The organism is Brevibacillus sp. FSL K6-0770 (assembly GCF_038000275.1).
GTDB classification, from domain to species: Bacteria; Bacillota; Bacilli; order Brevibacillales; family Brevibacillaceae; genus Brevibacillus; species Brevibacillus parabrevis.
Window position 1 is genome coordinate 853357 of the sequence record NZ_JBBOBQ010000001.1, and the last position, 55643, is coordinate 908999.

The 55643-nt window shown below is 52.9% G+C and carries 60 protein-coding genes, 1 pseudogene and 2 riboswitches (2 of these 63 only partly in view); of the genes and pseudogenes, 40 read left to right on the forward strand and 21 right to left on the reverse strand.

Annotation, left to right across the window (positions count from 1 at the left end; translation table 11 throughout):
- On the reverse strand, window positions 1–353 hold the start of the coding sequence (locus NST23_RS04320) for a TrkH family potassium uptake protein (protein WP_122966278.1). It extends 1006 nt beyond the left edge of the window; only the first 353 of its 1359 coding nucleotides appear in the window; it begins with the start codon at window positions 351–353; its stop codon lies beyond the left edge, outside the window.
- 454 nt (window positions 354–807) lie between these two features.
- Here NST23_RS04320 and NST23_RS04325 point away from each other — a divergent pair, with 454 nt between their 5' ends.
- Entirely contained in the window at window positions 808–2559 is a 1752-nt protein-coding gene (locus tag NST23_RS04325; RefSeq protein ID WP_340963200.1) for an ABC transporter ATP-binding protein, read from the forward strand.
- A gap of 4 nt (window positions 2560–2563) precedes the next feature.
- A complete protein-coding gene (locus NST23_RS04330) occupies window positions 2564–4618 on the forward strand; it encodes an ABC transporter ATP-binding protein (protein WP_173598675.1) in 2055 nt (684 codons plus the stop codon).
- A gap of 101 nt (window positions 4619–4719) precedes the next feature.
- On the opposite strand, the gene NST23_RS04335 is transcribed toward NST23_RS04330, so the two are convergent.
- Window positions 4720–5550, reverse strand: a complete 831-nt coding sequence (locus NST23_RS04335; protein WP_122966275.1) for an undecaprenyl-diphosphate phosphatase — start codon at window positions 5548–5550, stop codon at window positions 4720–4722.
- 283 nt (window positions 5551–5833) lie between these two features.
- On the opposite strand from NST23_RS04335, the gene NST23_RS04340 reads away from it, so the two are divergent.
- From NST23_RS04340 to NST23_RS04350, 3 genes are all read left to right on the forward strand, one after another.
- On the forward strand, window positions 5834–6160 hold the full coding sequence (locus tag NST23_RS04340) for a DUF1904 family protein (RefSeq protein WP_122966274.1): 327 nt from the start codon (window positions 5834–5836) through the stop codon (window positions 6158–6160).
- A 193-nt stretch (window positions 6161–6353) separates the two neighbouring features.
- Window positions 6354–6926 carry an RNA polymerase sigma factor gene (locus NST23_RS04345; RefSeq protein WP_340963203.1) on the forward strand — a complete coding sequence of 191 codons (573 nt, stop codon included), beginning with the start codon at window positions 6354–6356 and terminating at the stop codon, window positions 6924–6926.
- On the forward strand, window positions 6904–7893 hold the full coding sequence (locus NST23_RS04350) for a DUF4367 domain-containing protein (RefSeq protein WP_340963205.1): 990 nt from the start codon (window positions 6904–6906) through the stop codon (window positions 7891–7893). Before NST23_RS04345 ends, NST23_RS04350 begins: the two co-directional genes overlap by 23 nt.
- A 26-nt stretch (window positions 7894–7919) precedes the next feature.
- Here NST23_RS04350 and NST23_RS04355 read toward each other — a convergent pair whose 3' ends face one another.
- Entirely contained in the window at window positions 7920–8849 is a 930-nt protein-coding gene (locus tag NST23_RS04355; RefSeq protein WP_122966272.1) for a DMT family transporter, read from the reverse strand.
- 113 nt (window positions 8850–8962) lie between these two features.
- Between NST23_RS04355 and NST23_RS04360 the strand changes: the two genes are divergently transcribed.
- On the forward strand, window positions 8963–10396 hold the full coding sequence (locus NST23_RS04360) for an aminotransferase-like domain-containing protein (protein WP_122966271.1): 1434 nt from the start codon (window positions 8963–8965) through the stop codon (window positions 10394–10396).
- Window positions 10397–10465: 69 nt separating this feature from the next.
- Here the strand turns inward: NST23_RS04360 and rluF are convergent, their stop codons facing one another.
- Window positions 10466–11155, reverse strand: coding sequence for a 23S rRNA pseudouridine(2604) synthase RluF (gene rluF, locus NST23_RS04365; RefSeq protein WP_274874890.1), 690 nt, complete (start codon window positions 11153–11155; stop codon window positions 10466–10468).
- Entirely contained in the window at window positions 11145–11816 is a 672-nt protein-coding gene (locus NST23_RS04370) for an MOSC domain-containing protein (protein WP_122966269.1), read from the reverse strand. Before NST23_RS04370 ends, rluF begins: the two co-directional genes overlap by 11 nt.
- A gap of 144 nt (window positions 11817–11960) precedes the next feature.
- On the opposite strand from NST23_RS04370, the gene NST23_RS04375 reads away from it, so the two are divergent.
- The 11 genes from NST23_RS04375 to NST23_RS04425 all read left to right on the forward strand — a co-directional run bounded on the left by NST23_RS04375 (window position 11961) and on the right by NST23_RS04425 (window position 23169).
- Window positions 11961–13409, forward strand: coding sequence for a nicotinate phosphoribosyltransferase (locus NST23_RS04375; protein WP_340963207.1), 1449 nt, complete (start codon window positions 11961–11963; stop codon window positions 13407–13409).
- 180 nt (window positions 13410–13589) lie between these two features.
- Entirely contained in the window at window positions 13590–14849 is a 1260-nt protein-coding gene (locus tag NST23_RS04380; RefSeq protein WP_274874891.1) for a Glu/Leu/Phe/Val family dehydrogenase, read from the forward strand.
- A 302-nt stretch (window positions 14850–15151) separates the two neighbouring features.
- Window positions 15152–16066 carry a homoserine O-acetyltransferase MetA gene (metA, locus tag NST23_RS04385; RefSeq protein ID WP_274874892.1) on the forward strand — a complete coding sequence of 305 codons (915 nt, stop codon included), beginning with the start codon at window positions 15152–15154 and terminating at the stop codon, window positions 16064–16066.
- Window positions 16067–16200: 134 nt separating this feature from the next.
- Window positions 16201–17385, forward strand: coding sequence for an ROK family transcriptional regulator (locus tag NST23_RS04390; protein WP_217022488.1), 1185 nt, complete (start codon window positions 16201–16203; stop codon window positions 17383–17385).
- A 94-nt stretch (window positions 17386–17479) separates the two neighbouring features.
- Window positions 17480–18616 carry an Ig-like domain-containing protein gene (locus NST23_RS04395; RefSeq protein ID WP_340963210.1) on the forward strand — a complete coding sequence of 379 codons (1137 nt, stop codon included), beginning with the start codon at window positions 17480–17482 and terminating at the stop codon, window positions 18614–18616.
- 115 nt (window positions 18617–18731) lie between these two features.
- Window positions 18732–19616, forward strand: a complete 885-nt coding sequence (locus NST23_RS04400) for a LysR family transcriptional regulator (protein ID WP_122966265.1) — start codon at window positions 18732–18734, stop codon at window positions 19614–19616.
- A gap of 98 nt (window positions 19617–19714) precedes the next feature.
- Window positions 19715–20104, forward strand: a complete 390-nt coding sequence (locus tag NST23_RS04405) for a CidA/LrgA family protein (protein ID WP_122966264.1) — start codon at window positions 19715–19717, stop codon at window positions 20102–20104.
- On the forward strand, window positions 20082–20780 hold the full coding sequence (locus NST23_RS04410; protein ID WP_173597129.1) for an LrgB family protein: 699 nt from the start codon (window positions 20082–20084) through the stop codon (window positions 20778–20780). Before NST23_RS04405 ends, NST23_RS04410 begins: the two co-directional genes overlap by 23 nt.
- Window positions 20781–20881: 101 nt before the next feature.
- Window positions 20882–21322, forward strand: a complete 441-nt coding sequence (locus tag NST23_RS04415; RefSeq protein WP_122966262.1) for a GNAT family acetyltransferase — start codon at window positions 20882–20884, stop codon at window positions 21320–21322.
- Between the two features lie 43 nt (window positions 21323–21365).
- The gene (locus NST23_RS04420) at window positions 21366–22277 is read left to right on the forward strand and encodes a DMT family transporter (protein WP_173597127.1); all 912 of its coding nucleotides are present in this window, start codon (window positions 21366–21368) and stop codon (window positions 22275–22277) included.
- Window positions 22278–22338: 61 nt separating this feature from the next.
- Window positions 22339–23169: a protein-glutamine gamma-glutamyltransferase gene (locus NST23_RS04425; protein ID WP_122966260.1), complete on the forward strand. Its 831-nt coding sequence runs from the start codon at window positions 22339–22341 to the stop codon at window positions 23167–23169.
- A 49-nt stretch (window positions 23170–23218) separates the two neighbouring features.
- Here the strand turns inward: NST23_RS04425 and solA are convergent, their stop codons facing one another.
- Window positions 23219–24355 (reverse strand): N-methyl-L-tryptophan oxidase, encoded by a 1137-nt coding sequence (solA, locus tag NST23_RS04430; protein WP_122966259.1) that lies wholly within the window; start codon window positions 24353–24355, stop codon window positions 23219–23221.
- A gap of 238 nt (window positions 24356–24593) precedes the next feature.
- Between solA and NST23_RS04435 the strand changes: the two genes are divergently transcribed.
- The 5 genes from NST23_RS04435 (at window position 24594) to motB (ending at window position 29696) form a co-directional block, all read left to right on the forward strand.
- Window positions 24594–26321, forward strand: coding sequence for a methyl-accepting chemotaxis protein (locus NST23_RS04435; protein ID WP_274874898.1), 1728 nt, complete (start codon window positions 24594–24596; stop codon window positions 26319–26321).
- Window positions 26322–26415: 94 nt separating this feature from the next.
- The gene (locus NST23_RS04440) at window positions 26416–27018 is read left to right on the forward strand and encodes a flavin reductase family protein (RefSeq protein WP_122966257.1); all 603 of its coding nucleotides are present in this window, start codon (window positions 26416–26418) and stop codon (window positions 27016–27018) included.
- A 173-nt stretch (window positions 27019–27191) separates the two neighbouring features.
- Window positions 27192–27923, forward strand: a complete 732-nt coding sequence (locus NST23_RS04445) for a ZIP family metal transporter (RefSeq protein ID WP_063230543.1) — start codon at window positions 27192–27194, stop codon at window positions 27921–27923.
- Window positions 27924–28078: 155 nt separating this feature from the next.
- Window positions 28079–28894: a flagellar motor stator protein MotA gene (gene motA, locus NST23_RS04450; RefSeq protein ID WP_122966256.1), complete on the forward strand. Its 816-nt coding sequence runs from the start codon at window positions 28079–28081 to the stop codon at window positions 28892–28894.
- The gene (gene motB, locus NST23_RS04455; RefSeq protein ID WP_063230540.1) at window positions 28887–29696 is read left to right on the forward strand and encodes a flagellar motor protein MotB; all 810 of its coding nucleotides are present in this window, start codon (window positions 28887–28889) and stop codon (window positions 29694–29696) included. The genes motA and motB overlap by 8 nt, the downstream gene beginning before the upstream one ends.
- Window positions 29697–29724: 28 nt before the next feature.
- Here the strand turns inward: motB and NST23_RS04460 are convergent, their stop codons facing one another.
- Window positions 29725–30147 carry a winged helix-turn-helix transcriptional regulator gene (locus tag NST23_RS04460; protein WP_122966255.1) on the reverse strand — a complete coding sequence of 141 codons (423 nt, stop codon included), beginning with the start codon at window positions 30145–30147 and terminating at the stop codon, window positions 29725–29727.
- 158 nt (window positions 30148–30305) lie between these two features.
- On the opposite strand from NST23_RS04460, the gene NST23_RS04465 reads away from it, so the two are divergent.
- From NST23_RS04465 to NST23_RS04475, 3 genes are all read left to right on the forward strand, one after another.
- A complete protein-coding gene (locus NST23_RS04465; RefSeq protein WP_340963212.1) occupies window positions 30306–30860 on the forward strand; it encodes a DJ-1/PfpI family protein in 555 nt (184 codons plus the stop codon).
- 184 nt (window positions 30861–31044) lie between these two features.
- Complete coding sequence (locus NST23_RS04470; protein WP_122966253.1) at window positions 31045–32007, forward strand: hypothetical protein; 963 nt, start codon at window positions 31045–31047, stop codon at window positions 32005–32007.
- Window positions 32008–32125: 118 nt separating this feature from the next.
- Entirely contained in the window at window positions 32126–32935 is an 810-nt protein-coding gene (locus tag NST23_RS04475; protein WP_173597125.1) for an alpha/beta hydrolase family protein, read from the forward strand.
- 29 nt (window positions 32936–32964) lie between these two features.
- On the opposite strand, the gene NST23_RS04480 is transcribed toward NST23_RS04475, so the two are convergent.
- Window positions 32965–33426 (reverse strand): low molecular weight protein-tyrosine-phosphatase, encoded by a 462-nt coding sequence (locus NST23_RS04480; RefSeq protein WP_314303048.1) that lies wholly within the window; start codon window positions 33424–33426, stop codon window positions 32965–32967.
- 151 nt (window positions 33427–33577) lie between these two features.
- A riboswitch (guanidine-I (ykkC/yxkD leader) is annotated at window positions 33578–33681 on the forward strand.
- 103 nt (window positions 33682–33784) lie between these two features.
- Between NST23_RS04480 and NST23_RS04485 the strand changes: the two genes are divergently transcribed.
- The 3 genes from NST23_RS04485 to NST23_RS04495 all read left to right on the forward strand — a co-directional run bounded on the left by NST23_RS04485 (window position 33785) and on the right by NST23_RS04495 (window position 35546).
- Complete coding sequence (locus NST23_RS04485) at window positions 33785–34138, forward strand: DMT family transporter (protein ID WP_340963214.1); 354 nt, start codon at window positions 33785–33787, stop codon at window positions 34136–34138.
- Complete coding sequence (locus NST23_RS04490) at window positions 34135–34449, forward strand: DMT family transporter (RefSeq protein ID WP_122966249.1); 315 nt, start codon at window positions 34135–34137, stop codon at window positions 34447–34449. Before NST23_RS04485 ends, NST23_RS04490 begins: the two co-directional genes overlap by 4 nt.
- Window positions 34450–34568: 119 nt before the next feature.
- Window positions 34569–35546 carry a cation diffusion facilitator family transporter gene (locus NST23_RS04495; protein WP_122966248.1) on the forward strand — a complete coding sequence of 326 codons (978 nt, stop codon included), beginning with the start codon at window positions 34569–34571 and terminating at the stop codon, window positions 35544–35546.
- A gap of 144 nt (window positions 35547–35690) precedes the next feature.
- Here the strand turns inward: NST23_RS04495 and NST23_RS04500 are convergent, their stop codons facing one another.
- The 4 genes from NST23_RS04500 to NST23_RS04515 form a co-directional block, all read right to left on the reverse strand.
- Window positions 35691–37031: a hemolysin family protein gene (locus tag NST23_RS04500; protein ID WP_122966365.1), complete on the reverse strand. Its 1341-nt coding sequence runs from the start codon at window positions 37029–37031 to the stop codon at window positions 35691–35693.
- Window positions 37032–37255: 224 nt separating this feature from the next.
- On the reverse strand, window positions 37256–38371 hold the full coding sequence (locus tag NST23_RS04505; protein ID WP_340963217.1) for a site-2 protease family protein: 1116 nt from the start codon (window positions 38369–38371) through the stop codon (window positions 37256–37258).
- Between the two features lie 66 nt (window positions 38372–38437).
- Window positions 38438–38737, reverse strand: a complete 300-nt coding sequence (locus tag NST23_RS04510) for an iron-sulfur cluster biosynthesis family protein (RefSeq protein WP_063230523.1) — start codon at window positions 38735–38737, stop codon at window positions 38438–38440.
- 109 nt (window positions 38738–38846) lie between these two features.
- On the reverse strand, window positions 38847–39200 hold the full coding sequence (locus NST23_RS04515) for a DUF3905 domain-containing protein (RefSeq protein ID WP_122966246.1): 354 nt from the start codon (window positions 39198–39200) through the stop codon (window positions 38847–38849).
- 230 nt (window positions 39201–39430) lie between these two features.
- On the opposite strand from NST23_RS04515, the gene NST23_RS04520 reads away from it, so the two are divergent.
- Window positions 39431–40267, forward strand: a complete 837-nt coding sequence (locus tag NST23_RS04520) for a glycosyltransferase family A protein (protein WP_217022481.1) — start codon at window positions 39431–39433, stop codon at window positions 40265–40267.
- A gap of 28 nt (window positions 40268–40295) precedes the next feature.
- Here NST23_RS04520 and sspK read toward each other — a convergent pair whose 3' ends face one another.
- Window positions 40296–40427 (reverse strand): small acid-soluble spore protein K, encoded by a 132-nt coding sequence (gene sspK / locus NST23_RS04525; protein ID WP_063230518.1) that lies wholly within the window; start codon window positions 40425–40427, stop codon window positions 40296–40298.
- A 99-nt stretch (window positions 40428–40526) separates the two neighbouring features.
- Between sspK and NST23_RS04530 the strand changes: the two genes are divergently transcribed.
- Genes NST23_RS04530 through NST23_RS04540 form a run of 3 tightly spaced genes read left to right on the forward strand, consistent with a single transcriptional unit; the run spans window position 40527 to window position 41179 of the window.
- Window positions 40527–40805: a YqkE family protein gene (locus NST23_RS04530; protein ID WP_340963219.1), complete on the forward strand. Its 279-nt coding sequence runs from the start codon at window positions 40527–40529 to the stop codon at window positions 40803–40805.
- Entirely contained in the window at window positions 40805–40951 is a 147-nt protein-coding gene (locus NST23_RS04535; RefSeq protein WP_167470376.1) for a hypothetical protein, read from the forward strand. The genes NST23_RS04530 and NST23_RS04535 overlap by 1 nt, the downstream gene beginning before the upstream one ends.
- Before the next feature lie 51 nt (window positions 40952–41002).
- Window positions 41003–41179: a hypothetical protein gene (locus tag NST23_RS04540; RefSeq protein WP_167470375.1), complete on the forward strand. Its 177-nt coding sequence runs from the start codon at window positions 41003–41005 to the stop codon at window positions 41177–41179.
- Window positions 41180–41228: 49 nt separating this feature from the next.
- On the opposite strand, the gene NST23_RS04545 is transcribed toward NST23_RS04540, so the two are convergent.
- Genes NST23_RS04545 through NST23_RS04555 form a run of 3 tightly spaced genes read right to left on the reverse strand, consistent with a single transcriptional unit; the run spans window position 41229 to window position 44453 of the window.
- Window positions 41229–42419, reverse strand: a complete 1191-nt coding sequence (locus NST23_RS04545) for an ABC transporter permease (protein WP_122966243.1) — start codon at window positions 42417–42419, stop codon at window positions 41229–41231.
- Complete coding sequence (locus NST23_RS04550) at window positions 42416–43135, reverse strand: ABC transporter ATP-binding protein (protein ID WP_122966242.1); 720 nt, start codon at window positions 43133–43135, stop codon at window positions 42416–42418. The genes NST23_RS04545 and NST23_RS04550 overlap by 4 nt, the downstream gene beginning before the upstream one ends.
- Window positions 43136–43175: 40 nt before the next feature.
- A complete protein-coding gene (locus NST23_RS04555) occupies window positions 43176–44453 on the reverse strand; it encodes an efflux RND transporter periplasmic adaptor subunit (RefSeq protein ID WP_122966241.1) in 1278 nt (425 codons plus the stop codon).
- Between the two features lie 201 nt (window positions 44454–44654).
- Between NST23_RS04555 and NST23_RS04560 the strand changes: the two are divergent.
- The 8 genes and pseudogenes from NST23_RS04560 to NST23_RS04595 all read left to right on the forward strand — a co-directional run.
- Window positions 44655–46004 (forward strand): annotated as a pseudogene (locus NST23_RS04560) (glucose-6-phosphate isomerase); the annotation flags it as partial.
- Between the two features lie 21 nt (window positions 46005–46025).
- Entirely contained in the window at window positions 46026–46244 is a 219-nt protein-coding gene (locus tag NST23_RS04565; RefSeq protein ID WP_307723370.1) for an excisionase family DNA-binding protein, read from the forward strand.
- Window positions 46245–46308: 64 nt separating this feature from the next.
- Window positions 46309–46425, forward strand: a riboswitch (TPP riboswitch).
- A 127-nt stretch (window positions 46426–46552) separates the two neighbouring features.
- On the forward strand, window positions 46553–47689 hold the full coding sequence (gene thiO, locus NST23_RS04570; RefSeq protein WP_340963223.1) for a glycine oxidase ThiO: 1137 nt from the start codon (window positions 46553–46555) through the stop codon (window positions 47687–47689).
- A 78-nt stretch (window positions 47690–47767) separates the two neighbouring features.
- Complete coding sequence (locus NST23_RS04575; protein ID WP_122966239.1) at window positions 47768–48712, forward strand: hypothetical protein; 945 nt, start codon at window positions 47768–47770, stop codon at window positions 48710–48712.
- 144 nt (window positions 48713–48856) lie between these two features.
- A complete protein-coding gene (locus NST23_RS04580; protein ID WP_173597119.1) occupies window positions 48857–49255 on the forward strand; it encodes a YugN family protein in 399 nt (132 codons plus the stop codon).
- 185 nt (window positions 49256–49440) lie between these two features.
- Entirely contained in the window at window positions 49441–50238 is a 798-nt protein-coding gene (locus tag NST23_RS04585; protein WP_122966237.1) for an NAD kinase, read from the forward strand.
- A 20-nt stretch (window positions 50239–50258) separates the two neighbouring features.
- Entirely contained in the window at window positions 50259–50981 is a 723-nt protein-coding gene (locus tag NST23_RS04590; protein ID WP_122966236.1) for an MOSC domain-containing protein, read from the forward strand.
- 21 nt (window positions 50982–51002) lie between these two features.
- Window positions 51003–51491, forward strand: coding sequence for a YbaK/EbsC family protein (locus NST23_RS04595; protein ID WP_340963225.1), 489 nt, complete (start codon window positions 51003–51005; stop codon window positions 51489–51491).
- A gap of 67 nt (window positions 51492–51558) precedes the next feature.
- On the opposite strand, the gene NST23_RS04600 is transcribed toward NST23_RS04595, so the two are convergent.
- From NST23_RS04600 to NST23_RS04620, 5 genes are all read right to left on the reverse strand, one after another.
- Window positions 51559–52074: a GNAT family N-acetyltransferase gene (locus NST23_RS04600; protein ID WP_340963228.1), complete on the reverse strand. Its 516-nt coding sequence runs from the start codon at window positions 52072–52074 to the stop codon at window positions 51559–51561.
- 42 nt (window positions 52075–52116) lie between these two features.
- Window positions 52117–52851 carry an exonuclease domain-containing protein gene (locus NST23_RS04605; RefSeq protein ID WP_122966233.1) on the reverse strand — a complete coding sequence of 245 codons (735 nt, stop codon included), beginning with the start codon at window positions 52849–52851 and terminating at the stop codon, window positions 52117–52119.
- Window positions 52852–52864: 13 nt separating this feature from the next.
- On the reverse strand, window positions 52865–53848 hold the full coding sequence (locus NST23_RS04610; protein ID WP_409362249.1) for a DUF294 nucleotidyltransferase-like domain-containing protein: 984 nt from the start codon (window positions 53846–53848) through the stop codon (window positions 52865–52867).
- 79 nt (window positions 53849–53927) lie between these two features.
- A complete protein-coding gene (locus NST23_RS04615) occupies window positions 53928–55262 on the reverse strand; it encodes an ammonium transporter (RefSeq protein ID WP_122966231.1) in 1335 nt (444 codons plus the stop codon).
- Window positions 55263–55380: 118 nt separating this feature from the next.
- Window positions 55381–55643 carry the 3' portion of an MFS transporter gene (locus NST23_RS04620; protein WP_122966230.1) on the reverse strand. 982 nt of this gene lie beyond the right edge of the window, so only the last 263 of its 1245 coding nucleotides appear in the window; its start codon lies beyond the right edge, outside the window; the stop codon is at window positions 55381–55383.

Genomic DNA, 55643 nt, shown 5'->3' on the forward strand with positions numbered 1-55643 from the left:
CGGTTGTGGTCCGTCGCGATCCAGATACGCTGCTCCAGACCGATTTGCTTGCCCAGCAGCATCCAGAAAAACGTGCCCAACGTCATGATCCCGATCCCGCCGACCTGAAACAGCAAGGTCAAAAACAAAATGCCCCACTGGTTGAACACCTCGTGAATCGTGATCACGGTCAACCCGGTCACGCTGATGGCGCTCGCAGCCGTAAACAGCGAATCGATGTACGAGAGCGAGATTCCGGGGTTATGGAAAAACGGCAAGCAGAGCAGCAACGACGAGACCAGAATCAGCGCGACATAGGAAAACACGATGATTTGTACGGAAGTCAAGCGACGTTTTTGATTGGAAGATAACAAAATAAATGGCCTCCTGAATAAACTTCATGAAGGTAATCATACCAAAAAAAGATTGCGAGCAAAAATGCCCGTTGTTGACATTTTCATGATTTTTGCGGAGGAGACGGTTTTATCCATCCAAAAATATTTGTTGACAATTCAGGCAAATCGGTGATAAAGTTCAGAATGTATTAATTGGAAATCGAAAAATGTTAAGAAAGGTGGGTCTGTCATGAAACGCAGTGTAATGAAGCAAATGAACAACTGCATACATGACGTAACCCCTCCTTTGATGCAAGCTATGTAGTTTTTCCCTAACTCCATCAAATGGCGCAGGTTACTGTCTTTGTAGCCTGCGCTTTTTTATTTGATTCTTTTTGGTCGGATAAAAAGGCATGTTGCCCCTTGTGGCGATATGCCTTTTTTCGCCTCCAAAAGGAGAAAACCCGGTTGAGACGAGAGGAGAGAGCGGCAGATGTTTTCGGTTTTAACAAAGCTGGACTGGTTTTTCAAGGAGCATTGGAAACGCTACACAACAGCGATTCTGCTGCTGATTTTGGGTGGCATCATGGAAATTATTCCGCCAAAAATTATCGGAGTGGCGATCGACGAAATGCAGCTGGGCACGTTGACGGGGGAGCGGCTGTGGAGCATCCTGCTGTTTTATATCGTTCTTGCTATCGTGACGTACCTCATCAACTTCGTGTGGATTTGCAAGCTGTTCGGCGGGGCTTTTCTGGCCGAGCGAACGCTTCGTTCCAAGCTGATGACCCATTTTTTGCGCATGACCCCGACTTTTTATCAGCGCAATCGCACAGGCGACCTGATGGCACGGGCGACGAACGATCTGAAGGCCGTCTCGATGACGACGGGCTTCGGCATTCTCACCTTGGTTGATTCGGCCAGCTTCACGGGTGTAATTATTTTGACGATGGGCATTTTTATTAGCTGGAAGCTGACGCTGGCTGCCATTTTGCCCTTGCCGATCATGGCGTATGCGATCAATCAGTACGGCAAAAAAATTCACGAGCGCTTTTCCAAGGCGCAAGACTCTTTTGGCGAGCTGAATGACCGGGTGCTGGAATCAGTCGCGGGCGTCAGGGTCGTTCGGGCCTATGTGCAGGAGACGGCGGATCAGGAGCGCTTTTCGAACAAAACGCGGGAAGTGTTTCAAAAAAATATGGAGGTCGCCAAAGTCGACTCGCTGATTGAGCCGACTGTGAAAATACTGGTTGGCATCAGCTACATGATCGGGCTGATCTACGGCGGCTATCTCGTTTTCCGGCAGGAGCTGACACTGGGAGAGCTGGTTTCGTTCAACGTGTACCTGGGGATGTTGATTTGGCCGATGTTTGCGATTGGCGAGCTGATCAACGTCTTGCAGCGGGGGAGCGCCTCGCTGGATCGCGTGAACGAGACATTGGCGTACGAAGCCGATGTGACCGATCACGCGCAGCCGGCAAGGCTTGCCAAACCGGAGGCGATTCGTTTTGAGCAAGTGAGCTTTCGCTATCCGGGAACGGTACAAGATCAGTTGAAGAACATTTCGTTTACTCTGAACCGTTCCCAGACACTCGGCATTGTCGGGCGAACCGGAAGTGGCAAATCGACGCTGCTCCGGCAGCTGCTCCGGGAATTTCCGCTGGGGCAAGGCGCAATCACCATCAACCAAATTCCGCTGGCGCAGATTGAGCTGGACAATATCAAAAGCTGGATCGGCTACGTGCCGCAGGAGCAGATCTTGTTTTCCAGGTCCGTGCGGGAAAATGTGATGTTCGGCAAGCAGGACGCTACCGAAGAGCAACTGCAAGAAGCACTGAAGCTGGCAGCGTTCGCGAAAGACGTTCAGTTTTTGCCGGAGGGACTCGACACGCTGGTAGGCGAAAAAGGCGTGGCACTGTCCGGCGGTCAAAAGCAGCGGGTGTCCATCGCGCGGGCGTTGATGACCGACCCGGAGATTTTGATTCTCGATGATGCGATGTCAGCCGTAGACGGCAAGACAGAAGCCGAGATGATCGCCAACATTCGCCGCGAGAGGGCAGGCAAGACCACCTTGATTGCCACGCATCGCCTGTCCGCTGTTGCCCATGCCGACTGGATTCTCGTCATGGATGAGGGAAAAGTCGTCGAAGAAGGGACGCATGAGCAGCTTTTGGCCCGGGGCGGTTGGTATAAAGAGCAGTTTGAGAAGCAGCAAATCGAAGCGCAGTTGACAGAAGGCGGGTGAACGGATGAGCACGGGAAAAAGGTTGTTGCACTATGCATTGCTGTTTAAAAGGACGATTTTGCTTGCACTTTTGATGCTGTCAGTTGCCGTAGGCGCAGAGCTGACAGGGCCGTTTTTGGCGAAAAAAATGATCGACACGCATATTTTGGGGATCGAGTTTCCTTGGTATGAGACAGAGCAGCGCTCCGATTCCGTTTTGTACCGGGAGAAATGGTATACACGGCAAGATCACCTGGCAGAAGGAGAGCGCACAGGACAGGAAGTGCGGGTGTTGCAAGTAGGGCGGGACTACTACTTTCTCGAACAGCCGCTTGCCTTTGACGGCCAGCGCACGATAGCGGATGGAAAGCTGACGATTCAGAGCGGTTCCCGGCAAGCGGTCTATCCGGTGTTGCCGCTCAGCAATCAGGAGCTGTTCGGATTCTTTCGACCGGAGACGAGCGGTCTGCTTGTTTTGGCTGCTGCTTATCTCGGTTTGCTGGTGGTCGCGGGTCTGTTCCATTACGGGCAAAAAATCTTGCTGCAAAAATCGGCCAATCTGGTCATCCGCAAGCTGCGAGTCGATGTATTTGCCCATATCCAGCGGCTGCCGATTACGTATTTTGACAATTTGCCTGCGGGAAAAATCGTGGCGCGTGTGACGAATGACACGGAAGCGATTCGCGAGCTGTTTGCCAACGTGCTCGCGTCCTTTTTCACCAGCGGCATTTACTTGATCGGAATATTCGTGGCGCTGTTTTTGCTCGATGTCAGGCTCGCCCTCGTCTGTTTGCTGATTTTGCCGATTATGGCCGTATGGATTGTGTATTATCGCAAACGAGCCTCTGCCTTCAACCATGTGATCCGGGCGAGGATCAGCGACATTAACGGCATGATCAACGAATCGATTCAAGGGATGCCGATCATCCAGGCGTTTCGCAGAGAAAAAAAGACGATGCAAGAATTTGGCGAATTGAACGAGGAGCTGTTTTCGTATCAAAACAAAATGTTGCGCCTCAACGCTACGGCTTCCTTTAACCTGGTGCAACTGGTGCGCAATGCGGCGTTTGTGCTGTTTATCTGGTACTTCGGCGGAGCGTCTCTTGGCGTGGGCACGCTGTTTTCGCTCGGCGTCCTCTACGCATTCGTCGATTACCTCAATCGCCTGTTCCAGCCGATTACTCAAATCGTGAATCAACTGGCGAACTTCGAGCAGTCGCTGGTTGCGGCACAGCGGGTTTTCGAGCTGCTGGATGAGAAAGGGATCGAGGTCGATACAGGCACAATCCCGTGCTATGAGGGCAGCGTCCGGTTCGACGACGTCTCCTTTGCCTACCAGGATGACCAGTACGTGCTGAAAAACATCTCGTTCGAGGCATGGCCGGGCGAAACGGTGGCACTGGTCGGCCACACAGGATCGGGGAAAAGCTCGATCATCAACTTGCTGTTCCGCTTCTATGACGCCAGCCGCGGAACGATCTCGATCGACGGGCGCAACGTCCTCGATTTGCCCAAGCAGCAAATTCGCCAGCATATGGCGATCGTGTTGCAGGACCCGTTTTTGTTTACCGGGACAATCCGCTCCAACGTAAGTCTCGATGATCCGGACATTACTGCGGAAAAAGTGGAGAAAGCGCTCCGGGACGTCGGAGCAGATCAACTGCTGCGCACATTGCCGCGCGGTTTTGATGAGCCAGTCATTGAAAAAGGGAGCACGCTCTCGCTGGGGCAGCGTCAGCTGATTTCTTTTGCCAGAGCGTTGGCGTTCGACCCGGCGATTCTCGTCCTGGATGAAGCGACGGCGAGCATTGACACGGAGACAGAAGGCATCATTCAAAACGCCCTGGAAGTGCTGAAAAAAGGACGCACGACCTTTATCATCGCGCACCGATTGTCCACGATCAAAAACGCCGATCAGATTCTTGTGCTGGATCGGGGCAGAATTGTCGAGCGGGGCAGGCACGATGAATTGATGGAGAAACGCGGCAAGTATTATCAGATGTATCAGTTGCAGCACGGTCAAAAGGAAACGCAGCCGCTGGTTGCCAACGCTGCGCGTTTGGACAGTTCGCCAGCTTGAGGAAAAGAAAAAGCTGCCTTGCCGGAAGCCCCCCTGTTGTGTCCAGCTTTCAGGGGGCGCTTCAACGGCCAAAGGCAGCTTTTTTATTTGGATGGCGACCTCTACATAATAAAGAAGTAGATGACAGCAGCCAGTGCGATGCGATACAGGGCAAACGGCACGAGTTTGATCCGGTTGATCAGCTTCAGGAAGAAGCGGATCGCAAGCAAGGCAAACAAGAAGGCGCTGATGAATCCGACGATGAAAAATGGCAAGGAGTCGGCAGTGATGTATTGCCAGTGCTTCAACAGCGACAAAAAGCTGGCGCCAGCCATGACGGGAACCGCCATGATGAAAGTAAAGTCGGATGCGGCTCTGTGGCTGAGACCGAGAAGCACGCCGCCGGAAATCGTCGATCCGGAGCGGGAGAAGCCGGGCCAGAGCGCGATGCATTGAAACAGTCCGATGAAGAACGCTTGCTTGTACGTCATTTGGTCAACAGTGGTTACTTTCGGACGTCCCGGTCTGAACCAGTCGGCTGCGATCATCAAGAGGGCACCTGCGACAAGCCCGATCAGCACGGTATTGATCGAAAAGAGGTATTCGTCGATATAGTCTTCAAAAATCAGTCCGAGTACAGCTGCCGGCAGCAGCCCCACAATGACTTGCGAGAGACGGAGCTTGTGCCCGGGGCCGTTGCCATCTGGCGACATTTTTTTCAATCCGAGCAAACTGAGAAAACGGTCTTTGAACACGATCACAGCCGCCAAAATCGAGCCGAGCTGGATGACGACTTTAAAGGTATTCGCTACTTCCGAAGAAAACAGTTCTTTGGAGTGAAGCAACGTATCGTCCACAATAATCATATGCCCGGTAGAAGACACGGGGGCAAATTCAGTCAAGCCTTCGACAAGCCCGAGCACGAAGGCTACGAAAATATTCCAAAAATCCATATGTACTGTACTCACCTTTCTGATTGGCGTGCTTTATGTTTATGCTCTTATAGACATGGTCAAGATGCCTATCTTATTGTGGCGATAATGTAACAGCGATGTCAATAGCAACATTCTTTGTGCAAAGAGCCTTGATTAACATTTTGGGACAAATCGTAAACGTTTCATTTCGTTTTTGAAAAGGTTTGTTGCCGCTTTGTAAAAACTCGGGACAGACTACTCATTTTCCTTGCCGAACGGTATGATAGAAGAAATCGCTTTTTGACCAACAGGAGGTTCAAGCATGCCACATCTCATCGTTCGCGGCATACAAGCCGAGCAAATGGCGACGATCAGCGAGCTGCTGACAGAGGAGCTTGCCGCTTTATGCCAATGCGGTACCGACAATTTTACAATCGAATGCTTGCAGACGACAGGCGTTTTTGGCGGGAAAGTAGTAGAGTCTTTTCCGTTTATCGAGATTGGCTGGTTTGAGCGCGGACAAGAAACGCGCGACCAGTTTGCTAGGATTGTGACCCGGCATGTTCTCTCGCTCGGCATTCCGGAAGTCGAGATGGCTTTTGTCCCTTATCAAAAAGAAAGCTACTATGCCAACGGCGAGCATTTTTAGGAAGCTGACAGCCGCTGTCGATTTCCCGGGAAAGAAATGACAGATTCGACAAGAGAAGAGCAAACACAGTTGCAAAAGGGCGCTTCATCCGAGAGTACGAGACGGATGAAGCGCCCTTTTTTTCTACTCTCAAAAAATTCATGTCACAAACAAGAGATCCCGATTGTTATTCATAGGGAAGGGAGGCAGGAGTGTGGAGAAAGCGCAAATCGAATATTTGCTCCAGGAGATCAAAACGGGTGCGATGGAGCAATTCGAAGTTATTATCGATCATTATCAACAGCCGATCTTTGCCTACTGCTATCACATGCTAGGCCATCGGCAGGATGCGGAAGATGCTGTACAAGAAATTTTGTTTCGCGCCTATGAGCGGCTGGAGCAATACACTTACTCGCTGTCTTTTTCAGCGTGGATTTATAAAATCTCATTTAACCATTGCGCCAATGTGCTCAAGCGCAGAAAGCTGGCTCGCGTGCTGCCCTTTTTGTACAGCGGCGAGCAGCAGGGGCGAAATTTTGTCGAGGAAAAAATCGACCACGACTATTTGGGAGAACCGTTGGAGCGTATTTGGTCGAAGCTGACGGCGGAAGAGCGGACACTTCTGTATTTGCGGGTGCTGGAGGAAAAAGATTACGAGGAAATAGCTGTCTTGCTGGACAAAAAGCCGGCAGCTTTGCGCAAGCAATTCGAACGTCTGCTGAAAAAATGCAAGCGCTATTTTCCGGCGATGGGAGGGGTGGCAAATGATGGGCGACAATCCGTATAAACAACTGCACGAGCTTTTAGCCGCCAAGCCAGTCCCGAAAGTCGATGTGAAACAGAAAGTGATGGCTGCCATCGCAGCGAAAAAAATCGAGGAGGACAAAAAGGTGAAGAAAAAAATCGGGGTGTTGCTGACGATTGGCTTGTTGGCGGGAGCCTCGTCTGTATGGGCGGGCATGGAAGTCATCCAGTTGAAGAACGAAAAAGGCGAAGTCGTGATGGAAATGGATACGGGGAAAGGAACAGAGATTACATCGAAGACAGAAGGACTTCCTGTGGAGATGCAAAATGAATTGGCACAAGCAGAAGCGGATGCCGAGCGCAGGAGCAACATCATCAACGAGATTCTTGACCAGCTCAAGCCGGGAACGTCAGCCGCGATTTACTGGCTGCCGAAAAATGAGAAAAAGGACGAAAACGCAGAAGTGATTTCCTTGCGCGATCCGAACGTAGATGTCTTTTACAAGGCGATCACCTACACATCGCTTGCGGAGCTGGAACAAAAACTCGCGGATAAACGGTTCGCACTCCCGACCGAGCTGAACGGCGCTTTCCGCTTCGAATCAGGGGAAATCGAGTATAAGCCAAGCGACAAGTACGATGTGGCGGTGATGAAGGCAGAAGCGATCAAGAACAAGAAAGAATACGTCGTCAAGGAAATTCCGACCTCTGACAAGTTTGACTATGTGCATGTCGCCTACAGAGGCGCAAAGGGCGGGATCACCGTCGAAGTCCGCCAGGCAGAGCTTGGAGCAAAGACTGGCTCCAATGCGACTGGGGTAGAAAAAGTGATGCTTGGCAAAAACGAAGCTGCTCTGATGACGTACAAAGAGGACAACCAGCCCGATTTTCACTGGATCGTATGGATAAAAAACGGGAGCGATCTGGAGTACAGCGTTCGCGCCAAGGCCACGACGGTTTCCAAGGAAGAGCTGATCAAGCTTGCCAAACAATTGAACGAGCATAAGTAAAAAAAAGCCCAACAAAGGCCGTGAAGCTACTTTGTTGGGCTTTCTGCGTGTTCCAGCGGCGCTTTTTTGCTGACAAGCTGCTTTAGCGCGTTCAAATTAATCATGACGATTCCGGCGATGATCGCCAAGCCTCCAGCCAAGGAAGACAGGTGAAGCGGCTCCTGGTAAAGAACGGCACCAAGCGTCAGTGCAATCAGCGGCGATATATACAGCCAAGTGGATGGGAAGAGCGGATTGGTTTTTGCCACGAGCCAGTAAAAGATCGAATGTCCCATCATCGAGCCGACGAAGATCAGGTAAAGCAGCGAGAACACAGCCTGGGACGAAAACAGAAACTCCGTGTGCACTTGCTCGGTAAAAGCGGAGATCACAAGCAGCAGAACACCTCCGTACATCATCTGGGCGGCATTTAACGTAATGGGCGAGACGTCCTTGAACTGTTGGGAGACGCGCCGGGAGTAGACCGCACCTGCGGAATAAAACAGCTGTCCAACCAGGACGGCGACGCAGCCCGCGATCCAGAGCACGCTGAAAGAAAAAGTCAGACCGGGCAACAGCAGCAGCGTGACCCCTGCCAAGCCTGCCAGACAGCCAGCCCAGGAGATGGCGGACAGCTTTTGACGCGAAAGCCGGGTTTGCAAAAGCATGACCAGCAATGGGGCGGTAGCGGATAAGACTGCCGCGATGCCAGAGCTTATATGCTGTTCTGCCCAGTATAAGGTGGCAAACGTGCCGAAGGTCAGGCACAATCCCGTGAGCAGCATTTCTTTTCGCAACAAAAGGGAGACGCGGGCCTGCTTTTTCCAGACCATGAAGGCAAACAAGATCAGTCCCGCGAGAAAAAAGCGGATGCCTGCCGAGAAAAAGGGTGGCGCTCCGGCATCTACCCCTACTTTGATGGCTAAAAATGTCGTCCCGAAGATCAAGCACATCACGATATAATTGACGAGTACCATATGGTGATTCCTCCTTTTCCCCATCATAAAGGGAGAGGAATAGAACAGATGAAATCGAATAGAACAGTTGAAGAAAAGTGACGTTACAATTGCAGGGGAGGGGGCTGGCCGGGATGAAAAGAGAAGGTTTGTCAAGCGTGCACGCCGACAAGCTGTTTGAACAAGTGTACGATTACGTGCTGGACGGAATCAGACGCAAAGACTGGAAGGAACACGAAAAGCTCCCTTCTGTGCGGGCACTGGCCCTGAAGCTGGATGTGCACCGCCTGACGGTTTTCAAGGCGTATCAGCTGCTCAAGCAAAAAGGCTATGTCTACGTCAAAGATAAATCCGGCTATTTCGTTCAGCCGGGCGGCATGCTGGCGACGGCCTCGCTGCATGACCCGATTGTGTCTGCTTATGTGCAGAGGAGCCACCTTTCGGAAATTCACCAGGTCCAGGCGACCTATCAGTTTTCCAAAGCGCTGATTGACCCGAATCTCCTGCCCAATCTGTACTTCTCGGAATACGTGAAAAAAGTGTTCGACCTGTATCCGAAAGTGCTCGGCACGTATTCCACTACCCAAGGAGACGAGGAACTGCGGGAGGCTTTGTGCCGCTATTACACGGAACGGTTTCGCTTTTACTTGACCCCGCAAGAGCTGATGGTCACGTCCGGGTCGCAGGAAGCGATTGATTTGATTGCGCGTGTGCTGGTCAAGCCAAGAGACGTAGTTTTGCTGGAGCGGCCCACGTACAGTCCGGCCATCGACGTCTTTTTGCGCCAGGGAGCGAACATTCTGGCGGTGGAGATCACTCAGCACGGCTACGATCTGGAGCAGGTCGAACAACTGATGCGGACGCACAAGCCGCGTCTGTTCTATCTCAATCCGACTTTCCACAATCCTACGGGGTTTACGGTTCCACTTGCACAGCGCAAGCGGCTGGTAGAGCTGGCGGAGATGTATCAGTGTCTCTTGATCGAGGATGATCCGTGCCGCGATCTTTACTTTGGGAAAGAGCCGCCTTTGCCGATGTTTGCCTACGACACGTCCGGGTATGTCATCTATTTGCGCAGCTTTAGCAAATATGTCGCTCCTGGACTCGGCATCGGGACGATCGCCTGCCGTCCTTCGCTGATGGCGTATTTGCTCAGCGCCAAAGCGTTGTCGGACAGCGGGACGCCGCTCTTGAACCAAAAAATATTTTTGCACTATTTCTTCTCGGAGCGGATGCAGCAGCATTTGCTGAAGCTGCGCACGGCATTGGCAGTGCGCAAAGACATTATGGAGGAGGAGTTGGCCGCAACAGACTGGGAATGGAGCAGTCCGACAGGCGGCTTCAACTTGTGGATCAGGCTGCCGGATTCCACGCCGATGGAAAAGCTGCTCGGCCAATGCATCGAGCAATCGATTACGTTTGTGCCCGGCATCATTTGCGATCCGCAAAGGGAGCTTGCCTCGTGGATTCGCCTCAGCTTTTCCTATCTGAATGAACAGCAGCTGCGCGAGGGGATCAGGCGGTTTGTCAGCGAGGTTCGTTCTCTGACGGCGCAGGCTGAGGAATAGAGCGTGAAAAAAACAGACCCCTGCAACGGAGTCTGTTTTTGGTTTTTTTCGCCGTTCGGCAAACAGCAATCAGGAAAGATTTTTGTTCAGTTCCTTCAGCTCTTCGCTGGTCAAGTTGCGCCATTGCCCGATCTTCAAATTGCCCAGTCTGATGTTCATGATGCGGACGCGTTGCAGCTGCCGCACCTGATAGCCGAATGCCTGGCACATGCGCCTGATTTGTCGGTTCAAGCCTTGGGTGAGAACGATATTGAAGACGCGCTCGTTTACTTTGGTGACTTTGCAAGGCTTGGTTACCGTGCCGAGTATGCGCACGCCGTTTGCCATTCCGTGCAAAAAGTTGGCGGTCACAGGCTTGTCGACAGTGACGATGTATTCTTTTTCGTGATTGTTTTCCGCGCGCAAAATTTTGTTGACGATGTCGCCGTCATTGGTAAGCAGGATGAGTCCCTGCGAGTCTTTGTCCAGTCTGCCAATGGGAAAAATGCGCTCCGGGTGGTTGACGAAATCGACGATGTTTCCTTTGACGTGTAGCTCTGTAGTGCACGTGATGCCGACAGGCTTGTTCAGGGCGATGTAGACGTGCTTTTTCTTCGCGCCGAGCGGATTGCCATCGATGCGCACATCGTCGCCAGGCGAGACGGTGCTCCCTAGCTCGGCAACGAGGCCGTTGATTGTCACTCGTTTGGCATCGATCAGCTTGTCGGCCTCCCGCCGCGAACAGATGCCCGTTTCACTGATGAACTTGTTAATTCGCATGGACAGTTCCTTTCGCTAATTGCTGTTGTTTTTCTATGAGCTTCTTTTTCCACGGCAAAGACAGCTCCTCGATTTCCAGCATGGTAGAAATCGTTTCTTCCGAGAGCGACTGGTTGTGGAAGTACAAATGATGAATGGAGGCGACAGTCACTTGCTTGGGATGGGGAGTCAACAGAGTAATGGCTGAGTCCGGTTTGATCGTGCCTTCCTGCAAAACGCGGAAGAAGTAGCCCGTGTAGCCCGTCTCCACGACTGCCTTGAGCAAAAGATTGTTGTTGTTGCGCTTGTTGATGGTGGCACAAGGGTATCTGCCCTGCGACACTTGCAGGATGGTGTCTCCGATTTGATAAATATCTCCGATGCACACCTGTTCTTCTGTCATGTTGGACATAGTCAAATTCTCGCCGAAGGCCGATTGCGTCAAGCGTTGGCCGAATTTCTTTTCCCAATGGGCATAATGTTCAAAAGGATACGCGCACACGACGCGATCAGGCCCGCCGTGATAGGCGTGATTCGCTACGTCGTCTTCGTCGATTTTTGCAAAGCGGACAACCAGCTCGCTGGCTTCGTCTTTCCCGATTCCGGAGAGAAAGTCCTTGCCGTTGTAGCTCAAATTTTTCGGTAGCCCTTTACACAATGAAACGATTTTTTGGTCTGACATGCTCTTTTCCACTCCCGGTCGCACGTTTGGTTCTTTTCATTATTCCATACTATATCATATTTTTTCTAGGCTCCAAGGCAGATGGGCACCATGGGAAGGTTCTGGTATGATGTTGGAAAGGAATTGACAGGAGGCTTACGCGATATGCAATCATTTGGTGTGGCATTGCACACAGATAAATATCAGATCAACATGATGTACGCGCACTGGGTAAACGGAACGCACAATCAGAAGGTGGTCTTTGAAGCTTTTTTCCGCAAGCTGCCTTTTGGAAATGGCTACGCTGTTTCCGCTGGTCTGGAGCGAATCGTACACTATATTAAAAACTTGCGCTTTGAAGAAAGCGACCTGGACTATTTGCGTGAACAGGAAGAAAACTACAACCCGGCCTTTTTGGAGGAATTGCGCAACTTGCGTTTCCAAGGTTCGCTGTACTCCGTCAAGGAAGGGACGATGGTTTTCCCGAACGAGCCGCTGATCCGCGTGGAAGGACGCGTCATGGAGGCGCAATTGGTTGAAACCGCCCTGTTGAACTACATGAACTACCAGACACTGATCGCGACGAAAGCTTCCCGGATCAAAAACGTGGCGGGCGACGACGTGCTGATGGAATTTGGTACGAGACGGGCACAGGAAGCAGACGCTGCCCTGTGGGGAACGAGAGCGGCGTATTTGGCCGGATTTGACGCTACCTCCAATATGCTTGCGGGAAAAATGTTCGGCATCCCGACAAAAGGAACACACGCTCACTCCTGGGTGCAAAGCTTCGAGGATGAAGAAGAAGCATTCCAGCGCTTTGCCGACGCTCTGCCGAACCAGGTGACGCTGTTGGTGGATACATACGATACGCTGAAAAGCGGCGTCCCGCACGCGATATCGGTCGGGAAAAAGCTGGCGAAGGAAGGCAAAAAGCTGACAGCCGTGCGTCTGGACAGCGGAGACCTCGCTTACCTGTCCACCAAGACGCGGGAAATGCTGGACAAAGCCGGGCTGACCGATGTAAAAATCGTCGCCTCCAACGATCTGGATGAACATACGATCATGAACCTGAAAGTGCAAGGAGCCAAAGTCGACAGCTGGGGCGTAGGTACACAGCTGATCACGGCGGCAGATCAGCCGACGCTCGGCGGTGTGTACAAGCTGGTGGCGCGCGAGGACGCCAATGGCGTGTTCCAGCCGACGATCAAGATTTCCGGCAATCCGGAGAAAGTGACGACCCCTGGCATCAAGGATATGTACAGACTGATCGACCCCGACACGGGCAAGGCGATTGCCGATTACGTGTGCTTCCCGGAGGAAACGACGATTGCGCAAGGCGCACCTGTCCAGTTGTTGAATCCAAGCCATCCGTATTTGAACAAGCAATTGACCCGTTACCGGGCAGAAGCTTTGCTCATCCCGGTGTTTGTCGCCGGGGAGCTGGTGTATCAACTGCCGACGCTTGCAGAAATCCGCGAGTACCATCGTGAACAGCTCAAGCTGTTCTGGCCGGAATATTTGCGGATGCTCAACCCGGAGCATTACCGTTTGCATATTAGTGAAGACATGTGGGAAACAAAAACGAGGTTGATGAAAGCGTATTTGAAAAAATAGGAGCAGCCGCCCGGTGCAGCAAAACATGCATCGGGCTTTTTTTATTTTTGACGAAAATAACACAATAATGTGAAAACACAAAAAATAAATTGTCTGAATTTGGTCCTTTCGTATATAATGACTCCATTCATCCTTTAGCTCTGTGCCAGGGTGATGCACGATAGGTGGGGAGGATCAAGCATGCAAAAGACAGTAGAAAAAGAGAGTCTGAATCCATACGAGATTGTTCAGAAGCAAATCGATGCAGCCGCGGCGTTGCTTCGTTTGCCGCGCGAAGCCGTCGAAATCTTGAAAAGACCCAAGCGAGTGCTTGCCGTCCATTTTCCCGTCAAAATGGACGATGGCAGCGTCCGCGTTTTTGAAGGGTACCGTTCCCAGCACAACGATGCGGTGGGGCCAACCAAAGGGGGCATTCGCTTTCATCCTGACGTCACGATGGATGAAGTAAAAGCGCTCTCCATGTGGATGTCGTTCAAATGTGGAGTGGTCGGTCTGCCCTATGGAGGCGGAAAAGGCGGCGTTATCTGCGATCCGCACGAACTGAGCCGAGGCGAGCTGGAGAGAGTGAGCCGCGGTTTCATGGAAGCAATCGCAGACATCGTCGGACCGGATACAGATATCCCTGCGCCGGATGTGTATACGACACCGCAAATCATGGGCTGGATGATGGATACATACAGCCGATTGAAGGGCGCTTATTCGCCAGGCGTCATTACGGGCAAGCCGCTTGCAGTGGGCGGGTCAAAAGGCAGAAACGAAGCGACGGCTCGCGGTTGCGTCTTCACGATTTTGGAGGCGTTGAAAGACTCTGGCCGCAAGCCACAGGAGACGACCGTAGCCATTCAAGGGTACGGAAACGCAGGCAGGATCGCGGCAAGGCTGTTGACTGAGCTTGGCTTCCGGATCGTCGCCGTGAGCGATTCGCGCGGTGGCATCTACCGCGAAAAAGGACTGGATATCCCGAAAGTCGGACAATGCAAAGATGCGTCCACGATTTTGGATTATCCGGGCGCTACCGTGATCAGCAATGAACAGCTGCTGGAGCTGGAAGTGGACATTTTGATTCCTGCCGCCCTGGAAAATGTGATTACAGCGGCAAATGCGAGTCAGATTCGGGCCAAGTGGATTGCAGAAGCGGCCAACGGCCCAACTACCCCTGATGCCGATGCGGTTTTGCGCGAAAAAGGAGTCGTGGTCATTCCCGATATTTTGGCGAATGCAGGCGGTGTGACGGTTTCCTACTTCGAGTGGGTGCAAAACTTGATGAATTACTACTGGTCCGAGCAGGAAGTAAACGACAAGCTGCAAACGGCCATGGTCAACGCTTATCGCGCGGTGGCGGAGCTGGCGGACCAGTACAAAGTCGACCTGCGCACAGGAGCGTACATGATCTCGCTTTTGCGCATTACGGAAGCGATGGAGGCACGCGGCTGGATTTGACAAGTGGGCATACGGAACCGAAGCAGCCTCTCGCATGTTTTTTGGCGGGAGGTTTTTTCGTTCCATCCCGTTGCAGAAAAAGACCTGCTATTTTTCCTGGAATAAAGGTATAATGATTTGACGAAAAAGTTGCACAATATTAAAACATATATAAGCTCGTTACATGTGCCGCTTTCCTGTGTTTCCCACGCGCGATTTTTCCATGTCGCTTCTGGTTCAAGCAGGAAGCCAAGTATTTTTGGCGAATTAGTCGGATTATTGTTTTTCTACCTGTTTTGCAAAGAATGGAAAGGGGGATCTTTATGCCAATCAAACTGCCCGACGAGCTTCCAGCGGTGGAAGTGCTGGCCCGCGAAAATATTTTTGTGATGAAGGAGAGCCGTGCGTTTACACAAGACATTCGGCCGCTGCGAATCGTCATCCTGAACCTGATGCCCGTGAAGGAAACAACGGAAACACAGTTGCTTCGCCTCCTGGGGAATACTCCCCTACAGGTGGAAATCGTTCTGCTGCACATGTCCAGCCATACATCCAAAAACACATCGGAAGAGCATCTGTCGATGTTTTATAAAACGTTTGAGGAGATCAAGGACCAATACTTTGACGGCATGGTGATTACAGGCGCGCCTGTCGAGCAGCTCGACTTTACGGAAGTGACGTATTGGGAGGAAATGAAGACTATCCTCGACTGGAAGCTGACAAACGTGACTTCGACCTTGCATATTTGTTGGGGAGCGCAGGCCGGACTTTATCACCACTTTGGCGTACCGAAGCATCCTTTGCCGGAAAAAATGTTCGGGATTTTCCCTCATACCTTGAACAAGAAAAATGTGAAGCTGTTCCGCGGCTTTGACAATTACTTTTACATTCCCCATTCGCGTCATACGGAAAACCGCCGGGAGGACATCGAGAAGGTGGCCGAGCTGGAGATTTTGTCCGAGTCCAGGGAAGCGGGAGTGTATGCGGTCGCGACGAAGGACGGCAAACAAATTTTCGTGACGGGTCATTCCGAGTACGATCCTACCACGTTGCAGGACGAGTACGAGCGGGATGTGAACAAGGGGCTGGACATCACTGTTCCGCGCAATTACTATCCCGGAGATGATCCGAGTCAGGAGCCGATCGTCACCTGGCGTGCCCATGCCAATCTGATGTTCTCCAACTGGCTGAACTATTACGTCTACCAGGAGACGCCGTACGACCTGAACAACAAGTGACACACGCACAACCATCCGAGAAATCGGGTGGTTTTTTATCAGTTGACGTAGTAGTGACTGACAGGTAGTGTGAGGGTAATAATCAAGGAAAAGCCAGCGGCATCTCATATACAAGCAAGGTGGGAGTTTCTGTGATGAAAAAAATCGTGAAACAGGACCAGGATGTTATCAAGCAGCACAACAAGCTGATGATTCTCGATATTATCAAAAAGCAGCGGCCGATCTCCCGGGCCGAGATCACGAAAATTACGAGAATGAGCGCGACCTCGATCGGCCGTTTTGTCAGCGAGCTGTGCGAGGAGGGCGTAATTCGGGAGACGGAGCTGACATCGTCCGGCGTCGGCAGGAAGGCGATCATGCTCGACATTGAGCCAGGCGCGATCTATACGATTGGGGTCGACATCGAGAAAAAGCGGATCAGCTTCGGGATGATGGACTTCAGCGAGACGATCATCGCCCATCACCGCGTAGAACACAAGGCGTTGGCAGGGACGCCGGAGGAGACGGCAGCCCTGATTTGCCAGGAAATTCGCGGGATGATTGAGCAGCAGGGCGTACCAGCAGAAAAAGTAATCGGAGTAGGCATCGGCGTGCCTGGCGTGATCAACTACGAGCGGGGAGTCGTCGAGCTTTCCTCTACGTTGGGCTGGAAGGACGTAGCTTTTGCTGGCTTGATCGAAAAAGAGCTGGGCATCAAGACGGTAATTGACAATGACTTGAAGGTCAAAATCCTCGCCGAATATTTGTACGGCTCGGCAAAAGGCTCGAACAAGACAGCCCTGATCGGCATCGGGACAGGCATCGGCTCTTCTTTGATCATCAACGGCGAAGTGTTTCGCGGCGGCTCGAACAGTGCGGGCGAACTGGGACATACAACGCTCGATCCGAACGGCAACTTGTGCGAGTGCGGCAAGCGAGGCTGCCTGCAAACGTATATCGATGAAAACGCGCTGATTCTCGAAGCGCGGCGGGTCAAGGAAGTGGCAGACGTCCGTGAGGTATTTGCCGCTGCGAGAGACGGGGAGCGCTGGGCGAAGGAGATCGTTTCCCGCACAGCGCTGTACATCGGGATCACGATCAACAATATCGTCTGCATGTACAATCCCGATACGGTCATTCTCAGCGGCGACCTGGTGGAAAATTACCGCGAGATTGTCGAGCTGGTCGAGGAGCATAGCGACCAAGTCATCTGGGAGCCATTTCGCGGGAAATTCCGGGTGATTCCATCCGAACTGAGAGGAACGGCGATCGTCATGGGAGCAGGTGCTCTGGCGATGCAGCACTTTGCGCCACTCGCAGGAACGTGGGGCGAAGACTAGAGCAACATTGGCCAAAAAACATTTATCAACCCTCTCTAATATGCCGATATAGTAAATAGTGGAAAATAGATATAGAGAAGAAGGAGAGAAAACCGTGGCGAAGAAAAGCACGTACATGCACGGCTGGCAAAAGGTTTTGTTGACGTTTGCCCTGACAGTCGGAACGATTCTTTCCGGCGTAAGTCCTGTAACTGAGATGGCAAAAGCAGAGACAACAGCCAACCAGACCAAGAAACTGTCGAAGCTGACGATCAAGGACAAGACGGTCCGGTTGAAAAAAGACGGTATACAGCAGCTGAGCGTGATCGCGCAATATGCGGACAAGACGACGGAAGATGTGACGCACAAAGCGGAGTGGTCCACGTCCAATAGCAGCATCGTGGCGGTAGAAGCGGGACTTTTGCGAGCGACAGGCAGCGGAACGGCAAAAGTAAAAGCCAGCTACGGCGGCAAATTCGTAACTGTGACGACAGAAGTAGAAGTGATCACGAAGCTCGTTGCCGACCAGAAAAAGCTTGTGTTAAAATCGGGAGCTGCCAAGCAAATCGCGGCAACCGCTACGTATTCGGACAAGTCGACAGCGAATATAACGACAGGGGCAGAATGGACAAGCGCCGATCCACAGATCGCGACAGTGGCCAACGGACTGGTGACGGCTATCTCCTCCGGCAAAACGAAAATCAAAGTAGTATACGGTGGCAAAAACGTGGTCATTCCGGTAGAGGTAGACATCGTTTCCACGCTGGAAGCCGATCAGAAAAAGCTGTATACACGCCCTGGCTTCTCGCAGGCGGTCAAACTCACAGCTGTAATGAGCAACAAAGAAAAGACAGACGTCACAAGCAAAGCGAAGTGGGCGTCTGACAACGTGAAGGTAGCAACGGTCGAAAACGGTGTGGTCACTGTTACCGGATCAGGCAAAGCCAAAATTACCGCTACTTACGGCGGGAAGACTATCGCGATTCCGGTCGAGGCTGCGGTTATCTCCCGACTGGAGCTAAGCGCAAAACAGCTTCAAATGAAAGTCAACGAATCCAAGGATGTGCAAGTGGCTGCCATCTACTCGGACAAGACGAAGGCCAATGTAACGGCTGAAGCGGAATGGATGAGCGCAGACAAGCGCGTGGTAACTGTGGCAGGAGGCAAGCTTACAGCTCTTGCAGCAGGCCGCACGACGATTGTCGCTACATACGGCGGCAAGATGCTGACGGTTCAGGTCACTGTAAAATAAAGCAGGCAAAGCAGCCAGGGCGCCAAGCGCGTCCTGGTTTTTTTCATGGATTCGCCACCTGTGGTAAGCTGTACATAAACAAGGATCGAACGAACGGATCGCGTGGAGGCAGCGGATGGATATTCGACAACTGCAATACTTTGTGGAAGTAGCCAAACAAAGAAATTTTACAAAAGCAGCCAATGCCCTTCACGTCTCTCAGCCATCTATCAGCAAGATGATGAAGGCGCTGGAGGAGGAGCTTGGCGTCGTTTTGCTGGATCGCTCGGAGCGGAAAATGGAGCTGACCGAGGCGGGAGAGCTGGTGTACGGCTATGCGACAAAAGTGCTTCAACTGATGGAAGGCATGTCCTCGTCCATAGCCGAGATTCGCAATGTCGAGCGTGGGCGGGTAAAAATGGGCATGATGCCGACGGTAGGCTCCTTTTTGCTGCCAAATGTCATCGCCCTGTTCAAAAAACAATATCCGGGCATCGATATCGAAATGAAGGAGTACAGTGCGAAGCTGCTGGAAGTTCAGGTGGAGCAGGGAAGTGTCGATCTCGGACTGACCGTTTTGCCGACAGATGCGGAGAAATTTGCCGCTGTCCCATTAGTGTCCGAAGACGTCGTCGCGATTGCTCATCAAAAGCATTGGCTGGCGGGGATGGATGAGGTGAATTTGGCGCAGTTGAAAGACGAGGACTTTATTTTGTTCACCGAGGAGTACGCCATTCATGATGTGGTTCGCCAGGCGTGCATGAAGAGCGGCTTTGAACCGAAAGTGGCGTATATGAGTTCCCTGTGGGATTTTGTCGGGGAAATGGTAGCGACACAGCTGGGGATTTCCTTGCTGCCCCGTTCGATTGTGAGACGCCTGAACAATAGCCAGCTGCATACAGTGAACATCGCTTCGCCCGTGATTGATTGGCAATACGCCTTGATCTATCGGAAAGACAGCTATTTGTCCCATGCGACACGGGCTTTTATCGACTTCGTGAAGCAGCATTTATCACCATAACCAAATGGAATAGAAATCATGATATATATGTATTGTACGAATGGAATCGGGACGCTTTAGAATGAAGGTACCAACATGAAGGAACCGGAGTGGTCTCGATGAAAAAATGGTTCTTGCTCTTTGGGCAAGTTTTGCTGTTGTTTGGATTTACCTGGGTGGGAAAAGGAATCGCTTCGTTTTTGCCTATTCCTGTGCCCGGCAGCTTGATCGGGCTTTTGCTTTTGTTCATTTGTCTGCATAATGGCTGGGTGCGTCTGAAGTGGGTCGAGGCGGGAGCCACCCTTTTGTTTTCGCAAATGATCTTGTTTTTCGTTCCTTCGCTCGTCGGCATGATGCAGTATCCTTGGCTGCTCGGAGGAAAAGGATTGCTCGTGTTGATCGTCGTCGTCAGCGGATGCGCGCTGGTGATGGTTTCGACAGGCGTTGTTGCTGAGCGGTTGTTCAAACGTGGTGAGGTGAAGCAGCTTGATCCTGTTGAAAACGTGTAGCGTCCTGCTGACCATCCTGTTCTTTTACGCAGCGAAGCGGCTGAACAAAAAGCGGCCGAGCTTGCTGTTTTCACCAGCCGTGCTCGCTCCGGCGGCGATGATTGTGTTTCTGCTCGTGGCAGGCGTGCCTTACGTCGAGTACAGCCAGGCGACTTCCTGGATTAGCGAGATGATGGGCGTGGTGACAGTCGCTTTCGCAGTGCCGCTCTACCGGAACTGGGCGATTTTGATGGCTCACAGAAGAATGATCTTGCTGAGCTTGGCGACTGGCTCGCTGATCGCGATTCTCGCGGGCGTGTCTACCGCCATGCTGGTCGGATTGGGCCAATCGGCAGCGATCAGCGTCATTCCCCGCTCGATTACGTTGCCGATTGCGCTCAGTGTATCGGAAGCGATTGGCGGCATGCCGGCGATGACAGCCGTGTTCGGGATGCTGACGAGCTTTGCCGGAGTGTTTCTGGCACCGTGGGTCATTAAAAGAATGAAGCTGCGCCATCCCGTCTCGATTGGCTTGATGTACGGCATGGGAGCGCACATGCTGGGGATGGTCAAAGCGTTCGAACGCGGCGACACGGAAGGCAGCAGCGCTACTTTGGCCGTCATAGCCGGGGCGATGATTACCGTCGTGTGGGCATTTACATTGATGCCTTTGATCATGTCGTGGTTCGCGGTATAACGGCATGGAGAGTGAGGAGCTTCTTGGCAAGCTCCTTTTTCACGCGTATAATTGTATAAATATTAATATAAATTTATAAAAATACAAAAAGGTGACGCGCTATGAAACTACAGTCATTTTCCTTGGAGCAGTATGAAGAGGTCGTCGAGCTTTGGCAGCGGGCAGGGCTGGCGCTGTCCCGCTCGGATTCGCTGGAGGGATTGCGGCACAAGCTGGAGCGCGACCCGGAGCTGTTTCTGGTAGCCATCAACGAGGCAGGACAGCTCGCGGGGGCGGTAATGGGCAGCTACGACGGGCGGCGCGGCTGGGTCAATCACCTGGCAGTCGATCCGGCTTATCAGGGCCAGGCACTGGGCAGCCGCCTTATGCAAGAGCTGGAACGGCGGCTGGCGAACGTAGGCTGTGAGAAAATCAACCTGTTGATCGAGCCGGAAAACAGCGGTGTGCAAGCTTTTTACAGACAGCTGGGCTTTACCGCTGACGAGCTGATTTTCATGGAAAAATGGATCGATGCCCCCAAATCTGACGAGAAAGGTGTATGATAGAGGGCGGGTTTAGACAGCTAGGCAGGAGGCAGCATGAATCATGAGACCTTTATACGTCGGATTGTTACTTTGTACCAGCTTCCTTTGGGGAGGCAATTTTGTCGTCGGTAAATTTTTGGTGGGACATGCGTCATCCTTGACCTTGACCAACTTGCGCTGGCTGATCGCCGTAGCCTGTTTGCTGCCAGTGGTCTGGATTCGCGAAAAGCGGATTCTGCCCTCGCGTCAGTCGCTTATCCCATTGATTTTGATGGGCGTTACGGGTGTAGCTCTGTTCAACTTGTTCATGTTCTGGGCACTGGAGCGGACGGATGCGACCAACGTCGGGCTTTTGTCCACGCTCAATCCGGTTTCGATCGCCATTTTTTCCTTTTTGCTGGTGAAAGAAAAAATTCGTCCGTTGCAAATCGTCGCCATGCTGATTTCTTTCGCAGGGGTGCTCGTCGTCCTGTGCAAAGGCGACTTTGCCCATTTGTCGCAACTGCATTTCAACACAGGCGATTTGTGGATGCTCGCTGCCGTTGCGATGTGGGGGATTTACTCCGTCTGCGGACGCTGGGCGATGAAAACCGTTTCGCCGATGATGTCTACCCTGTATTCGGGGCTATTTGGCGTTATGCTGATGCTGCCCTTTAACGCAACGACATTCACTGTCGAGCGTACGGACTGGACATTTTGGCTGTCGCTGTTTTACGTCGGGGTACTGGCGACAGTCGTCAGCATGGTCATGTGGAATGTCGGGGTGCAAAAAGTCGGGGCGACCTCGGCAGGCATGTTCCTCAACTTTAATCCGGTGTTCACCGCGATCCTCGCTTTTCTGTTGCTGGGCGAGACGATGAGCTTGCTCCAGCTTCTGGGCAGCGTCATTGTCATCGTCGGGTGTTACCTGTTTTCCAAGCTCAAGCATGTCCCGGCCAAAGCGGCAGGAGTGCTGGAGCAGGCAAGAGGCTGACACATGGACATGGGCGACTGCATACACATACGAAGGACAGTGTGTGTAGAGGAGGTTGCCCATGTTAATCATCAGCGGCAGACAGGCCAACCCTGCCGTTTTGGCAGACGAATGGGGATTGAACCGGGTACAGAGAGAAGTCGTGCAGCGGATGGCTGCGAGCGGGGAGGAATTTGTCTACCCGTCGCCGGAATTGCTTCAGTTCGAGCTGAAGATGAGAGATCATTTGGTGCGGTCAGCCATCGCGCTGTACGAGAGCGGAATTGCCTTTTCCACGTTTGAAAATTCACGGGCGAATCCCGTCTACTGGGATCGAACCGAGCTTGGCGGATTCCGGCTGCGGACGGGCGTCCCGCCATCGCAAGGGATTATCAACATTTTTCAGGAAGGGCGAAAATACGCGACAGAGTGCGCGACGGCGATGGTCATCATTTTGTATCACGCCGTGCTCCAGTCGATCCGGCGGGAAGACTTCGAGCGAATGTTTGCAGACATCCTGCTCTATGACTGGCGCTATGACCAGGATTTGGACTTGCGAACGACGAGGACGACCACCTTTTTGCCCGGCGATATTTTGTATTTTGCCAATCCCGATCACAATCCGGATAAGCCGCAGTGGCAGGGAGAAAACGCCGTTGATCTCGGCCGAGGGATGTACTATGGACACGGTGCGGGAATCCGCGACGCGGAATCGATGATCGAGTTTTTGAATGAACAGCGCAGGTATGGCGCTACCAGGTCGGCTTATTTGGTGCCGCAAGCGACGCGCCCGGGCTTTGCCTATTTGTTCCCGTATGACAACAAGCGCCCGCAGGTTCGCTTCGAACAGCAAGCCATGGAGATGAGCAGTCGGATCACAGCTCGCATCGGTTCGCTCTTTTGGGAATGGTGAACGAAAAAGCCTCCGGCCGCTAACATGGCGAGAGGCTTTTTGTTGATCGTCAGGAAGAAAAGCGGCTGAGCGAAAAGATGGACAGATCGAGCGTGGAAGTTCCGTCGAGGAGCAGCTGGCTCGTCGCCTCCCCTACAGCGCTGGCGAATTTGAATCCGTGACCGGAAAAGCCTGCGGCAAAGACGATGCCTGGATGCTCTGGATGACGATCGATGACAAAATGCTCGTCCGGCGTCATCGTGTAGATGCAGACCCTGCCTTGGCGCAGCGCCCCCGCCGCTTGCGGCATGTACGTCTCCAGAAACCCCCGGACATCCCCTTCATCAGACAAAAAGCTGCCGAACGTCCGCTCCAGTGTGTCAGGGTCGATAGCTTGTCCGCCGTCATGGCGGCCAATTTTGACGCCGCTGCCATCGATGCTGGGGAAGCCGTAGTAGATAGAATCACTGAGCTGAAAAACAAAGGCAGGAAAGCGATCGGAGCTGTACAAGCTTTCTTCCGCTCCGAACCAGGCCACGGTTTTGCGCGTGGGCACAAGCGGAACAGACAAGCCGAGCGAGTGCAGCAAGGGTGAGTTCCAGGCTCCGGCGGAAACGAGCAACTTTTTCCCGCGGTAGCTCTGCGAGTCTGTATGCACGATCACGTCTTCTTGATCCGTCTGCAAGCTGGTCACTTTGGTGTGGACAAGCAGTTCGGCGCCGGAAGCTACGGCGAGATCGCGGTAGGCGCGAATGCAATTTTCCGAGTACAAATATCCGGAAGCAGGTTCCAAACAGGCGTAAAAATCGTCAGGCAGGTTGATCCCGGCCCACCGTTCCCGGACTTCCCGGGCAGAGAGCACTTCGAGCGGCAAGGAGTAGCGCTCCGCACTTTCCCGCACTTCCTGTAAAAAAGCGCAGTCTTTCGCGCCAGCACTAAGCACACCTGTCTGGGAAAACAGCTTCATCCCGGAAGCTTCCTCAAGCTCTCTCCAAAGCTCCTGTGCCCGCAAGGCGAAAGGGACATACTGCTTGCCTTCTCCATAAGCGTGGCGAATGATGCGGGTATCTCCATGGTGGCTGCCCATCGTGTGCGGCGGGTCAAAAGCGTCAATCATCAGCGTGCTGACCCCGCGTTTGGCCAAATAGTACCCGGCCGCCATTCCCATTGAGCCAGCTCCGACGATAATCACCTCGTATGTTTGCATAAAGTTCTCCTCCTCTGTGAATCTGACCGACGAGCTTTTGCTTTTCATCCATTATAATATAGAGCTTGTGTTTTCATAGTGGCAATAAAAAGACGATTCAGACAATATTCTTTTCAAAATTTCGCGTTCCGTTTTTGTGTCAGAGCGGGTACAATTTGAACGGACATGTTTACCCCGAAATTCAAACGGGAATAGGGTCATAACGAGATCATACAACGTCAAGAAAAGTGGTGTTTTTATGAGATGGACGATCGGAAAAAAGCTCGGCAGCGCGTTTGCACTAATTCTCATTGTAATCGCATACATGGGAGCGATGAGTACATACAAGACGAGCCAAATGAACAGCAAAGTGGAAGAGATGAAAACGGTCTGGCAGCCGGGCATGGAAGAGATTTTGAAAATCAATTCCACGCTGGAAACGATCTACGGTTTGGATCAGACGATTCTCAACGCGGAGACGATTGCAGAAAAAAACAAATACGCTGGGCAAATTGATGAACACTTCGTATACATCGACGGGCTTTTGACCAGTTACGAAAAAACGATTTACAACGAGGAAGACCGGAAAAATTTCGATGGTTTGAAAGAAACCATGAAGAAGTACGAGATTTTCAACAAGGAATACGTGGAGATCGGAAAGAAGATGGACGTCAAGCGCGGGGCGACGCCGGAGGAGCTGGCCGAGCTGGGCAATGTGCGTAAAAAGGCGAGCGAGCTGTTCGGTGAGCGCAAGAAGTACATCGATGCGATGATCGAGTTCAACAGAATGGGGACGGAGCGCGCGGGAAGAGAAAGCGCCGAACTGTACGAGGCGCTCAAACGGGATAATCTCATTACGCTTGCCATTTCGGTCGCAGGGTGTCTGCTTCTCGCCCTCTGGCTGACGCGAAGCATTCGTGGCCCGATTTTGCGTCTGGTTGCGGAAATGAAGGAGGTAGCAGGAGGAAATCTGCTGGTGAAGCCAATGGTTGTCAAAAGCCGCGACGAAATCCTCGATCTGGCCAATTCCTTCAACGAGATGACCGACAGCCTCAAAGGCGTAATCCGTCAGGTTAGCGTCACATCGGAGCAGGTAGCCGCATCGGCGGAGGAGCTGACGGCAAGCTCTGAGCAAACAAGCCGGGCGACAGAGCAGATTGCAGTGACGGTGCAGGAAGTCGCTGCCGGTACGGATCGCCAGGTGAAAAGCGTGGAGCAGGGAGCGCGGGCGATCGACGATATGTCCCGGGGCATTCGTCATATCGCGGGGAACGCCCAACAGGCATCCAACATGGTTATTCAGGTTGCGACAATGGCGGGAGAAGGAAATCAGTCCATCCAGGCTGCCGTCTTGCAAATGAACGCCATTCACGATTCGATTCGCGAATTGGCAGGTGTAGTCGATGGACTGGGCAGCCATTCGCAAGCCATCGGTCAAATTATCGAAGTGATTACAGGCATCGCGGAGCAAACCAACTTGCTTGCGCTCAATGCTGCTATCGAGGCTGCCAGAGCAGGAGAGCATGGGCGCGGCTTTGCGGTCGTTGCCGATGAAGTGCGGAAGCTGGCAGAGCAGTCGTCCCAATCGGCGCAGCAGATCGCGCAACTGATCAAAACGATCCAGACAGATACAAAGCTGGCAGTAGAATCGATGGAATCAGGAACGAAGGAAGTGCAGCAAGGGATTCTCGTCGTGCACCACGCAGGCGAGACTTTCGGGCAAATCCAGATGTCGATCACGTCTGTAGCGGATCAGATGCAGGATGTGTCCGCAGCAGCGCAGGAAGTATCCGCGCACTCCGAACAAGTCATCAAGGCAATCGAGCTGGTCAGCGAAGTGTCCGAGATTGCGGCAGACGGTACGCAAAACGTCTCGGCGGCTACAGAAGAGCAGCTCGCCGCGATGGAGGAAATTACGTCTTCCGCGACTGCGCTCTCGAACATGGCAGAAGAGTTGCAACATATGATCAGCCGATTCAAAGTATAAGAGACTGGCAAGCATACTTCGAGAACCATCGAAATGTTCTTCTACTAAAATGAATGCATAAAGCGTTTATTTTCGTATGAAGGAGGTTTCGTCGATGACGAGCCATGTTGCGATCCAGCCAAAAATTTTGTACTACGGTACACCTGTTGTTTTGTTAACTACCGAAAACGAGGACGGGACGACGAATATCAGTCCCATCTCCTCCTCGTGGGCGCTCGGCTATCATGTGATTCTCGGGCTTGGATACGGGTCGCAAGGACTGGAAAATTTGCGCCGCACGAAAGAGTGCGTGATCAATTTGCCGGAAGCGTCCATGTGGCGGCAAGTAGAAGCGTTAGCCCCGCTGACGGGCCGCAATCCGGTGCCAGCGTACAAACAGGAGCTGGGCTTTCGCCACGAAGCGGACAAGTTCCAGGCTGCCGACCTGTTCGCTCTGGAATCGGAGCTTGTGCGGCCAAAGCGGGTCGGCAATTGCCCGCTCCAGCTGGAGGCGGTCGTGAAAAACATCCGCATTCCCGACTACGCCGACTTTTTTGCCATCGTGGAAACAGAGGTCAAGCGTGTGCATGCGGACAGACGAATTGTGCTCGGTACGAATCATATCGATCCTGCGGCGTGGAATCCGTTGATCTACAATTTTCGTCATTACTTCGGGCTGGGAGACGAGCTGGGCAAAACGTACCGCTCGGAAACATAAGATTCTTTTTTGAGAAAAACGCCAGTGCTCCTGGCGTTTTTTTGAAGCGACAAAGTGAAATTTTTAACATGTTTCCCCTGATTTTATTATAAGCTAACAAAAGGGATACTCACGCCCCTTCGAAACGTGGACAAGAACAGATGACAAACAAACGACTCGTGGAGGAACCTTGCATGGAGCAGCTTTTAATGGGGAGCTTTCTGTCCGCGATGGCAACGGGAGTCGGGGCTTTGCCGATTCTCTTTTTCCGTACGGTCACACACCGTTGGCGGGATATTCTCCTGGCCTTTACCGCTGGCATCATGGTGGCGGCAGCGACGTTCAGCCTGATTCCCCAGGCGATGTCCAACGCCCCGTTCATTATCGTCTGTCTGGGCGTGCTTACCGGGACGCTTTTTCTGACTGTCCTGGAAAGCGTAATTCCGCATATTGATCTGGAGCATACGAGGGTCAACATTTCGATGGACTCCCAGGCTCTGCTGATTTTGATGGCGATTACTTTGCACAATATACCCGAGGGACTGTCCGTCGGGGTTAGTTATTCCAGCGAGCAGTCGGAGCTTGGCGGCTTGATCGCGTTTGCGATTGGCCTGCAAAACGCGCCCGAAGGCTTTTTGGTGGCGCTGTTTCTCATCAATCAAAAAGTGAGTCGGTTCAAAGCCTTTTTGCTTGCGACGATGACCGGAGCCGTCGAAATCGTTTCCGCGATTTGCGGCCATTATCTCACGGCGGTGGTCAAAGGGCTGGTGCCGTACGGGCTGGCTTTTGCCGCTGGCGCCATGCTGTTTATCGTGTACAAGGAGCTGATTCCGGAAAGCCACGGAGACGGCCATGCCCGTTCCGCGACTTTTTCGTTTATCGTAGGATTGCTGGTCATGATCGGCCTGGTGCAGCACTTCGGTTAAACGGGTCAAAGCCCACATCTACGATCATTTTGTCCTCTCTATTAGTTTCTTGCGAAAAGATGCGGATTTTATGTAACTACCCCTCACAAAAGTGGCGAAAAATACCGAAACCATAATATAGATAAATTTCGATTATGGTAATAGGGAGTGTCACGATGGAAAAGTCTACCTTGATAGGTATAGTCCTAGGTATTGTCGCAGTAGTGGTCGGGATGATCTTGAAGCACGCGAGTCCCTCGGCCCTGCTGAATCCAGCAGCGTTCATGATTATCATCGTAGGTACGATTGCCGCCCTTTTCAATGCATTTCCCATGTCGGAAATCAAAAGGATTCCTGCCCTTTTCAAGGTGATTTTTAGCGAGCAAAAACTCCCTGCCAAAAGGGAACTGATCGGTCAATTCATGAACTGGGCATCTATCGCCCGTCGTGAAGGCTTGCTTGCTCTGGAAAACACGTCTGATGAGATCGAAGACCCGTTCCTGCGCAATGGCATGAAGATGATCATCGACGGTGGCGAGCCGGATTTCGTCCGCGATGTTCTCAACGAGGAAATTCACGCGATTGAAGAACGCCACCAGGCTGGCGCCCTCGTCTTCAGCCAGGCGGGCAGCTACGCTCCGACCCTCGGGGTATTGGGAGCGGTAGTTGGTCTGATTGCGGCACTGGGTAACCTGAGCGATATCGACGCCCTCGGTATATCGATCGCGGCTGCGTTCGTAGCGACTCTGCTCGGTATTTTTACCGGTTACGTGCTGTGGCACCCATTCGCCACCAAGCTGAAAAGAAAATCCAAGCAAGAAATCGAAATCAAGAAAATCATGGTGGAAGGACTTCTGTCCATTCAGGCAGGTGTTTCTCCGGCTGCCATCGAGCAGAAGCTTCTGGTGTACATCCCGTACAACGAGCGCAGCGAGATGAAAGAAGAAATGAAGGAAGAGAAGAGGGAGGAAGGAGCTGCGGTAAATGGCTAAGCGACCAAAGAGACATGCTCAGCACGAAGAGCATATGGACGAGTCTTGGCTGATTCCGTACGCGGACTTGCTCACCCTCCTGCTCGCTTTGTTTATCGTATTGTTTGCCTCCAGCGAAATGGATGCCAAGAAGTTCGACCAGATGGTTCGCTCCTTTAACGTTGCGTTGAACGGCGGCGTGGGCGTTTTGGATCAGCCTAGCCCGATTCCACTCGATCCGAACATGATGCAGCAAACCGTACATAAAGGCGCACAGGAAGCGGAAAAGCAGAAGACGGAAGAAGAGAAAAAGCTGGAAGAAGCAGTCCGCAAAGAAACAGAGGACTTGAAAAAGCTGCAAACGCAGCTGGAAGGCTACATTCAGCAAAACAAACTCCAGGACAAGCTCCAGACGAAGCTGACCGAGGAAGGACTTCTCATCACGATCCTGGACAACGCCTTGTTTGATTCGGGAAGCGCTGTCCTGAAGCCGGAAGCGAGAACGCTTGCTACCGAAATGGCAGCGATGCTCGTTCCTCACCCGAAAAAAGTGACCGTGACCGGACATACGGACAACGTGCCGATTCATCGTGCGGAGTTCCCGTCCAACTGGGATCTATCTGCCAAGCGTTCCGTCAACTTTTTGAAGGTGCTTCTGGAAAACCAAAACCTGAACCCGACGAAATTCAGCGCGACTGGCATGGGCGAATACCATCCGGTAGCTCCGAACACGACGGCGGAAGGCCGGGCAAAAAACAGACGGGTAGAGGTCGCCATTTTGCGAGATTTGGCTTCCCCGCCAAAAAACAGTGTCAATCCGTAAACAAAAAGGATAGCGCCTCAGTCGGGTGCTATCCTTCTTTATTTTGGGGCGATACCGGGCATTCGCAGGCAGGAGTGGTTTGCTCGCCCAATTCCAGTTTCAACTGCTCCATCCGTTTTTCGCCCCACTCGTACATTAGCTCGATGATCGGCAACAGCGTCATTCCCAGCTCGGTCATGGAATACTCCACCCGTGGCGGAACTTCCGGATAAACCTCGCGATGGACGATCCCGTCCTCGATCAGCTCCTTGAGCTGGCTCGTCAGCATTTTATGCGTAATTTTCGGAAACAGGCGTTGCAGCTCGCTGAAGCGATGCGGGCCTTCTACGCCCAAGTGCCATAAAATGACGACCTTCCACTTCCCGCTGAACATGGACAGCGTCAGTTCCTTGGAGCAAGTGAAATCGCCGTTGCGGATTTTTTCCATCGTTTCTTTTCTCAGATCAAGCATGGTTTTTCTCCCTTTGCTACAGCATTGTCCATAAGTATCCTTTTGGTAACTACCGCACAAAAAAGTGCATTCTTATGTTGGCTGGCGCACGCCTGTATAATAAGCCTTGTTGATACGCAACAACCTCATTGCTTATAAATAAAGGAGTGGAAGCCGCCATGGCTAAAAAAGTATTGATTCTGACAGGCGACGCAGTGGAAGCGCTGGAAGCCTACTATCCGTATTATCGCTGCCTGGAGGAAGGCTTGGAAGTGACGATTGCCTCGCCGACTGATAAGAAGGTGCTTCATACCGTTGTGCACGATTTTGAAGACTGGCAAACTTTCACGGAAAAACGCGGCTACCAGATCGAAGCACATGCGTCGTTCGAAGAGATTGATTCGCAGGAGTACGCTGCCCTGATTATTCCCGGCGGACGCGCCCCTGAGCATATCCGGCTGCACAAAGATTTTGCCCGGATCGCCCGTCATTTCTTCCAACATGATAAACCAATTATGATTTTGTGTCATGCGAGTGTGGCACTTACGGTAATTGCAGACGAAATCAAAGGACGCGAGATGACCGCATATTTTGCCTGCCGTCCAGAGGTTGAAGCGGCTGGAGCGAAGTACATCGAGACGCGCTTCCATGTAGATCGCAACTTGATTTCCGGGCACGCCTGGAACGATCTGCCTGCTTTGATGAAAGAGTTTATCAAACAGGTCAACGCGTAACCATACAGCGAAGAGAAAAGCCGATTCCCGTTAGCTGACGGGTCTTGGCTTTTTCATTTTTAGTGAACACAAATATTTTCCAGGCAATTGCGTTACAAAACGGCAGTTGTTGCGTCCTAATAGGTGCAAGTCAATTTTTCGCCTGTACGATACAGGCATGGGATCAACTGGGAGGCGTTCAGAAATGTTGAAAAAAATCATCGTGTTAGGTTCGGCACTGGCAATCGGGGTTACGGCTTATTCCGTCGTGACGATTGTGCAGCAGCCATCCAGCGCCGCAGCAGTGGAAAAACCGGCAGTTGTTCAAAGTTCAGTGAGCGAGCAATTGAAAATGCTGGAGAGCGGGATTATTCCTACTTCTGCATACGATACGGCCCAGACTTGGGCAAAGGCTGTCAAACTGAGAAACGGTGCGCTGCAATACGCGCTCTTGACAGAGCAGGCGCGTTCTGGGCTGAAAGCTCCTCTGGAGAACGCCCATTGGGTGACAGGCGCATCCAGTCCGTGGGTGGAAGGCTTTACGGTCGCAAGCATAACGGATGATTCTGTTGGCAGCGGGCAAAATCAAAAGCTGAAATACCAGATCGATTTTGACCTGGTGACTTCCACAGGCAAATTCGGCACGGATCGGGCGATTCTCGTCGTGAGCCAGCAGGGTGACCAATGGTTTGTCGAGAGTGTTGCACCTGCATCGGACAAATCGGTAGGCATCTGGAATACGCCTGAGTCGTTGAACGATCAAAACATCGAGAAGACTTTCGAAGCGATGAAGGCTTACGACAGCAAGCTCGGCTACCGGATTTTGTTGCCGGAAAAAGTGATGAGCAAGCTGAAAATCGTGGAAGCGACATTGCCGAACGAAGAAGGCAACCCGTCTAGCGTGCAGTTTTACTACAAGGACACAGCAGCCAAAAAAGACGTTCCGTTGGCGACGGTTGTCCGCTTGACGAAGGAGCAGGCGAAGCTGCCTTATTATCAAGAGCATCCTTTCCTGACGAAAATCGGGGAGAACAAAGAGGGCGTTTTCTACTCGCTCTATCCAAGCGAGCATCAGTATGCTGGCAACGAAGAATCCGAGCAAGGACGGGAATGGATGCAGCTGCTTGAAGTGCTGCAAGCAAGAATCGGCAAAGCGCTTCAGCCATAAAAAGAGTCGCCTGTGCCAAAACGCAGGCGACTCTTGACATTTTCGCCAGGACAGGAGATAATATAGTCAATAACAAAGTAAACTACTCGGAATACTATAAATAAAAGAGGTGAGTTCTTTGGAACGGACATTACATATTCCAAGCGAGACAGTTATGTTGACGGGAACGTTGCATGAGCCAGAGCAGCAAAACGGCAGGACGGTTGCGAAATACCCATTGGTTGTCATCTGCCATGGCTTTATCGGCAGTCGAGTCGGCGTCAACCGCTTGTTTGTAAAAGCCGCCAGAGAGCTTGCCGCTCACGGGTTTGGCGTCTTGCGCTTTGATTATGGCGGATGCGGAGAAAGCGACGGGGATTACGGAGCAGGCGGGCTGGACGTTTTGCTCAAGCAGACACGCGATGTGCTCGATTACGCTGCTGCGCTGGAACGGGTAGACCAGGAACGGATTATTTTGCTCGGGCACAGCCTTGGCGGGGCTGTCTCGGCCTTGACGGCAAGTCAGGACAGACGGATTCATTCCATGGTGCTGTGGGCTGCGGTAGCCCAGCCGTTTGAAGACATCGTGCGGATCGTCGGGGAAAAAGAGTATCAGGAAGCACTCTCTTTGGGGAGCACCGACCATAATGGCTACTTGCTTTCCGGACGCTACTTCCAGTCGTTGAACGGTGCTCAGCCATTGCGCCACGTCAAGCAGTTTGAAGGAGATGTGCTGATCTTGCACGGCAATCGCGATGACGTCATTGCAGTCGATGCGATGTTCCATTACGAGCGGGAGCTGCACTTGCGCAGAAGGGGAACGTGCGAAAAAGAAGTGATTGTCGGCGGCGATCATACATTTTCTTCCGCAGACAGCTACAGCAAGCTGATCGGCAGCACGGTAAGCTGGCTGGGCAGGCTGTGGGAGGAAAAGACCGTAGCTGTGTAAAAAAAGAAGGGATGCCCCCAGACGGAGGGCTATCCCTTTTTGCTTTTGATCTCTGCCAAAAGGCCGCGGCAGCCAGCTTCCACCAGATCGTATACGTAGGAGAAACGCCCGGTGTAGTAAGGGTCTTCCACGTTTTGCTCCTGTACGGAGCTGGCGAAGTCCAGCAGGCGGTGCACATTTTTGCCTGACGGAGCCATTTGGGTGAGCGCCGCCAAATTTTCTTCGTCCATGCAGACGACATAGTCGTACTCGGAAAAATCGTGGTGCTTGATTTGCCGGGCGCGCAACGTGTCGTGAGCGATCCCTTTTTCGTCGAGAACCTGTTGGGTGCCTTTGTGCGGACGCTCTCCGGCATGCCAGCCGCCGATCCCGGCAGAGTCGATGCTGATTTCTGTGCTCAGCCCTTCCTGTTCGACAAGATGGCGAAAAACAGCTTCTGCCATCGGGGAGCGGCAAATATTTCCCAGGCACACAAACAATACATTCGTCATCGGCTTATTCTCCTTGCTTGTTTTCGTTTGGGACGAGCTTTTGCTTTACGTAAGTTAGAATAGCACAAGTAGCTGCCCTTGCGAAAATCTTGCAAAAATCGTTTGGCTTTTGCTACAATAGGAGCCAGTTGCCCATGAGTCAAATTGCATATGTTGAGTTTTCTAGGGTTCCGCGAGCCAGACAGTGGCCGGACTGGACCGAGAGAAAACCCACGGCGTTTGCCGTGTACACGGAGGGATAAAAGCCCGGGAGAATATCTGTAACGGTATTCGCCCGTGGCTTTTTTTGCATGTGGGAAAAAGCCCGGGTGAGCCTGCGAGTTGCACTTGGGGAACGATATAAAAAGGAGGGGTTACGATGCAAAAAAACTGGCTGCTGGTCGTGCTTGCCGCCGTGTTTGAGGTGATGTGGGTAGCAGGGCTGAAATACGCGGACCAATTGTGGGAGTGGGCACTGACGGTGATTGCTATTATGATCAGCTTCGCTGTGTTGATCTACTCAGGCAAACGGCTGCCGACGAGCACGGTGTACGCTGTCTTTGTCGGGTTGGGCACGGCGGGCACAGTGATTGTTGAGATGGCTTTTTTCGGGGAGCCGTTCAGTTGGATGAAAGTTGGGCTGATTGCTCTTTTGCTGGCGGGCATCATCGGCTTGAAGGTGGTCACGCATGAACATGGAGGAGATTCGCGCAAGGAGGGGGAAGTTGCATGACATGGGTATCGTTGATTTTTGCCGGGTTGTTTGAAGTGGTAGGCGTCATGGGGATTTCGCAGGTGAACCAGCGGCCGTCGCTGCGTTCATGGGCTGTCCTGCTCGGCGGATTTTCGCTCAGCTTTATTTTGCTGTCGATCGCGATGAACGGGATTCCGATGGGCACCGCCTACGCCGTATGGACGGGAATCGGCACGGTAGGAAGCGCCTTGGTCGGAATGCTGTTTTACGGGGAGCCAAAAGATGCGCTGCGGCTTGTTTTCATTGGGCTGGTCATCGTGTCCGTGGCGGGGCTGAAATTGTTGGCGTAAAGGCTGCCAACGCGGTCGGCGGCGCTGCCTTTTTCCTTTTATTGAAAAAGGAACGACGTGCTTTCACGGGGAATAATAAACGAAGAAACAGGATTTTTCCCGAGGAGGATACGGGCAGGATGAGTTCTTTTTGGACAACGTTAAAAAAGGGAAACACATCTTCAGCGACAGCAGCTTTGGGCAATCTCGGCCTGGCGATTGTCAAAGGCTTTGCCGCAGCCTACAGCGGCAGCGGGGCGATGTTCGCTTCGGCTATGCACTCGATTGCGGACGCGGTCAACCAGGGCTTTGTGTTTTTCGGCAGCGTACTGGCGGAAAAGAAGCCGACGCCGCGCTTTCCGACCGGATTTGGTCGGGTCATCAACCTGTTTTGCATGATCGCAGTCATTGTCGTAACGATCATGGCGTACGAGACGGTCATGGAAGGCATTCATCTGCTCAAAGAGCCTGCGCACGCCAGCCACTTCTGGCTTAATTTTATCATCTTGTTTCTGGCGATTGTCGTAGATGGCTTGGTGTTGGTCAAGGCGATGAAAGAAATCGTGCACGAGACTCGCGTCGAGGCAAAAGGCTGGGGGATTGTGCCTGCTGCGTTTCGCCATGTGGGACGCGCGGCGCCGCCGACACGGCTTGTCTTTTACGAAGATATCGTAGCGACGACGGGAGCGCTCCTGGCTCTGATCGCGGTAGTGGTGACACAGTTTACGACGTTTGCCTTGCTCGACGGTATCGCTACGATCATGATCGGCATTTTGATGGTCGGAGTGGCGTTCAAGGTAGGATACGACAACATGGTCGGCTTGATTGGGGTCGCCGCTCCAAAAGAAGTCGAAGACCGGGTGGCAGCGATTATTTTTGCTGATCCGGATGTGACGGATATCAATCGCCTGCGAATTGTCCAGGAAGGCCGCTTTTACCACGTAGAATGCTATGTCGAGCTGCGAGCGGGTCTGACTCTTGCGGTAGCGGACGACATTAAATACCGCATTCGCGACAGTCTGCTGACCGATCCTGATATTAGTGACGTAACGATGGGCATACTGGAGGACAACGGCGTGCAAGACTGGAAGCAGTCGGATGGCTTGGAAACGACTTGACTCCAGCCGAAACCAAAACAATACAGCCGTGACCGTTTTGTTGACCGCAAACAGAATCATCCAATATCTAGAAAAACATCGAGGCGTTTTTCACACAAAAAAAGCCACTCACCCTAGTTGCTAAGGGGAGTGGCTTTTCGTTGATCAGGAAACGGTCAAAAGCTCTTCTTGCTGCGGCGATTCGTCGTTTTTAATCGGTGTAATCAACACGCGGGTGACACGGTGATTATCCATTTGCTTGACGGTGAACAAGTAGTTTTCCCACTCGACTGTAGCGCCTACCGCGATATCTTCTTCCAGTTGACTGTACAGCCAGCCGCCAATCGTGTCTACATCCTCGGATTCCAGCTCGAACGGGATATGATCGTTCAAGTCGGCGAGCGTCAGCATGCCGGAAACGGAGAGGCCGTTATCCAGCTTTTCGATCTCCGGTCTTTCCTCGTCGAACTCGTCCTGGATATCTCCGACGATTTCTTCCAGAATGTCCTCCATCGTTACCAGACCAGCTGTACCGCCGTACTCGTCGATGACGATTGCGAGCTGCGAGCGCTTTTTCTGCATCAGGCGCAGGACTGTACTGATCTCCATGGTTTCCGGAACCGTCAGAACAGGGCGGAGCAACGAATCCAGCTTGACACGTCCGTCTTGCAGGGCCGCCAGGTAAAAATCGGTGGCGTGGACAAAACCGATGATGTTGTCTTTGTCCTCAGCCGCTACAGGGAAACGGGTGTGTCGCTGCGTGCGGATGATCTCCAAGTTTTCTTCAAATGTATTCGTGCTATATAAGCAAACCATGTCAATTCGCGGGATCATCGTTTCCCGGGCCAAGGTTTCGGAAAAGTCGAAAACGTGTTCCACCAGCGACAATTCAGTCTGGTCAATATGACCGCTTTGGTGGCTTTGGTTGACGAGGATGCGGATTTCTTCTTCGGTATGAGCTGCTTCATGTTCCGAGATCGCTTCGAATCCAAGTCGTTTCATCAGGGCGTTGGCGGTTCCGTTCAAAAACCAGATCGCCGGGTAAAGCATTTTATAGAAAAACATCAATGGCGCGGCAACCCACAGCGAAGTTTCTTCTGCTTTTTGAATAGCCAATGATTTCGGAGCCAGTTCACCCAAGACGATGTGCAGGAAGGTAATAATCGCGAACGCTATACCAAAAGATATCGCAGAAATCGCATAGGCAGGCAATCCTGTTGAACCAAGCAGCGGTTCGACGATCATATGGGCGATAGCCGGTTCCCCGACCCAACCCAGTCCGAGCGAGGCGAGAGTAATCCCGACCTGGCAGGCAGACAGATAGCCATCCAGTTTTTGCGTTACTTTTTGAGCGTATACAGCGCGTTTGTTTCCTTCATTCACTAATTGTGTCAAGCGCGTTTGCCGCACTTTGACGAGAGCGAACTCTGCGGCGACGAAGAAGCCGTTCAGAAAAACAAGAAATATCACAAGCAGCAGGTTGAGCACTATCGGGACGTTGTCCAAGTAAAAAGTCATCCTCTCTGGAATTTTATGAAAGTACACTCCTATTTTACTCTGTTTGGCGCCAACTCTCAAAAGCGATAAATCACCATGGCGGGCGTTTCTGACCTCTTGCTGGGGAAGAGCGACTCTCAGGTATGCGTAGCGCACGTTTTTGCGCCCACAGAAGGTCACAGAAGGTCAAACGTCCGGTCCAAACGAACCGGACGGTCGGAGCAAAGCCTGGATTAGCGGTGCAAAAGCTGCTGTCCGTAGACGAAGAACGCCGACAAAACAGCGGCCAGCCCGAGGTAAGCAGCCAGCACTTTCCACTTGGTCGAGGCCGGAGCGACATAATACGTTGTCAGCCGATGCATTTGCTCATCGACTTCCGCCAGCCGCTGGCGAGCTGCCTGCTCGGCTTCTTGCAGTGCCTGGGACGGAGCGGGACGCAGCGGGTCCGACTCGATGAACATGATCGGCTCGCGCTCCCATTGCTTGAACAGTTCCCATTTTCTGTTCATATACACTTTATCCAGCCGCTTCTGGTCGCGTGCCAGCCGCTTTTCGTCATGCAGGAACGGGACGAGGAAGCGTTTGTCCGGCTCAGCCTGATTCAGTGCGCTTACTTCTTCGTTCATGCTGACACGCATGTCCCATGTCGTTTCCAGTTCAGGCCATTTGGCGATATCGTGCATGAACTTTTCGATTTGTTCCCGTTCGTATTGCAGCACCTGATGCTGGTAGTTTTCACGCAGGCGGTTCCACCAAGTAATCAGACCGAGGATGAAAATGAGTCCCATAATCGGGCCTGGATTGGTAAACAGCATGATCCCCAGACCGATCAGTCCAACGAACCAGATTTTTGTGGAAAGCACAGAGACAATCCGTCCGCCATCCAGCGGGGAGACGGGCAACAGATTGAACAGGTTGAGTACGGCACCGAGGTAGATGACCAATGCCCAGAACGGGTCCTGCGTCCACCAGTAAAGCGGCAGGGCAGGCAAAAAGGCAATCATCCCGGCAAGCGGTCCGCCATAAGCGAGATACGCTTCTGTTTTCGCATCGCGCGGCATGTCTTTCATCGATATAAAAGCACCCGCAAACGGGATGAAGACGGCTGGCGAAGTCGCAATGCCCTTGCGCTTGGCAGCGATGACATGCCCCATCTCATGGACGAAAATCAGGTAGACGATCGCCACGGCAAACTTCCAGCCGTAAATCATGGCGTACGCCCCGAGGCTGACGATCATCGACAAAAAGGTTGCGCCGAATTTGGAGAACTTCAAAATACCGATTAACCATTTGAAATTGGCCAGCAAAAAAGCGCCGACGGCCAAAAGAATCGAACCGCTCTTTTTCATGAAACGCTCCTCCCATACGTCATGGCAGTCTCTCTTTCATACGGATGACGCCCAGAAAAGTTTCTGCTAGTCCGCCAGACGCGGGTTGAAGAAGCGAAAGCCGTATTCGCCGTATGTAGGGTCAAAGTCAAGCTGACCGCCATCGAAGTACCAGAAATCGGCAGGGCGGATGACAAAGCGCAAGCCCTCCACTTCGAAAATGGCGTCGTCAGGCATGGCTTCATCTTTTTCAATCGCGTAGAAAAGCCCGCCCGTTCCAGGACCGCTTGTCCGCACGTACAGGCGAAGCGTGTCACCTGGACGAAATTCGGAATATCGTTGATAGGCGAGCGAAAATGCAGGCGCTATCGCAAGTGTGATGCTCATGGGCCAGCTCCTTTCTGTCTCTTCAAGCCCCATTGTAACATACAAACCAAAAACACCCATTCGGTCAGTGTGTCTTTTCCGAATGGGCGATTTTTTCAAGACAGCTCAATCAATCCTTGCCTTTGCTGACATCTTTCGTCGGATGCATAAAGCGGGCATTGCCTATGGGCTTGTCTTCCAGCAGCTCCTTGTTTTCGTAGGAGTTCCAGCCGATATCGTTGGTTGGATGCACCCATTGGTCGCCCGCCATGATGGAAGGGTCCGTGTCCGTGCTCCAGTTGTTCAACGGGGATTCTTTGGACTCGTACAAGCTGTCTCCGATCACGACGCCAAATTCGTTGACAAAAGGTCGCTGGATGGAACGGGACGATTTTTTGAAATCAGGGGCGCTGATCTGATGCGGCAAGGTTCCGTCGAGGGAAATATCCTTTGTTTTTTCACGATGCTTCTGGTCGTTGTCCATTCGTTGAACCTCCTTTATCCACTTATCCATACAGCCGAAAGGTTCGCCAAGAGAGGCAGCCATCATTTTTAGCATGCATCACACTTTCGTTGCTTATACGGTGGCGGTCGGGTCGTGAGCCAAGCCCAGCCCAAATGGTGGTCTGCCGCATATGCTACAAAACAAAACGGTAACATCCACTTTCATGAAAAGCGGCTTGACGTTTTTCACAGAAAAAGGGGGGAGATTCGATGCTGACAAGTGTCGTCATTCCTGCCAAAGATGCAGACGATCAGCTCTTGTATACCCTGTTCGGCTTCAACCTGCAATTTTGCGCGTTTGAACAGTTTGAGGTGATCGTCCTTGACAACGCTTCAACGGACGAGACGGCGGAAAAACTGTCCCGATTTACCGCCCATTTTTCGTTGAACTATGTGCGGCTTCGCAAACAAAAGCCGCTCGCCTATTTGCTCAATTCGGGGATCAAGCTTGCGCGAGGCGAACTGATTGTGTTTCTGGCCAGCCACATGCTTGTTCCGCGTTCATTCATCGGCGTCCATCAGCAGGCGCATGAGAAAGCCAGTCAGCTTGTCTTGCTCGGACAGGATCGTAAGCGGATATATTCCGTGTATGAGCCAGGGTTTACAGAGATCCAGCACGCGGAGTGCCAGCTTTGGCTGGAGCAATACCCGCACATCAAACGGCCGCATACGCTTGTCAAACCGATCCCGCTGCTGGAAGAAAGCCAGATCGTAAACGAACTGCCTTTTCATATCGGCTTGCCTTGTCCGATGGCGCAGAAGCGGCTGGCAATCCGGGAAAAATACGGGCCGCACCTTACGCGTTATCGCTCGCCATGGGCGCTGTTTGATACCCAACACGTCTCGCTGCGCAAGGAACACTTGCTTCGGGCCGGGTTGTTCAAGGAGCTGCCGCGCATCGCCATGGAGCGGGATTTGGCCAAAAGGCTGGTCAAAAACGGTTGCCGCTTTCAACTGGATGACAAGCTGACCGTCCTGAGGCAAGAGTCGGTGCAAAAAAGAGCCAGTCCGAAGAGTATGTCTCCCAATAAAAACCGCCGGGCGTGATACCAAGCCCGGCGGTTAAACTTTTGGCCTAACGGTTTTCTTTTAACCTTTCTTGTGGTTCACTATTAATGGAACCGTTGGAACGGATGGCCTCGGATTGAGCTTTCGGGCCGCGGATTTCTGCGGTTTTTCCAAAGTCTTTTGCTTTGTTGCGCACCATGTTTCGTCCTCCTCTCAATGCGAAGCTTACAAGTAGTATGACCCAAAACGGGACGGAGAATGAGGGCGTTAGTTCGATAGGGAAAGGATGGCAGTTCAAATGGCAAAGAAAAAACAAAAACAGCAACCAAACCAGCGTCACACGCAGGAAGCAGCAACAGAAGCGAAGGCTTCGCTTGGCAGCTTGAAGGACATGCTGAACGCAGATGCGGTATCGAAGCTGAAGCAGCTGGAAAAAGACATGAAGTCAGAAAACGAGCGGAAGGCAAAGGAAGCTGAGGAACAAAAACGCCGCGAACAGGAAGCACGCGAGCGCAACAAAAGCTTTGCCGAGCTGCTGAATGACTATGAGAAAAAAGGCGGAGGCAAGTTCAGCTGATGCGCGACGACAAACAACCGGATCGTCCGGATACTTCGAAAAACGGCCTGATGAAAAAGCGGCAGCTTGCGCTTAAAGACGAGGCGCTCAAGCAGCGCGGTCGCCAGGTGCTTGGCCGGTTGGGGAAAAAGCAGCCCAAGGAGTGATTTTTTTCCCTCCATCCCCATATAGCTAGGAGAGGGGAAAGGAGGGAGATCATGGGGACAATCCTGCTCCTGATCAGTCTCCTCTGTGTAGCTGTAGGCACCTGGAAGCTGAGCGGTATCTACAAGGCAGACAAGACTGACAGCAAAACGCTCTGGTGGACAGTCGCGAGCGTCGGGATTGCGCTTTTTTTTCTTTTGAAGCTGATGACAGATACGTTTCCAACATAAACATGCACCTGTGGCGAAAGTTGCACAGGTGCATGTTTTTTGTATCGGTCTATTCGTAACGCAGCGCTTCGATCGGGTCGAGCTTGGCAGCTTTGTTGGCTGGATAAAGCCCGAAAAAGATGCCGATAGCGCTGGAGAAGCCAAACGCGATAAATACGCTGTTCCACGATAGCAGCGGTGGAAGGTTGGCAAAATGCGAGATCAAGGCGGCGATGCCAAGTCCGCACAGGACGCCGACCAATCCGCCGATCAGGCAGACGATGATGGATTCAATGAGAAACTGAATCAAAATATCGCTTCGCCGCGCCCCCAGCGCTTTGCGAATCCCGATTTCCCGCGTGCGCTCGGTGACGGAGACGAGCATGATGTTCATGACGCCGACCCCGCCGACTACGAGCGAGATCCCGGCGATGATGCTGAAAATCAAGGTGAGCGTGCCTGTCAGCTGATTGAACTGGTCAACCGATTCTTGCATGCTGCGAACCATGTAATGGTCGTTCTTTTGGTGTTTGCGCGTCAAATATTGCTTGGCCTGCTGCATGGCCGAGTTGACGGAAGCTTTGTCGACAGCCGTACCCATAAACGAATGGATCGACGGTTCTTCCAGCAGGGAGTTGTAATACTGGATGGGAACTACGGCGCCGAATGTTTCCTGGCCCATGTCAAACTTGAATTTTTCCTCTGAGTACGTGCCGATGACGACGAGGGAATTGTTTCCCCAGCGAACGCGCTGACCGATCGGATTCATTTGTCCGAACAGCTTCTCGCCAAGCTTGTCCTCCAGCACGACGACAGCGCGCTGTTCCTTGTCATCGGTATCGCTGAACAGGCGGCCTTTTGTTACTTTCATTCTTTTCTGGATGTTGAAATAATCCGCCGTGGTGGCGGTCAGGTTGGCCCGCTCTTCTTTTTTCGGCCCCTTCAACTCGATTGTCGTTCCGCTGTAAGGGACGATGTACTCGATTGCCGGACTGATTCTGCCCAGGACAGCAGCGTCATCGATAGTCAGGTCGTCGGATTCGATTTTTTCTTTTGTCTCCCAGTTAATGAAGACGTTGAAGGTGTTTTGCCCGAATTTTTCCATCTCGTCGTTGATTGCTTTTTGTCCGCCTTCCCCAAGCGCGGTAACGGCGATGACAGAAGTAATCCCGATGATGATGCCGAGCATGGTCAGGGCCGAGCGCATTTTGTTGGCCCAAATGCCCTCCAGTGCGGTGTAAAAGCTTTCCATAAAATTCACGTGACAATCACCTCGTCATTCGGGGTAGAGAAAACGCGTTCCTCTACCCGCTCATCGCGGATGATGATGCCGTCTTTGAACGTGACGATTCGCTCGGCGTGCTGGGCGATGTCCATCTCGTGCGTGACGAGAATAATCGTGACGCCTTGAGCGTGCAGTTCCTGAAAAATCGACATGATCTCGACACCGGAGCGACTATCGAGGTTTCCTGTCGGTTCGTCTGCCAAAAGGATGGCGGGACGGTTGACCAGCGCTCTGGCGATGGCGACGCGCTGCTTTTGACCCCCGGACAGTTGAGTAGGCTTGTGGTGCATGCGTTCGCCCAGCCCTACTCGTTTCAGCGCTTCTGTAGCCCTGTTGCGTCTTTCCGAACGGCTGACGTTGGCGTACATCATCGGCAACTCTACGTTGTGCAGGGAAGTGGAGCGGGCGAGCAGATTGAACGACTGAAACACAAAGCCGATTTTTTGATTGCGTACGTAGGCGAGCTGCTTGTCATTGAGGCTGCTTACCTCAATCCCGTCGAGAATGTAGCTTCCCGTGTCCGGGCGATCCAGACAGCCCAGCATGTTCATGAACGTCGATTTCCCTGATCCTGATGGTCCCATGATGGCGACGAACTCGCCTTGTTCCACCAGCAAGGATACACCTTTCAAAATAGGGAGGGTGCTATCGCCAGTCTTGTATGATTTCGTCAAGCCTTCTACCTGAAGCATTGTCGGCTGACCTCCTTTTTACGTGGAACACATTCAGTCGTTACATGCCCATTGGTGCGGGACCGCCGCTCATCGGCATGACAGGCGCTCCTTCACTCAGCGCTTCAACAGGTCCCAAAATGATTTGCTCGTCTCCGTTCAGACCTTGCTTGATGTGGGAGAACAGTTCATTTTCGGTGCCTGTGGCGACTTTCTGTTTCTTGGCGATTCCGTTCTCGGATATCCAGACGAAAGTGCTGCCGTCCGCTTCCTGCTGGATAGCTTCGATCGGAACTTGCAGAGCGTTATCGATTTTTTCCGCCAAGATGTTGATGTCCACGTGGAAGCCTGGCTTGAGCGCGCTCAAATCTCCTTGCGGCTTGAGGATGACTTTGACGCGGGTCTTCTCACTTTGGCCCGAACTGCTTTGGCTAGTGGTTGCGATCGGGGCGATTCGGGTGATCTGGGCATTCAGCATTTGTTTGCCCAGCGTAATGCCTTCGATGGTCGCCGTCTGTCCGAGCTTCAGCTTGCCGACATCCGATTCGTTGATGTCAGCTTGGATGAGCAAGTTGTCGAGATTAGCCAGTGTCAAAATTTCCGTGCCTTTGTTGACGTATTGGCCGTTGTCCGCCGCGACGCCAATAACGGTTCCGTTCGCAGGTGCGACGACAACGCTCTGGACGCGTTCTTTTTCCAGTTGAGTCCGTTCGACGGCCAGTTTGTTGATTTGTGCCTGCTGAGCGGCGATGTCTTCTTTGCGCGGCCCTTTTTGTTTCAGGGCGGACTGTTGTTTCGCCACATTGAGGGCGGACAGCGCGTTGTCCAAGATAGACTTCGCCTTGTCGACTTCCTGCTGAGTCGAAGCGCCCGAGGAGAACAATTGATTCATCCGGTCGTATTCTCGCTTGGCCGCATCGTACTCGCGCTGTGCCTGCGTGACCCGCTCGCGCTCCTGTGCTACTTCTTCCGGTTCTACGCCGATCTGGGCTTTGGCAAGATTGGCTTTTGCGACTTCCATCTGCGCTTCGAGATCAAGCAGTCTGCTGTCCACATCGGTCGTATCAATTTTGGCGATGATCTGGCCTTTTTTGACCTTGTCGCCTTCTTTGACGACGAACTCGCGCAACGTGCCGTTCACATTGGCGTACTGCTTCTGCTTGTCCTCCACGATGACGATTCCGGAGGTCAAGATTTTGCTTTCCAGAGCTGATTTGGTCGGTGTTCCGATGTTGACGGGCATGCCCATGGCTTGCTGAGAACCCATCATGTTGAGTCCAACGAACCCTGCCCCTAACAGGACGACAACGGAACCGATGATCCACCACCGTTTTTTCATTTTCATTTCCCCTTGTTGTTCTAAAAAGAAACCATTATTTCATTGCTCGAAGTAGTTTTACGGAAGGCATGGAAAAAGGTAACACTTTTGCCGAATCGTTCACGATTTGCTCACATTTTGCGATGTTTTGACGGAAAGTAACTTTCTCGCTTTTTGCGTGATAAGATAAGAAAATAGATGACGTTCCTTGGGAGGGGAGCCATGAACCAAGCGATTCGATTTGATTATTCCAATGCACGCGGCTTTGTGAGACAGCATGAATGGGAGCAGCTTGCGCCAGCAATCGGGCAGGCGCATGAAATGTTGCACAAAAGAACGGGTCCAGGCAGAGACTATCTTGGCTGGGTAGATTGGCCGAACAAATACGACCGCGTCGAGTATGAGCGGATTCGCCAGGCGGCGGCACGTATCCAGGCTGACTCAGATGTGCTTTTGGTAATTGGAATCGGGGGTTCATATTTAGGAGCGAAAGCTGTACTGGACGTATTGGGCCACAGCTTTTACAACTTGCTGCCGAAGTCGAAGCGGCGATCGCCGGAAATTTATTTTGTCGGCAACAATATCAGTCCGGTGTATATCTCTCATCTGATGGACGTGTTGGAAGGAAAAGACGTCTCCATCAACGTCATCTCCAAATCGGGCACGACGACAGAGCCTGCTATAGCTTTTCGGCTGTTGCGCAATTGGCTGGAAAACAAGTACGGCCGCGAGCAGGCGAAGAAGCGAATTTACATTACGACGGACAAAGCGCGGGGGGCCTTGAAAAAGCTTGCGGAAGATGAGGGCTACGAGAGCTTTGTCATTCCCGATGACATCGGCGGGCGTTTTTCTGTCCTGACAGCAGTCGGACTATTGCCGATCGCCGTGAGCGGCGCCGACATGGATGCCCTGATGAAAGGAGCGCAAGATGCGAGCGAGCGGTACATGGTCATGGATTTGGCCGAAAATCCGTGCTACCAGTATGCGGCGATTCGCAACGCCCTGTACCGCAAAGGCAAAACGGTGGAGCTTCTGGTCAGCTACGAGCCGCAGTTCCGGTTTTTCGCCGAATGGTGGAAACAGCTTTTCGGGGAGTCGGAAGGCAAGGATGGCAAAGGAATTTTTCCCGCCGCTGCCGAATTTTCCACAGACTTGCATTCCTTGGGGCAGTACATACAGGACGGCATGCGACACTTGTTCGAGACAGTGGTAACCGTAAACAAGCCAGCCATCGATGTCACGGTAGAAGAAGACCCGCTTGATGTGGACGGACTGAACTTTTTGTCCGGCAAGCGGATGGGATTTGTCAATAAAAAGGCTTTCGAAGGGACGGTGCTCGCCCACGTGGATGGCGGCGTGCCGAACCTGCTTGTCGAGATGCCAGAGGCGACGGCGTATCACCTCGGTGCCTTGATCTACTTTTTTGAAAAGGCGTGCGGAATCAGCGGCTATTTATTGGGCGTCAATCCGTTTGACCAGCCCGGGGTGGAGGCGTACAAGGCCAACATGTTCGCCCTTTTGGGCAAACCTGGATTCGAGCAGCAGAAAGCGGAATTGGAGGCAAGATTGCGCGATAACAAGACATATTTGACCGTGGAAGAGACAGCAGCGTACTTGGAGCTTCCGGAAACGTTTATTTTGGAAAAGATTCACCAGGGCAAGATTCGCGCTCTGCACGACGGCTACGAGTACGTCATCAACAAGGAACAGTTCAACCATCATATGGAAGAAATGCGCAAGCTCCGCGAGTTCGAGGAGGCAGCGCGCCATGAGACGGTTCCGGAGAGCTACGATGTAAAAGACGAGGATTGAGTGTATAGCATCTTGTCACTGGCGGCCAGGAGGACTATACTTGGTTGGTGAAATGAATATGTAAAGAAGCAACTTGGGGAGTCCTTCACGCGGGGCTGAGAGGATGGAAGCATACGACCGTCGACCCATTGCACCTGATCCGGATCATGCCGGCGCAGGGATACGGTTGCCGGCGAACAGCGCTTTTTTCTTTGGCTATACGGCGTATGAAGCCCACCTTTTCCTGCTTGGGAACGGGTGGGCTTTTTGTATGTTGCCCTGTTCAACTTGGATCAGGAGAGAGATCACAACAGCGAGGAGAGAAAAACGTGGGCGATTGTCTCATAGTGGGTGGAGGAGTTATCGGTTTAAGTCTGGCGTATGAATTGTCACGCAGAGGGATGGGCGTCACGTTGGTTGAGCAAGGAGAATGGGGCGGACAGGCGTCCTCGGCAGCAGCGGGCATGCTCGCGCCGTTGAAGGAGTTTACAGCGCCCGGTCCCATGCTCGATTTCGGCATGGCGTCTCTGGCTTATTATCCGCAGTGGGCGCAAGAGCTGGAGGAGTTTACCGGGGGCGATGTACAGCTCAGCCTGGAGGGGCTGCTCACGGTCGCGCTCGACGATGGCGAGCAAGCACAGTTGGCAGAGAAATTTCGCTGGCAAAAGGACGCGGGGCATAGCGTGCACTTTTTGACGGAAAGGCAGCAATTGGCGGAAGTGGAGCCGCTGTTGACAGACAAAGCGCAGGCAGCGATTTACTCCCCGTACGAGGGGCACATCAACAATCGCATGTTGCTTCGCGCTTTGGTGACAGCGTGCAAGCTGCAAGGAGTTGTGCTGCATTCCGGCTGTGTCGTGAGCGGCATCGCGGTAAAAGGCGGGAAAGTAGTTGGCGTGGACAGCTCGCTCGGGCCGTTGCGCGCCGCGCATACGGTGATCACTTCGGGAGCGTGGGCAGGTGTCATGCTGGACTTGCTGGGTGTGTCGGTTCCGGTGCGTCCGGTTCGCGGTCAGATTGCCGCTGTTTCCTCTGTCGGCATTCCGCTGCGCACCGTCATTTTTGGCACGACGGGATATGTGACGCCGAAAAAAGACGGCAAAATCGTGCTTGGCGCAACAGAAGACGAGAGCGGCTTTCAGCGCGAAGTGACGATGGCGGGGTTAGCCAGCATCCTGAACGGGGTCATGCCGTACGTTCCGGCCTTGCATTCAGCCGCTTTTCTGGAGGCGTGGGGCGGATTGCGGCCAGCTACGGCGGATGGCAAGCCATTGCTTGGGCCTGTACCTGGATGGGAAGGGCTGTCGATTGCCGGAGGGCACTTCCGCAACGGCATTTTGCTCTCGCCCGCCACAGCGAAGTGGATGACGGACTATCTGGAAAAAGGAGAGCGGGAGCAGCTCGCCCCGTTTTTGCCTGCGCGCTTCGTAACAGAAGAAAACGTCAGCGCACATAAAATGGGCTAGTCTTGCCTGCAAACCGGAACACCTCCCCATGGGCACATGTATATGGTAATAAAGAGCACCAGAAGGGGAGGAGTTTCCATGCAGGATGAAAAAAACCTGTACCAGGCTGACGTCCAGACGGTCAGTCTGATCAAGGATATGCGCGAAAATGTGCACAACATATGCAAAGAACACGTCGAGAAAAAAGTGCGCATTGAAGCGATAGACGGCCAGATTTTTGAAGGCGTGATCGTGGATTTTGACGATCAGAATGTATACGTTGAAGTGGACGACCCGGATGCGGAAGAAAACGACTATGAATATGAAATCGAAGAGGTAGCCAGCCGGAAATCGCCCGGCGACTGGGGAATGCATCAAGATTGGAATCCTTACGGAGGGTATCTCCCCTACGGCGGCTATCAGCCGTACGGCGATGTCAGTCCGTTTAGCAGCAGCAGCCAGCCAAATCGGCGACCTCCAGGGGGGCAAGTCAGTCCGTACGCCGATGACTGCTATCCTTACGCTCCGATGACTCCGTTTGGCAGTCCAGGTCAACCGTTTGGTCAGGTGAGTCCGTTTGGCAGCCCGGGTCAACCGTACGGTCAAATGGTTCCGTTTGGCAGTCCGGGTCAACCGTTTGGCCAAGTGAGTCCGTTCGGCAGCCCGAGTCAACCGTACGGCCAGATGAGACCATTTGGCAGTCCGAGCCAACCGTACGGCCAAGTGAGTCCGTTTGGCAGTCCGAGTCAGCCGTTTGGTCAAGTCAGCCCGTTCGGCAGCCCGAGTTTTCCGTACGGCCAGATGCAGCCGTTCCCGGACGGCAATCCATTTTTTAGTCCGTACGGCGGATTCAACCCGTACATGAGCCCTTATCCGCCTTTCCCGCCGCAGCCATGGTATCCGTTTCCGCCGCCACCACCGCCACCGCCAGTTCCTCCGGCTGCGGTTGTCGTGCCGAAAAGAAGGCGCCGTCGTCCTTGCCGCAGAGGCAAAAGAATCATTCCACTCGCTTTGTTTACATTGCTTACGATCGCCCTGCTCTAAAATCGGGAGCATGCAAGCCTCTTTGCCAGCGGATGATTGGCAGCGGGGCTTGTTGTGCGTTTGAAGAGCACGGCTGTGCGAGTACAACCTGCCCTTTTGTCGCACACTATCCATAAAATGTGACGAAGGCAGGAGGATTACCAGATGAAAAAAATACAGAGCAGTCTCCCCGGAACGAAGGCGACGTTTGGCTACTTTCGCGAGTCGCTTGAGCCGCATTTTACGCTGGCTAACTGGGACTATGAGCAAGGCTTTTTTGACCGGACGCTGGATGATCAAAACATGGTCTACCTTCGCTTGCCTGTAAAAGTTTTGCAAGGGGAGCTGGACAGCCCGGATGCGTGGCTGGAGCTTGGCGAGCCGTTTGTGTTGCGTCATGTGTACAACACAGGAGTGGAAGAAGATATCGGCTACTACGCGCCTGTCGCTTCGGCAGTGATGAACCAGTTTCAGCAGCCGATCGACAAGGATGCCGACATTGACCCGAGATGGATTCGCAAGGCGGAGGCAATCGTGAAAGAGCTGGAAAATCGCCTTGGATGACGGGTGGGCCTTGCATGAGGCCCGCTTTTTCTTTTCCGGGGGAATTTCGCGCGGGATCGTTCCAGGAAGAACGCTGGTAAAATCCATTTCGGTTTCCATGCATCTCCTTTTTTCATGTGGTATAGTGAGATCAACAAACAAGCGTACTTGACCGCTTCGAAGGATAAAAGTGAGGGCAGACCAGCATGAAGATTGCGACTGTACTGCGAAATGACGATTATACACGGGAAGTAGAGAATTTGCTCAAGGAAAAGCTGAAGGAGGCTGGCAGCTCGTATACTTTTGTGAATGGAACCGATGAGGAGCCGGATATGGTGCTCTCGATCGGCGGAGATGGAACACTGCTGGAAGCCGTTCACCAATACGGGATGGAGCCGGCCTACGTCGGGATTCATACAGGCCACCTCGGATTTTATGCAGACTGGCGGCCGGAGGAGCTGGACGAATTTGTCGACAGGTTGCTGCACGCCCAGCCGGCGATTTCGGAGTATCCGACCGTCCAATGCCGGATTGAAACCGCTGATGGCAAGCAATACGATAAATGGGCGCTGAATGAAGTTGTCTTGCGCAATGCGTCCTTGTCGACGCTGGTTGCTTGCGTCTACATTAACGGCGATGAGCTGGAGACGTTTCGCGGAGACGGCTTGATCGTCTCGTCGCCGTCAGGCAGCACGGCATACAACAAGGCTGTAGACGGGGCGATTGTGCATCCGTCGATTGAGGCCATTCAGCTTTCGGAGATCGCTTCGATCAACAACCAGGCATACCGGACGATCAACAGCTCGCTTGTTTTGCCCAAGCATCATGAAGTAGAGCTGATTGTCATGAACCCGGAGATCATGATCGGGCTGGACCGCGAACAAGGCGTGTGGACAGGCGTTCGTTCCATTACTTGCCGCGTGGGCCAGGGCAAAGTGAAATTCGCGCGCTACAAGCGCCTGACCTTTTGGGGCAGGGTACGCAACTCGTTTATCAAAGGCTAGATAGAGAGGGAGAGGGTTGCATGAAAAAGGTAGGAGCATTGCAAAGCATCTATCGCCATCCTGTAAAGGCAATGCGCGGGGAACTACTTACATCAACCGAGATCGATGCTTTTGGGCTGTACGGGGATCGCGTGTATCGCTTTTGGGATGATACACGGCCCGGAAAATTTTTGGGCGCAGACAAAGTTCCAGCTCTTATTGGCTATTCTGCAACCATGGAGGCAAAACAGAGCGAGGAAGAGTATCCGCAGGTGCGAGTCGTAGCGAGCGACGGCAGCGTTCACGAGTGGGGGGAATCGCTTTTTTCCCATGTAGCGGACACAGCCAAACGGCCCGTTACGCCTTTGCGCAGCATTCCTTCGGAGGGCAAGCAGGACTGGGAAGAACATATTTTGCTGGTGACAGACGCTTCCTTGCGCGAGATTGCCCGCCAGATCGGCAGCGAATGGGTTGACCCGAGACGCTTTCGCGGCAATCTGATCGTTGTGCTGGATGACGACGAGCCGTTTGCAGAAGATAAATGGATAGGAAAAAAATTGAAAATCAACGATGTTACGCTGCAAGTAACGATGCATTGCGTGCGTTGTGTGTACGTAAACATTGACCCGGATACGCTGCAGAGGACCCCGGAAGTATTGAAGGCATGCGTGAAGCGCCACGACAATCACTTCGGAGTATACGCTTCCGTGGTGGAGACAGGCACGGTATCCTGCGGTGACGATGTGTACGTGCTGGAAGAGTAGTGTGCAAGGAGGAGAGCAGCTATGCAAGAGACAAGCCCCTTGGAGAGAGTTCGCGCATTTGTCAAACGGTACGATCCGCAGCTGGAGCCGATTGTGTATGAACAGCCTCTTCCTACATCGGAAGCGGCCGCAGCAGCGTTGGGCAGCGAGGTAGGACAAATCGCCAAGTCGATCCTGTTTCGCTCCGGCGACCAGTTTGCGCTTTTTGTCGCGGCAGGCGATGTCAAGATACACCCGAAGCAGGTGAAAGCTGCGCTCGGTTTGGGAAAAGCGAAAATGGCTTCCATGGAGGAAGTCGAAAAGGTGACGGGCTATCGTGTCGGGGCTGTCTGTCCCTTTGCGTTGGAGCAAGAAGTGCCTGTAATCGTGGACACTTCGCTGCGGCGCTTCCCTGTCGTCTATACCGCCGCTGGCATCGCCGAGTCGCTTTTGCCAGTCACGTATGAGGCGTTGCTGGCGATGACCAATGCCGTCGAAGCAGATGTGGCGCAGGCCCCGCAAGCTCCGTAGCCAGTAGCGTAGATAAGCGTGAAAAAAGGAAGCTCTCGCAAGCTTCCTTTTTCTTGTTTCGAGCCTGTTAACGACTGAGCGAGGAATGTTCTTGCCCAAGCAGCAGCTGGTAAAAATAAACATCGTGCCACTCGCCGAATTTGAAGCCTACTTCTTGAAACCTTCCGGCAAGCGTGAAGCCGAATTTTTCATGCAGTTTGACGCTCGCTTCATTGCCGCCGACAATTCCGCTAATGACGGTATGGTAGCCCAGTTGTTCTGCCCGCTGCAAGATTTCACTCAGCAGGGCCGTTCCGATGCCGCGTCCCCGCTGTTCTGCATCGATGTAGACGGACAGCTCGACCGTTTTGTTGTAAGCGGGTTTTTCGCGAAAAGTGGAAAGGCAGCAGTAGCCGACGACTTCTTGCTCCCATTCGGCGACGATCAAAGGATGGTTTTTGTTGTGCTTGTGAAACCAGACTTCGCGCTGGGCAATGGTCTGTGGCTCCAAGTCGAATGTCGCGACCAGGTGAGTGATCGCATGATTGTAGATGCATAGCATGGAAGGCAAATCGCCCAAAACAGCGTCTCTGATGTGCAACATGGGAACCGTCTCCTTTGAGATCCAAACGATAAAAGTCACATTCTAGCGCAAAGCTTCATATACCTCCCGGAGACTCGTGTATCCGGCTTTTTGTGCTTTTGTCAAATACGTCGCCCAGAGCGTCCCGCAAGCTACGGCGTCACAATAGGCATGGTGCCTGCGGGAGATCGGGATGTCGTGCAGGGCGCAGAGGGCATCCAGCGATCCGTTGCCGATCGGGTTGCTCAACAGGCGAATGAGCAGCATCGTGTCCAGCATCCGGTGTGTCAACGGACGCCGACTCGTTTTCCACAGGGCCGACCGGAAAAATTCGCGTTCGTGGCGGGAGTGATGGGCGACGAGCGGACGATCTCCGACGAAGCGGAAAAACCGCGACAACGCCTCCAGAAGCTCGGGGGCGTCTGCGGTCATTTCGTCGGAGATTCCGGTCAGCGAGCTGACGTGCGGCGGGATCGTCCGCCCGGGATTGACGAGCGTGTAAAACGAATCTCCAAGCAGCAGCTTCTCGCCGCGCATGGCGACCGCGCCAATCGAGATGATCGCGTCTCCGTGGTCCGGGTAAAAGCCCGTCGTTTCCAGATCGACCACCACTACCTCCAAATCGGCAAGCGGTATGTTTTCGCTGGAATCGACACGCCTGGCTTCCTTGGAGATGGAGCGCAAGTACGCTTGATGCTGCTTGTCGTCCTCGCCAAGCCCCCACTTCCAGTCGCCCGGTACGCCTGTCATGCCGCGATTCATGTTCCACAGGCGGCCGATGAAATCCCATTTTGCCAAGCGCGTCTCCCCCCTATCCTTTGAAGCTGGACGGGAGTTTGGCCGTCATTTTTTGCAGGCGGATAGCCAGCTTCATCGCCTCGCGCATCGATACGGCTGAATCGGGGGAAAGCTTGCTCAGCTTGATGTAGCTGTTGCTCGTATACAGACCGTCCTCCCAATGGAGAAAGGCGATCAGGCGCAGTCCCTGGATCAGCCGAAAATGTGCCGCTACTTCGTCGCAAAAGCTTTTGCTCCACACGCCTTTTTCCGCCAGTTGGCCCAGCCTCTCCAGCGTCGAGCTGGCGAAGATGCCGTGCGCCAGGGCGAAATGCCGCACGCAGTTGACGATCGGCAAATAGATGCCGTATTTGATGTTGACGGCTCCGCGAAAACGGCCAGTGACTTCAGGCAGGACGCGCCCGAACAGACCAAGCGGCACCCGGTAGTGCAACGTGTTGCTGACCAGCCGATCCAACAAAAACGTATTGCCAGCCAAAAGCTGCCTGAATCGATCCAATACCGGGGTGAAAATAGCGGATTCCCCGTACAGCACGCGCACGTCGCTTGCCAGAAGCAGATAGCGGGCATTTTCCCAGACGGGATGCGAGATCCAGCGGTCCAACTGGTCGACCCATTGAGCGACACTGCCGCGCCATCTGGGGGAAAGGCATGTTACGTTGCCCTGGCAAGGCGGATAGCCCGCTTCCTCCAAACCGGAGACGACAGCGGCTGCCAGCAGTTGAAAATAGCCGTGAACGGCCTCAATCTCTTGTTCGTTGAGGTGATCAGGAAGATCGTAGACAAGCCCGTTGTCCTGATCGCTGATGATGGCTTGCTCGAACCGCCCGCCGCTGCCGAATTGCAAAAAGGCAAACGGCACAGGCGGGGTGCCAAGCCCCCTTTTCGCCAAGGAATCGACAGCGAGCAGAACGCCTTGGCGAATCAGGTTGTCGTGAATCAAATTGACGACAATGGAAAAGGGAGCCATCTCGCCAGCCCGGTTCAAGTCGCGCATAGGAGACGGGTCCAACAATTCATGCCGAATCAGCGCAAGCTCAGCAAATGAATTAACCTGTCTAATCCGCTCGATTTGCTCAGGTGAGAGTGTGAGAGGTGCTGCTTTGGTGGGATGCTGCCGGGCGCATGCGCTCAGGTTGCAGTAGTTCGGGATAACCATATCCCCCGTGTTCGCTAAGGTCAAGACCAACCACCTCTTCTTCTTCTGTGACTCGAAGCCCGATTGTCGCTTTCAAAACAGACAAAATCACATAAGCTACCACAAAGACGTAAGCCATGGAACCGGCGAGGCCGAGCGCCTGTACGCCCAATTGGTGCAAGCCTCCGCCGTAAAACAGTCCGGCACCGCCGACGCCGACTTTTTCAGCAAGCTCCGGCGTCGCAAACAAACCAGTGGACAAAGTTCCCCAAATTCCTGCCACACCGTGAACGGAGAAGGCAAAGACCGGATCGTCAACGCCCAGGCGATCAAACCAGATGGATGTATAAAATGTAAGAATACCTGACACAGCTCCGATGACAACAGCAGCCCAAGGATCGACGAAGGCGCAAGAAGCTGTAATGGCGACGAGAGCAGCCAGCACGCCGTTCAGCATGCTCGGGATGTCGGCTTTGCCCATGACGATCCACGAGATGGCGAGCGCGGCTACTGCACCTGCGGCGGTAGCGAGATTGGTAGTGACGGCGATGTAACCGAAAAATCCGGAAGTGCTGCCCAGCGTGGAGCCGGCATTGAAGCCGAACCAGCCGATCCACAGAAACAGGACGCCGAGCACGGAGTAAACCTGGTTATGGCCGGGGATCAGATTGGAGCTGCCGTCGCGATTGTACTTGCCGATGCGCGGCTTCAACAGCACGGTAGCGACGAGCGCGACGATGGCTCCTTGCAGATGGACAACCGTCGAGCCAGCGAAGTCTTGCATCCCGAGCTGTGCGAGCCAGCCTCCGCCCCATACCCAGTGACCGACGACCGGATAGATGAGGACGGTAAACAAGACGCTGAAAATAAAGTAAACGGACAGCTTGGCTCGTTCGGCGAAACCGCCCCAGGCGATTGCCAGCGAAACCGCGGCGAAGGCCAGTTGAAACAGAAAGAGAATGGAAATGGGAACCGAAGCGGCGGAAAAAGCGGAGAAGGCGTCTTTTTGCAAGCCGTCGAAGAAGAAGCCCGTTAGACCGATAAAAGAATTGCCGTCTCCAAAAGTCAGGCCAAAGCCGAATGCCCAAAAAGCAAGGGAGCAAATGCCGAAGGTGAGGACGGTTTTGCCTGCCACATGGCCTGCGTTTTTCATCCGGGTCGAGCCAGCCTCAAGCAGGGCGAAACCTACCTGCATGAGAATGACGAGGATGGCTGAGATCATGACCCATGTGGCATCAATGGCGGACGAGAGTTCAGTGAGAGTCGGTTCCATTCATTCCACTCCTTTTCGTGTTAGATAATCTAACATAATTTTTATTTATGTCAGATTATATGACGTGAAAATTGGAAATGCAATTGTTTTTTCACAAAGAAAAACACCAATCGCGCATTCATAGCGAAGCGGATTGGTGTTGCTCACGGGATGTTCGTTTGATGATGGCAAAGCCTGCAGCAGACATGACGACGAGGAACAGGCTGCTCGCGAAAAACAGTTGTTCAACGGGCCAGCTGCCAAGCCATATGGCCCCGAGACTGCTGGACAGCATGGAGAAAAAGGTAAAGAAAAGCATGTTGATCGAGAAAATTTTTCCTGTACTCGCTCCCGCCTTGACCTGAATGGCCGTGACGGTCGGGATGCCGATAAACGGTCCGC

Excerpts from the sequence above, each read along its gene's own strand:
- NST23_RS04485 (WP_340963214.1), top strand. The coding sequence starts at position 33,785 with ATGCAAAAAAACTGGCTGCTGGTCGTGCTTGCCGCCGTGTTTGAGGTG.
- NST23_RS04530 (WP_340963219.1), top strand. The coding sequence starts at position 40,527 with ATGGCAAAGAAAAAACAAAAACAGCAACCAAACCAGCGTCACACGCAG.
- NST23_RS04405 (WP_122966264.1), top strand. The coding sequence starts at position 19,715 with ATGAAAAAATGGTTCTTGCTCTTTGGGCAAGTTTTGCTGTTGTTTGGA.
- sspK (WP_063230518.1), bottom strand. The coding sequence starts at position 40,427 with ATGGTGCGCAACAAAGCAAAAGACTTTGGAAAAACCGCAGAAATCCGC.
- NST23_RS04510 (WP_063230523.1), bottom strand. The coding sequence starts at position 38,737 with ATGAGCATCACACTTGCGATAGCGCCTGCATTTTCGCTCGCCTATCAA.
- NST23_RS04575 (WP_122966239.1), top strand. The coding sequence starts at position 47,768 with ATGCAGGATGAAAAAAACCTGTACCAGGCTGACGTCCAGACGGTCAGT.
- NST23_RS04595 (WP_340963225.1), top strand. The coding sequence starts at position 51,003 with ATGCAAGAGACAAGCCCCTTGGAGAGAGTTCGCGCATTTGTCAAACGG.
- NST23_RS04420 (WP_173597127.1), top strand. The coding sequence starts at position 21,366 with ATGAGACCTTTATACGTCGGATTGTTACTTTGTACCAGCTTCCTTTGG.
- NST23_RS04440 (WP_122966257.1), top strand. The coding sequence starts at position 26,416 with ATGACGAGCCATGTTGCGATCCAGCCAAAAATTTTGTACTACGGTACA.
- NST23_RS04460 (WP_122966255.1), bottom strand. The coding sequence starts at position 30,147 with ATGCTTGATCTGAGAAAAGAAACGATGGAAAAAATCCGCAACGGCGAT.
- NST23_RS04585 (WP_122966237.1), top strand. The coding sequence starts at position 49,441 with ATGAAGATTGCGACTGTACTGCGAAATGACGATTATACACGGGAAGTA.
- NST23_RS04390 (WP_217022488.1), top strand. The coding sequence starts at position 16,201 with ATGAAAAAAATCGTGAAACAGGACCAGGATGTTATCAAGCAGCACAAC.
- NST23_RS04600 (WP_340963228.1), bottom strand. The coding sequence starts at position 52,074 with ATGTTGCACATCAGAGACGCTGTTTTGGGCGATTTGCCTTCCATGCTA.
- NST23_RS04360 (WP_122966271.1), top strand. The coding sequence starts at position 8,963 with ATGAAAAGAGAAGGTTTGTCAAGCGTGCACGCCGACAAGCTGTTTGAA.
- NST23_RS04520 (WP_217022481.1), top strand. The coding sequence starts at position 39,431 with ATGCTGACAAGTGTCGTCATTCCTGCCAAAGATGCAGACGATCAGCTC.
- NST23_RS04480 (WP_314303048.1), bottom strand. The coding sequence starts at position 33,426 with ATGACGAATGTATTGTTTGTGTGCCTGGGAAATATTTGCCGCTCCCCG.
- metA (WP_274874892.1), top strand. The coding sequence starts at position 15,152 with ATGCCAATCAAACTGCCCGACGAGCTTCCAGCGGTGGAAGTGCTGGCC.
- motA (WP_122966256.1), top strand. The coding sequence starts at position 28,079 with ATGGAAAAGTCTACCTTGATAGGTATAGTCCTAGGTATTGTCGCAGTA.
- NST23_RS04380 (WP_274874891.1), top strand. The coding sequence starts at position 13,590 with ATGCAAAAGACAGTAGAAAAAGAGAGTCTGAATCCATACGAGATTGTT.
- NST23_RS04540 (WP_167470375.1), top strand. The coding sequence starts at position 41,003 with ATGGGGACAATCCTGCTCCTGATCAGTCTCCTCTGTGTAGCTGTAGGC.
- NST23_RS04330 (WP_173598675.1), top strand. The coding sequence starts at position 2,564 with ATGAGCACGGGAAAAAGGTTGTTGCACTATGCATTGCTGTTTAAAAGG.
- NST23_RS04555 (WP_122966241.1), bottom strand. The coding sequence starts at position 44,453 with ATGAAAAAACGGTGGTGGATCATCGGTTCCGTTGTCGTCCTGTTAGGG.
- NST23_RS04350 (WP_340963205.1), top strand. The coding sequence starts at position 6,904 with ATGATGGGCGACAATCCGTATAAACAACTGCACGAGCTTTTAGCCGCC.
- NST23_RS04505 (WP_340963217.1), bottom strand. The coding sequence starts at position 38,371 with ATGAAAAAGAGCGGTTCGATTCTTTTGGCCGTCGGCGCTTTTTTGCTG.
- NST23_RS04610 (WP_409362249.1), bottom strand. The coding sequence starts at position 53,848 with ATGCGCGACTTGAACCGGGCTGGCGAGATGGCTCCCTTTTCCATTGTC.
- NST23_RS04435 (WP_274874898.1), top strand. The coding sequence starts at position 24,594 with ATGAGATGGACGATCGGAAAAAAGCTCGGCAGCGCGTTTGCACTAATT.
- rluF (WP_274874890.1), bottom strand. The coding sequence starts at position 11,155 with ATGCGAATTAACAAGTTCATCAGTGAAACGGGCATCTGTTCGCGGCGG.
- NST23_RS04415 (WP_122966262.1), top strand. The coding sequence starts at position 20,882 with ATGAAACTACAGTCATTTTCCTTGGAGCAGTATGAAGAGGTCGTCGAG.
- NST23_RS04425 (WP_122966260.1), top strand. The coding sequence starts at position 22,339 with ATGTTAATCATCAGCGGCAGACAGGCCAACCCTGCCGTTTTGGCAGAC.
- NST23_RS04370 (WP_122966269.1), bottom strand. The coding sequence starts at position 11,816 with ATGTCAGACCAAAAAATCGTTTCATTGTGTAAAGGGCTACCGAAAAAT.
- NST23_RS04445 (WP_063230543.1), top strand. The coding sequence starts at position 27,192 with ATGGAGCAGCTTTTAATGGGGAGCTTTCTGTCCGCGATGGCAACGGGA.
- NST23_RS04535 (WP_167470376.1), top strand. The coding sequence starts at position 40,805 with ATGCGCGACGACAAACAACCGGATCGTCCGGATACTTCGAAAAACGGC.
- NST23_RS04580 (WP_173597119.1), top strand. The coding sequence starts at position 48,857 with ATGAAAAAAATACAGAGCAGTCTCCCCGGAACGAAGGCGACGTTTGGC.
- NST23_RS04400 (WP_122966265.1), top strand. The coding sequence starts at position 18,732 with ATGGATATTCGACAACTGCAATACTTTGTGGAAGTAGCCAAACAAAGA.
- NST23_RS04490 (WP_122966249.1), top strand. The coding sequence starts at position 34,135 with ATGACATGGGTATCGTTGATTTTTGCCGGGTTGTTTGAAGTGGTAGGC.
- NST23_RS04615 (WP_122966231.1), bottom strand. The coding sequence starts at position 55,262 with ATGGAACCGACTCTCACTGAACTCTCGTCCGCCATTGATGCCACATGG.
- NST23_RS04340 (WP_122966274.1), top strand. The coding sequence starts at position 5,834 with ATGCCACATCTCATCGTTCGCGGCATACAAGCCGAGCAAATGGCGACG.
- NST23_RS04465 (WP_340963212.1), top strand. The coding sequence starts at position 30,306 with ATGGCTAAAAAAGTATTGATTCTGACAGGCGACGCAGTGGAAGCGCTG.
- NST23_RS04515 (WP_122966246.1), bottom strand. The coding sequence starts at position 39,200 with ATGGACAACGACCAGAAGCATCGTGAAAAAACAAAGGATATTTCCCTC.
- solA (WP_122966259.1), bottom strand. The coding sequence starts at position 24,355 with ATGCAAACATACGAGGTGATTATCGTCGGAGCTGGCTCAATGGGAATG.
- NST23_RS04325 (WP_340963200.1), top strand. The coding sequence starts at position 808 with ATGTTTTCGGTTTTAACAAAGCTGGACTGGTTTTTCAAGGAGCATTGG.
- motB (WP_063230540.1), top strand. The coding sequence starts at position 28,887 with ATGGCTAAGCGACCAAAGAGACATGCTCAGCACGAAGAGCATATGGAC.
- NST23_RS04590 (WP_122966236.1), top strand. The coding sequence starts at position 50,259 with ATGAAAAAGGTAGGAGCATTGCAAAGCATCTATCGCCATCCTGTAAAG.
- NST23_RS04550 (WP_122966242.1), bottom strand. The coding sequence starts at position 43,135 with ATGCTTCAGGTAGAAGGCTTGACGAAATCATACAAGACTGGCGATAGC.
- NST23_RS04335 (WP_122966275.1), bottom strand. The coding sequence starts at position 5,550 with ATGGATTTTTGGAATATTTTCGTAGCCTTCGTGCTCGGGCTTGTCGAA.
- NST23_RS04470 (WP_122966253.1), top strand. The coding sequence starts at position 31,045 with ATGTTGAAAAAAATCATCGTGTTAGGTTCGGCACTGGCAATCGGGGTT.
- NST23_RS04355 (WP_122966272.1), bottom strand. The coding sequence starts at position 8,849 with ATGGTACTCGTCAATTATATCGTGATGTGCTTGATCTTCGGGACGACA.
- NST23_RS04375 (WP_340963207.1), top strand. The coding sequence starts at position 11,961 with ATGCAATCATTTGGTGTGGCATTGCACACAGATAAATATCAGATCAAC.
- NST23_RS04495 (WP_122966248.1), top strand. The coding sequence starts at position 34,569 with ATGAGTTCTTTTTGGACAACGTTAAAAAAGGGAAACACATCTTCAGCG.